The organism is Desulfovibrio sp. ZJ746 (assembly GCF_011039155.1).
GTDB lineage: Bacteria > Desulfobacterota > Desulfovibrionia > Desulfovibrionales > Desulfovibrionaceae > Desulfovibrio.
In genome coordinates this window covers 1-55,337 of sequence record NZ_JAAKEK010000004.1, presented here as the reverse complement: position 1 = coordinate 55,337, position 55,337 = coordinate 1, and the positions used below count along the sequence as shown (strand labels likewise).

Below are 55,337 nucleotides of genomic sequence, written 5' to 3'. Positions count from 1 at the left end.
GGTTGCGCTATATCTCGCTCGCCAACGACTATTTCCCGCTCTGGCTTTTGCTCGGCATCGTCTGTAGCGGGCTGTGCCTGCGCTATTTCGACAAGACCGAGATCTCGCAGGTGAAGATCTACCTCATGGGCCTCACGCACTTTGCGCCGGTCTCGGCCGCGGGCATCAACGGGCTCTTCTTCATCCACCTGACGCTCGTCTGTGTGCTGCTCATGTACTTCCCCTTCTCCAAGCTCGCGCACATGCCCGGCGTGTTCTTCAGCCCCACGCGCAACATGGCCAACAATTCGCGGCGCATCAGGCACATCAATCCCTGGAACCCGCCCAAGCAGTACTTCACCTATCCCGAATACGAGGACGCCTACCGCGACGCCATGGCCGAGGCGGGGCTTCCCCTGGAAAAGCAACCCGAAAAGGCTGCCGAGTAAGGAGGCACCACGATGGCAAAACTCCCCACGCCGCAAATGCTCGTCGCCAGCCGCCCGGCCTTTCCGGACAAGGACTGGTTCGACACCAAGCCGGACTTCATCCCCGGCAGCTACTGCTACCCGGCCAAGATGGAGACCATGGAGATGCTGCACATGCCGCATCCCCATGAGTGGGACCCCACGGCCGAAAACTGGAACCTCCCCGAAGACTGGGAAAAGATCCTCTGCGACGCCTTCGCCGACAGGCTCGAGAAGCACCGCTCGCTCAAGCTCTTCATGGACATCTGCGTGCGCTGCGGCGCCTGCGCGGACAAGTGCCACTTCTTCCTGGGCACCAATGACCCCAAGAACATGCCCGTGCTGCGCGCCGAGCTTCTGCGCTCGCTCTACCGGCGCGACCACACCATGCTCGGCAAGCTGCTCGGCAAGCGCGTGGGCGCGCGCGGCTGGGACATGCACGTGGTGAAGGAGCTCTTCTACTACGCCTACCAGTGCACGGAATGCCGCCGCTGCTCGCTCTTCTGCCCCTACGGCATCGACACCGCCGAAATCACCATGATCGTGCGCGAACTGCTGCACGAGGTGGGCCTCGGGCTCCACTGGATCATGGACCCGGTGAAGAACTGCAGCTTCACGGGCAACCATCTGGGCATCCAGCCGCATTCCTATGTGGAGATCGTGGAGATGCTCGCCGACGACTGCGAGACCGTCACCGGCATCCGCCCGAAAACGCCCTTCAACAAGAAGAACGCCGAGATCCTGTTCATCACGCCTTCGGGCGACGTGTTCGCGGAGCCGGGCATCTACACCTTCATGGGCTACCTGCTCCTCTTCCACGAGCTCGACCTCGACTATACCTTCTCCACCTACGCCTCCGAAGGCGGCAACTTCGGCTCCTTCGTCTCCTTCAACATGGCGAAGAAGCTCAACGCCAAGATGTACGCCGAGGCCGAGCGCCTCAACGTCAAGTGGCTGCTCGGCGGCGAGTGCGGCCACATGTGGCGCGTCATCAACCAGTACATGGACACCTACAACGGCCCGGCGCCGGCCAACATGGAAGTGCCGGTCTCGCCCATCACGGGCACGGTGTTCGATGTGGCCAAATCCACCAAGATGATCCACATCGCCGAGTTCACGGCCGACCTCATCCGCCACAACAAGCTCAAGCTCGACCCGCGCAGGAACGCCAACCTCGTGACCACCTGGCACGACTCCTGTAACCCGGCGCGCGGCATGGGCCTTCTGGACGAGCCCCGCTATGTGCTGAAGCATGTCTGCGACAACTTCGTGGAAATGCCCGAGAACACCATCCGCGAGCAGACCTTCTGCTGCGGCGCGGGCTCGGGCCTGAACACCGAAGAGATCATGGAACTGCGCATGCGCTCCGGCATGCCGCGCGGCAACGCCCTGCGCTATGTGCAGCAGAAATACGGCGTCAACCACATGGCCTGCGTCTGCGCCATCGACCGCGCCACCCTGCCGCCGCTCGCCGACTACTGGGCCCCGGGCTGCACCATCAGCGGCCTGCACGAGCTTGTGGGCAATGCCCTCGTCATGAAGGGCGAAGCCAAGCGCACCATGAACCTGCGCCAGGAAGACCTGCCCGAGGAGGCCCTGGACGAGGAAGCTCCGGCGGACGGCAACGCCGAAAGCCAGGGGGAGGGCCGATAAATGTATAACGCCAAAGCTGTCATCATCGGCATCGTCATCTTTGTGGCGGTCTTCAGCTCGCCCTTCTGGACGAGCTGGATCGGCCAGGACTACACCAAGACCGGCGTTGTCCTGCCCGCGGGCGAAAAGCAATGTATCGAAGACACGGAATTCATGCGCGCCCAGCACATGCGCCTGCTCGACGAATGGCGCGACCAGGCCCTGCGCGAGGAGAACCGCGTGTATGAGTCCGCGCTCAACGGCAAGAAGTGGGTCATCAGCCTTCAGAACACCTGTCTGAAGTGCCATTCCAACTACGCGGAATTCTGCGAAAAGTGCCATGTGGCCAACAGCGTCTATCCCTACTGCTGGACTTGCCACATCATTCCCACGGAGGGCAAGCGATGAAGACGAGCAGAAGAAAGTTCCTCAAGGTGGCGGGGCTTTCGGCCTTTGCCCTTGCCGGCGGGATGACGGCGCTTGCGGGCGAGGCGAAAGCCCAGGTGGCCCCGGGCAAATATGTCAAGCGCGAGGGCATGCTCCACGCGAAGCGCTGGGCCATGGTCATCGACACGCGCCGCCTGAAGACCGAGGCCGACTACGCGCCGCTCATCGCGGCCTGCGCGAAGGCGCACAATATCCCCGACATTCCGGGCGACCGCAACGTCAAGTGGATCTGGACGGACAGCTTTGACCACGTGTTCCCGGACGACATGAACAACCACCTGAACACGGCGGTGCGCGACAAGCCCTACATGCTTCTGTGCAACCACTGCACCAATCCGCCCTGTGTGCGCGTGTGCCCCACGCAGGCCACCTACAAGATGGAAGACGGCATCGTCGCCATGGACTACCACCGCTGCATCGGCTGCCGTTTCTGCATGGCCGGCTGCCCCTACGGCGCGCGCTCCTTCAACTTCATCGACCCGCGCCTGCACCTGCCCGACCCGGTGCCCAACCCGGCCTTCCCCACGCGCATGATCGGCGTGGTGGAAAAGTGCAACTTCTGCGTGGAGCGGCTCAATGAAGGCAAGCTCCCGGCCTGTGTGGAAGCCTCGGACGGGCGCCTGCTCTTCGGCGACCTGGAAGACCCGGACTCGCCGGTGCGCAAGGCCCTTGCCGCCAATTACAGCATCCGCCGCAAGCCGAGCCTCGGCACCCAGCCCGGCGTCTACTACCTCGTGTAAGGAGAAAGGCCATGCTTGAAAAACTCCTCACCGGCCCAAGGTGCTACTATGTGTGGCTGCTCTTCCTCTGCTGCATCATAGCGCTCTGCGGCATCGTCTATCTCGACCAGCTCTTCAACGGCCTCGGCATCACGGGCATGAGCCGCGATGTCTCGTGGGGGCTCTACATCTCGCAGTTCACCTACTTCGTGGGCGTGGCCGCCTCGGCGGTGATGCTCGTGCTGCCCGCCTATTTCCACCACTACAAGAAGTTCAAGCGCATGATCATCTTCGGCGAGTTCATGGCCGTGGCCGCCGTCATCATGTGCGCGCTCTTCATCGTGGTGGACCTCGGCCAGCCGCAGCGCATGCTCAATGTCATGCTCTATCCCACGCCCAATTCGGTCATGTTCTATGACATGATCGTGCTGTGCGGCTATCTCGGCCTGAACATCGTCATCGGCTGGGTGACGCTGGAGGCCGAGCTCAAGGACACCGACCCGCCCAAGTGGGTGAAGCCGCTCATCTACATCTCCATTCTCTGGGCCTTCTCCATCCACACGGTCACGGCCTTCCTCTACGCCGGCATCCCCGGCCGCCACTACTGGCTCACGGCCATCATGGCGGCGCGCTTCCTCTCCTCGGCGTTCTGCTCCGGTCCCGCCATCCTGCTGCTCCTGCTCTTCGTGGTGCGCAGGCTCACCGGCTTCGACCCCGGCAAGGACGCCATCAAGACCTTGGCCACCATCATCGTCTACGCCATGTGCGTCAACGTGTTCTTCTACCTGCTCGAGCTGTTCACCGCCTTCTACAGCAACATCCCGGGCCACATGGAGCCCATCATGTTCCTGTTCTCCGGGCATGGCGGGCACCTCGCGTGGGTGAGCTACTGGATGTGGGCCGCGGTCATCATGGCCTTCGGCTCGCTCGCCATCCTCATTCCGCCGCAGCTGCGCACGAGCCGCCTGCTGCCGCTCGCGCTCATCATGCTGGTGGCGGCCAGCTGGATCGACAAGGGCCTCGGCCTGCTCATCGGCGGTTTCACGCCCAACATGTTCGAGGCGTTCACGCCCTATATGCCCACCTTCAAGGAGTGCGCCGTGGCGCTGGGCGTCTATGCCGTGGGCGCGCTCGTGCTCTCCCTGCTCTGGAAGATCGCCCTCTCCGTCAAGCGCGAGGCCGGCCACTTCGGCGACTAGGCGCGCCGCTGTGCATGCCTGCATCAAGGGGAGCCCATGGGCTCCCCTTTTTTGTGCCGGCCATCCGCCGCAACAGGGCGGCATGCTTGACTTCCGGGGCGCGTGCCCTGATACTTGGGCAGTACCCGGCGGCAGCGCATCCCCCTGCCGCCCTTCTCAAGGAGTTCCGCATGCACCAGGCGCTCAAGGATGCCGTTTCCCTCTGCAAGACCCTGCTCCGCAACGGGTATGACGCCCATGTGATCAACGCCCCCCTGCAGGAGCATCTTTTGGCCGCCCGCAAGCCGGGCCAGGCCGACCTGCCGGCCGTTGACATCGCCTGCGAGGCCACGGGCGAGACCCTGGCGCGGCTCTTCCCCAAGATGAACCTCGAGGAGGGCAAGCGCGCCGTGGGCGAGCTCACGGAAAATGGCGTGCTCTTCCGCTTCTATCCGCTGGAGGCGGCCAACGCGAGCCATCCCGAGCTCTCGCTTTTGCGCGTCACGCCATCCATGGCCGCCCAGCTCAACCCGCGCGAGCGCCTGCAGCTCAGGCTCACCGGCTTCGGCAGCCCCATCCCCACGGGCGACCAGTACGAGGGCTTCGCCGACCTGAAGGGCGGCGGCATCCGCCTTGTGGGCCTGCCGGACGAGACCCTGCGCCACAACTACCTGCTCGCCGTGCGCGCGCTGCGCTTCGCCGCCAACTTCGACGCGCCCATCGAGCCCAATACCTGGATGGCCATCGTGCGCGCCTCCGTGCGCGTCAACGACTACGTTCCCGCGCGCGACATCATGGAAGAATGGCGCAAGGTGGCGGCCGAGTCCATGTACCGCTTCGTGCGCCTGCTCTATGACGCCCACATCCTCCAGGGGCTCATCCCCGAGGTGGCGGCGCTCGACTGCGTGCCGCAGTCCAACGACAAGGGCGACACCGAGGGCAATGTTTTCGAGCACACGCTCAAGTGCATGAAATATTACCCCGAGGAGGGCTTCCACTACGACTGGCTCGGCACCATGGCCATGCTCTTCCACGACGTGGGCAAGCTCTTCACGGCCGAGTATTTCGACGGCCGCTGGACCTATTACCAGCATCACCGCGTGGGCGCCAAGGTGGTGCGCAAGATCCTGCGCCGCCTGCATTTCGCCCAGGAGGACGCCGACCTCATCTGCCACCTCGTCGAGCACCACATGCGCTTCCACTTCATGATGACCGACAGGGGCATCCGCCGCTTCAAGGCCGTGGGCGAGACGCCGCGCCTCATCGCCATGGCCCGCGCCGACCTGCAGGCGCAGGAGGACAGCTTCACCTCCTTCAACCACAACATGAAGTACCTGGGCCGCGCCGAAACGCCCGAGCAGATGCTCGAGCCGCTGCTCAACGGCAACGAGATCATGGAAGAGACGCAGCTCTCGCCCGGGCGCCTCGTGGGCCTCATCCGCGACGCCCTGCTCCAGGCGCAGATCGCCGGCGAAGTGACGGACAGGGCGAGCGCCCTCGCCTTCGTGCGCCAGTACGCGGCCAATGCGGCCGCAGAATAGCCGCCACCGCGACCCGGCGCTGGAACGCGCCCTCCCCGGCGCGGCCCTGATGCTCGAGGCCTGCGCCCACGTTGACGCCAGCGTGGACGCGGCCGTGGCCGCCGCGAGCGAGGCCGGCCGGCGCGTGGCCTGCGGCCCGGGCTGCGACACCTGCTGCCGGCAGCCCATCCCGGTGACGCCGCTGGAATTCCTCCTCTTGCGGGCCCAGATGCGGTTCCGGCTCGCGCCGGACATCCGCGCCCGGCTGGAGGCGCAGCACGCGGAGCAGTGCGCCGCCGAGCCCGAACCCCTGCGCCGGCCGTGCCCGTACCTCCTCGACGGCGCCTGTTCCGTCTATGCCGTGCGGCCCCTGGCCTGCCGCCGCTATCTCGTGCTTGACCGGCCCTGCGCGCCCGGCGAGACCTGCACGGAAAGCCGCCCGGAGGACATGCTCATCCCCGCGCGCAAGGCCCTGCATGCGGCGCTTGCCCTGACCTTTCCCTGGTATGGCGCCCGCTGGCGGGAGCTGGGCCTCCCTGCGCCCCCCGACGCCAGCCCGGAGAGCGCCGCCGCGCAGGCGTGGCTCGCCTCGGTCACGGTGCCTCTCCAGCGCCTTGCGTGGCGATAATGCTGCTTGAATGCGTGTTTTCTGCTTCGTGCATGGAGTACTTGCTGCACACTTAATGCCGAAATTATCCGTCAAAAACAGCCTTTTTGCTGCTTGCTGCGTCAGAGAAAAATTTTCTTGGTCGAGTACTTAAGTACACTCCCTGCGAAAATTTTTATCTTCCTTGCAAGCAGCAAAAAATCTTATTTTTTAGGATTCTTCCGGCACCAGCACCCGTCTTCCGCTGCGCTCCAGACGGATCTAAGGAAGCTCCGTCAACTGCTCAGTATAACATAACCATGGAATATTCCCCATCAACAAAGAAACAGGAGACCATCATGCTCACCGTCGTTTACGGCCACCCCTATGACAAGAGTTTCAACGCCGCCATCAAGGACGCCGTGCTCGCCGCCCTCGCCAAGGAAGGGCCGGAATGGTCGCTCATCGACCTCTACGCGGACGGCTTTGACCCGGCCGTGCGCGCGCCCGAGCTGGCGCTCTATTCGCAGGGGCGCACCTGCGATGCCCTGGCGCAAAAATACATGGACATCCTCTCCCGCACGGACAAGATCATCTACATCTTCCCGGTCTGGTGGGGCACGGAGCCGGCCATCGTCAAGGGCTTCCACGACAAGGTCCTGCTGAAGGGCTTTGCCTGGACCTATTCCCCCGAGGGGCGCCTCATGCCGAAGCTCAAGATCCGGCGCACCGTCCTCTTCACCACGTCCGAGGCGCCCACGGCCAGTTTTTCGGCCTATTTCACCCACTACCTGCCCGGGCATGTGTTCGCCGCCGTGGGCATGCAGGGCGCCGCCTGGCACAATTTCGACCATATCCCGCGCTCCACGGCCGAAGAGCGCGCGGCCTTCCTCCAGCTCGCGGCGCGGGAGGCCGCGGCGCTCATAAAATAGCCGCCGGAGTGTACAGGCGACCCGCCTTGGGCTATCCTCGCCGCATGCGGCAGGGCACGGCACAAGGCGCTTCCGGGCGCGCGGGAGACGGCGGGACCGGCGCGGAAGCCCGGGGCGCGTGGATCACGGCGCGCTGCGCCGGCAGGCTCTGGCGGCTCGAGCGCGCGGCCAACCTCGAAGAGCTGTGGGACGCCATGACCGAGGCGGGCGCCGCCTTCGAGGACGAGCGCATCCCCTACTGGACGGAACTCTGGCCCTCGAGCCTTGTGCTCGCCGAGTGGCTGTCCCTGCGCCGGGCGGACATCGCCGGGCGCCCCTGCCTTGACCTCGGCTGCGGCCTGGGGCTCACCGCGCTGGTGGGCCAATGGCTCGGAGCCCGGGTGCTCGCCATGGACTACGAAGAAGCGGCGCTCGGTTTCGCCCGGTGCAACGCCGTCACCAATGGCGTGCCCCAGCCCCTGTGGACGCTCATGGACTGGCGCCGGCCGGCGCTGGCCCGCGGCGCCTTCGCGCGCATCTGGGGCGGTGACATCATGTATGAAAAACGCTTCGTGGCGCCGGTGCTCCGGTTGCTCGCCCATGCGCTGGCGCCCGGCGGCGCGGCCTGGGTGGCGGAGCCGGGGCGCACGGTTTACGAGGCCTTTCGCCACGCGCTCACGGCCGAGGCGTGGACGGCCCGGGGCGTGCATTCGGCCGCCGTGGCCTCGCCGGACGGGCAGGGCAGGGCCACCGTGACCATTTGGGAGCTCACACCGCCCCCGCTGATGTGACGCGCCAAGGAGGAGCCCATGGGAAAGCTCACACGCTTCGGCGTTTCGCTCGATGAAGACCTGCTCACCGCCTTTGACGGCCTCTGCGAGCGCAAGTGCTACGGCAACCGCTCCGAGGCCCTGCGCGACCTCATCCGGCGCGCCCTCGGCGAGGAGGAATGGCGCACGCCCGAGGGACAGGCCGCCGGCACGCTGACCCTGGTCTATGACCACCACAAGCATGACCTCGCCAGGCGGCTCATGCGCCTCCAGCATGAGGACCACGATGTCATCGTTGCCGCCACCCATGTGCACCTGGACCACGACAACTGCCTCGAGGTGCTGGTGCTCAGGGGCGACGCCACCCGCGTGCAGGCCATGGCCGACAGGCTCATCTCCTGCCGCGGGGTGCGCCACGGCGTGTTCACGCCCGCGCCCCTGGGGCCGGAACTGGCGTGAGCGGGATTTTTGAGGACAGCCTGATGGAAGATGTGCAGAACCGGGCGCCCGAGGTGGCGCTGGACATCGACCGCGTGGGCGTGCGCGGCCTGCGCCTGCCCCTGCGCGTGCGCGACAGGGCCGGCGGCAGCCAGGCCACCGTCGCCAGCGCCGACCTCGGCGTGGAGCTCCCCTCGGCCCGCAAGGGCACGCACATGAGCCGCCTCGTGGAGGCGGTGGAGGACTGGGACGAGGGGCTGGACAGGCAGTCCGTGCAGCGCCTGCTCGAGAACGTGCGCCGGCGCCTGGACGCGCGCCGGGCCTGGGTACGCTTCGCCTTCCCCTATTTCGTGCGCAAGAGCGCGCCCGCGCGCGGCGACGCCGCCCCGCTGGCCTATGACTGCGCCGTGACCAGCGAGCTCGACGACAGCGGGCAGGTCTTCATCCTCGACCTCGCCGTGCCGGTGATGACCGTCTGCCCCTGCTCCAAGGCCATCAGCCGCGAGGGCGCCCACAGCCAGCGCGCGCTCGTGCGCATCCGCGCGCGCATCTCGGGCTTTGTCTGGCTGGAGGAACTTATCGAGCTCGCCGAGGCCGCCGGCTCCTCGGCCGTGTACACCCTGCTCAAGCGCGAAGACGAAAAATTCGTCACCGAGCAGGCCTTCGCGCGCCCGGCCTTCGTGGAGGACGTGGTCCGCGCCGCGGCGAGCGCGCTGGAGCGGCACCCGCGCGTCACCGGCTTCACCGTGGAGGTGGAGAGCATGGAGTCCATCCACAACCACAACGCCTTTGCGCGCATCGAGCGCGGCGCGCCAGTACGCTGAGGCCGCCTGCCCCGCCTGGGGCCGCCGCTTTTTGACAGCCCGGAATCGCTTGGATAGAGTGCGCCATGCACGCGAGCTCCCCCGCGCCCGAGTGGCGCGAGACCTGCCTCCGGCTCTGGACTGCCGTCCCAAGGGCGTGGCGCGTGGCCTTTTTCGCCGCGCTGGCGGTGAATGCCGCCGTCTTCTTCTACGACCTCGCGCAATTCCCTCTCGGCGACCACGACGTGGGCTACCAGGAGGGCATCCACCTCCTCTCCGGGGGGCGGGCCGGGCGCTGGTTCACGCCCTTTTTGCACCTGCTCTCCGGCCATGTGCAGATCCCGGTCTGGACGCAGCTCCTCGCCTTTGCCTGCCAGATCGCCGCTGCCATGGGCGCCGTGCTGCTCTGGCGCCCGGGCGCCGGCGCGTGGCCGCTCTTTGCGTGCGCCGTCGCGGTCTCCTGCATGCCGTGGGTGACGGATTTCTGGTATTATCACTGGATGGCCCTCGCCTTTCCCGCCTCGCAGCTCTTCATGGTGCTGGCCCTGCACCTTTCCCTGAGCGCAAAAGCACCACGCCTGCCCCGGCGGCTCTGCGCCGTGGTGCTCTGTGTCTGCGCGCTCGCCACCTACCAGTCTTCCATCATGACGTGGAGCGCCTGCTTCTGGGGCTTTGTGCTCGTGCGCCTGGCGGACTGGGACGGCAGCCGGGCCGGCCTCGCAGCGTTGGCGCGCCTGCTCGTGCCGCCGCTCCTTGGCCTCGCGGCGGGATGCGCGCTCTATGCCCTGAGCCTCGCCCTGTATCCGCTGGTGGGCCTTTCGCTCGGGCTCTACCAGTTCAGCACCGTCACGCCAGGGGCGCTCCCCCTGCGCCTTCTCCAGCTCGCGCGCATGTCCTGGGCGCAGCTCTTCACCCCGGCAGGCTTTGTCACGCCCTGGCTCACCGGCCTTTTGGGCTGCGTGGCCGCCGGCGGCGCTTTCGCGCTCCTTGAGCATGGGGCTGAGAGCCAGCGGTGCCGCATGGGGCGCTTCTGCCTCTGCGCCCTCGGGCTTGCGCTCTTCCCCCTCGCCGCCGAAGCGCAGTTCCTTGTCAGCGCCTCAGAAAGCTGGCAGCTTTTCCGCTTTCTCGGCATGGGCATGAGCTATCTCTACGCCTTCTTCCTGCTGGCCCTGCTCGTGGCCGGCCGCCGCTGGCTGCGCAACCTGGGCTTCGCGCTCTTCGTTCTCGTGCTGCCCTGCATGGCCGTCAACGACCTTGACCAGCAGGTGCGCCATGTGCGCTCGGTCGAGCACGACCAGGCCGTGCTCAACCGCATCCTCGCCCGCATCGAGACCTTGCCCGGCTACGACGCCGAAAAGACCTACAACCTCGTCCAGCTGGGGCGCAGCGTTCCCTACCTCGCGGACAGCCCCGGCACCGAGCCTCTCCGCCGCGCCACTGTCTCCCAGGCGTGGAACCCCGGTTTTGAGCTGCGCATGCTCTCCAAGTATCTCAAGCTCGGCGACAGGCTCAATGAGGAAGTCCGCACGCGGCCCGACCTCATGGAAAAGGCCCTCCCCTGGGCCCGCGGCCGCAAGCCCTTCCCGGCCGGGGAGAGTATCGGCCTTGTGGACGGCGACACCATCGTGCTCCTGCTCGATTCGCGCGCCATCGGGCTCGCCGAAGCGCGCCTCAAGGAACTGCGGGGTGCCGGCCCATCTCCCGCAAAAACCCCACAATAAAGGCTGCCCGCAAAACGGACAGCCTTTCTGCGCACGGATTCTCCCACGCGAAGGACAGCGCCGGGCCTTAAGCCATGGCCGCCGGCGCTATCTTGGCATAGCCCTTCCAGGCGAAGAGCGCCCTTTCACTGTCATCGGCCAGCACGCGCTTCACGTCGCAGATGTAGAAGTTGTGGTCGCCCACGTCCACAAACTCGCGCAAGGAGCAGTGGATGGCCACCACGCTGTGCACCGGGACCTCGATGTCCGTGCCGGGAACGGACATGAGCTCGATGCCGAAGCGCTTTGCCTTGTCCGTGTCGCGGCCGGTGGTGCTGCCGCATTCCATGACATGCCGCGCCAGCGGCTCGCCCGGGATGACGAGAACAAGCTCCTTGTTTTTGCGGGTCATTTCGCCGCTGTAGGAGGGCTTCATCATGGCGAAGCCGATGGTGGCCGGCTCAAGCCCCAGATAGGTCCACCACGAGACCGTGCCGAGATTGGTGGCGCCCGCCGGCGTGCGCGTGCAGATGAGCGACACGGGATTGGGCGACGTGTGCTTTGCCGCTTCCAGAAGCTCTATTTCCTTCATGGTTTCCCCCTGTGGTAGTGGAATGTAAATATTTTATTGAACGCTAAAATAAAGTCAACAGTTCCCCCAGGCGCTCCGTCTCCACCGGGGGCAAGAAGCGCGCACGCGGCACCGCCGCGCTGGATGCGGCGCAGGCGCATATGCCTTTCAGGCACAAAAAAGCTGCCCGCACATGGCGGGCAGCCTGAAATACCGTGACGGGGCTTTGCGGGGCCGTGCGGCCTAGAGGCCGCCAGCGATCTGGAGGCGCATGGTGGCCTTTTGCAGGGCGATGAGCGCCCGGACTTCGTCCAGATCTTCCTCGCGGCGGGCAAGGCGCTCCTCGGCGCGCTCCTTGGCTGCCATGGCGCGGGCGGTATCGATGTCATGCGCGTGTTCCGCCGACTCCGCGAGCACGCTGCACATGTTGTTGTTCACGTCCACAAAGCCGCCGGAGATGAAGATCTCCTCGTCCTTCCCGTCCACGCGGTAGCGCAGGCTGCCGATCTTGAGTGCGGAAAGCAGGGAGACGTGGTGCGGCAGCACCCCGAACTCGCCCTCGACCCCGGGGCAGATGACCATTTCCGCATCCGTGTTGATCACGGTCTTGTCGGGGGTGACGACTTCCAGTCGCAATGTAGCCATGGCTGCTCCTCAAAGGCTGGCGGCGAAACTCGTGCGCGGGCCGCTGGAATGGCGCGGAGAGGGCGCGCCCGCCCGGGCCTCCCGGGCGGGCGCGCAAGGCGCTTAAGCCTTGACCTCTTCCTTTTCCTTGTCTTCCTTATCCTTGCCCTTTTCCTTCTCTTCGGCGGCCTTGCGGGCTTCGTACTTGGCGACGGCCTGGCTGATGTCGCCCACCATGTAGAAGTCGCTCTCGGCAAGGTAGTCATACTTGCCGTCAAGGATGCCCTTGAAGCCCTCGATGGTGTCCTCGAGCTTCACATACTGGCCGGGCATGCCGGTGAAGGTCTCGGCCACATGGAAGGGCTGGGAGAGGAAGCGCTGGATGCGGCGCGCGCGCGCCACAGTGAGCTTGTCCTCGTCCGAGAGCTCGTCCATGCCGAGGATGGCGATGATGTCCTGCAGTTCCTTGTACTTCTGGAGCACCTGCTGGACGCGCCGGGCCACCTCATAGTGCTCCTGGCCGACCACGTTGGGGTCGAGGATGCGCGAGGTGGAGTCCAGCGGGTCCACGGCGGGATAGATGCCGAGCTCGGCGATCTGGCGCGAGAGCACGAGCGTGCCGTCCAGGTGCGAGAAGGTCGTGGCCGGGGCCGGGTCCGTCAGGTCGTCGGCGGGCACATAGACGGCCTGCACCGAGGTGATGGAGCCCTCGTTGGTGGAGGTGATGCGTTCCTGCAGGGCGCCGAGGTCCGTGCCGAGGGTGGGCTGGTAGCCCACGGCCGAGGGCATGCGCCCGAGCAGGGCCGACACTTCCGAACCCGCCTGGGTGAAGCGGAAGATGTTATCGATGAAGAGCAGCACGTCCTGGTGCTCCTCGTCGCGGAAGTATTCCGCGATGGCGAGGGCAGTGAGGGCCACGCGGGCGCGGGCTCCCGGGGGCTCGTTCATCTGGCCGTAGACGAGCGTGGCGCGCTCGAGAACGCCGGCCTCCTTCAGCTCGTTATAGAGGTCGTTGCCCTCGCGGGTGCGCTCGCCAACGCCGGCGAACACCGAGGTGCCGCCGTGCTGCTTGGCGATGTTGTTGATCATCTCCATGAGGATGACCGTCTTGCCCACGCCGGCGCCGCCGAAGAGGCCCATCTTGCCGCCCTTGGGGAAGGGCACGAGCAGGTCAACGACCTTGATGCCCGTCTCGAGCAGCTCGACCTTGGTGTTGAGGTCCGTGAACTTGGGCGGCTCGCGGTGGATGGGATAGTATTTTTCCGCCTCAACCGGCCCCAGGCCGTCCACCGGGCGGCCGATGACGTTGAGGATGCGGCCCACGGAGGGCTTGCCCACGGGCACCATGATGGGTTTGCCCGTGTCCACCACTTCCATGCCGCGCACAAGGCCCTCGGTGGCGTCCATGGCGATGGTGCGCACCACGTTGTCGCCGAGGTGCTGGGCCACTTCGCAGACAAGGTCGGGCGCGTCCTTGTTGTTGGGGTTCTTGATCTCGAGGGCGGTCAGGATCTCGGGCAGCTGGCCGTCGGGGAATTCCACGTCGACCACGGCGCCGATGACCTGGGTGATCTTGCCGGTGTTCTTGCTCATGTTCGCTCCTTAGCCCTTGAGCGCTTCCGCGCCGCCGACGATGTCGATGAGTTCGCTCGTGATGGAGGCCTGCCGGGTCTTGTTGTAGAGCAGTGTCAGGGTATTGATGAGCTCGTCGCAGTTGCGCGTGGCGTTGTCCATGGCCGCCATGCGGGCCGCATGCTCGCTGGCCGCCGTGTCCAGAAGGCCACTGTACACCTGCACCTTGACGTAGCGCGGCAGAAGATCCTCAAGGAGCTTGGCCTCGCTCGGCTCATAGACATATTCGCACATGGGGCCGGAATCCGGGTCGCTCGCAGCGGAAGGGGCCTTGAGCGGCAGAAGCCTGAGCGAGGCCGGCGGCTGCTTGGCCATGGAGACGAACTCACCGTAGACGAGCCACACCTCGTCGAGCTCCATGTCCTCGTACTTGTGGATGACCTCCGTGGCCACGGCGCTCGCCAGCGGGAAGTCCACCGAGCCCATGCTGTCGGCATAGGAGGTGCCCAGGGTGTAGCTGCTCTTGCGGATGGCATCGCGCCCCTTGCGGCCCACGCAGAGGAAGCTCACGTCCATGCCTTGCTGCCTCGCCTCGCCGGCGAGCCTGAGCCCCTCGGCGATGATGGCCGCGTTGAAGCCGCCGCACAGGCCCCTGTCGGAAGTGACGAGGATGATGCAGCAGTGCTTCTTCTCCTCATGCTCCGTGAGCAGGGGGTGGCTCACGCCGTCCGCCTTGGCCGCGAGGGCGCCGATGACCTCGCGGTACTTGGAGGCATAGGGGCGGAAGCGCTCGATGCGGCTCTGGGCGCCGCGCAGCTTGGCCGAAGCCACCATGCCCATGGCCTTGGTGATCTGCTTGGTCTTGCCGACACCCACGATCTTCATTTTTACGTCTTTGAGCGATGGCATCCGGCTCTCCCGCGCTTAGGCCTGCCGACTCTGCTTGAAGGCGGTGACGGCTTCGGTAAGGCCCTTTTCCACTTCGTCGTCGATGACCTTCTTTTCCTTGATGGCGTCGAGCACGTTTTTGCGCGTGTCGCGCATGAAGGTGAGCATGTCCGCCTCGAAGGCGCGGATGTCTTCCACGGGCACGTCGTCCATGTAGCCGCGGGTGGCGGCCCAGATGGAGGCCACCTGCTCCTGCACGGGCATGGGCTGGTACTGGGGCTGCTTGAGCAGCTCCACGAGGCGCGCGCCGCGCTCCAGCTTGGCCTTGGTGGCCTGGTCGAGGTCGGAGCCGAACTGGGCGAAGGCCGCGAGCTCGCGGTACTGGGCGAGGTCGAGGCGCATGGTGCCCGCCACCTGCTTCATGGCCTTGATCTGCGCGGCGCCGCCCACGCGGGACACGGAAAGGCCCACGTTGATGGCCGGCCGCACGCCGGCGTTGAACAGGGCCGGCTCGAGATAGACCTGGCCGTCGGTGATGGAGATGACGTTGGTCGGGATATAGGCCGACACGTCGCCCGCCTGCGTCTCGATGATGGGCAGCGCCGTCAGGGAGCCGCCGCCGAGCTCGTCGCTCAGTTTGGCCGCGCGCTCGAGCAGGCGCGAGTGCAGGTAGAACACGTCGCCGGGGAAGGCCTCACGTCCCGGCGGGCGGCGGAGCAGCAGGGACATCTGGCGGTAGGCCGTGGCCTGCTTGGAAAGGTCGTCGTAGACGATGAGGGCGTCCTTGCCGTTGTCGCGGTAGTACTCGGCCATGGTGCAGCCGGTGTAGGCCGCGATGTACTGGAGCGGCGCCGGGTCTGAGGCCGTGGCCGAGATGATGGTGGTGTATTCCATGGCCCCGTGCTTGCGCAACACGTCGGCCACGAGCGCCACCGAGGACTCCTTCTGGCCGATGGCCACATAGAAGCAGTGGATGCCCGTTTCTTTCTGGGCCAGGATGGCGTCCACGCAGACGGCCGTCTTGCCGGTCTGGCGGTCGCCGATGATGAGCTCGCGCTGGCCGCGGCCGATGGGCGTCATGGCGTCGATGGCCTTGAGGCCCGTGGGCATGGGCTGGTGGACGCTCTTGCGCTGGATGATGCCCGGGGCCTTGATTTCCACGGGCCGGGTCTCGTCGGCGTCGATGGGCCCGAGGCCGTCGATGGGCTCGCCCAGGGGGTTGAGCACGCGGCCCATGACCTTCTCGCCCACGGGCACGGAGAAGATGCGGCCCGTGCGCTTGACCGGGTCGCCCTCCTTGATGCCCACGTCGGAGCCCAGAAGCGCGACACCCACGTTGTCTTCTTCCAGATTGAGCACCATGCCCATGACGCCGCCGGGGAATTCCAGAAGCTCCATGGACATGGCGTTTTCGACGCCGTGCACGCGGGCGATGCCGTCGCCCACGTAGAGCACGGTGCCGGTCTCGCTCATCTCCACGCGCTGGTCATAGTTCTGGATCTGATCTTCGATGATCTTGCTGATCTCATCGGCTTTGATCTGCATCTACACACCCCTCTTGAAAGTCTCGCGGAGGATCCCCAGCTGCGCGCGCAGGCTCGAATCCAGCACCTTGTCTCCCACGGCCAGCACCATGCCACCGAGGATCTCCGGGTCCACGCTGAAGGCAAGCTCGATGTCGCCGCCGCTCTTTTTGGCGAGCTCGGCCTTGAGCTTCGCCTGCTTCTCCGTGGAGAGCTTCACTGCGGTGATGACCTTGCCCCTGAGGACACCATTGGCCTCGTCGAGGAGGATGCCGTACCAGTCGGCGATCTGGCGCAGGGAGCCGAGGCGCTCCTTGTCCGCCAGAAGAAAGCAGAAATTCCGCATGGTCTTGTCGGCGCCGAGCTTGTCGAGCAGCGCGCCGAGCACGCCCTTTTTTTCCTCCACGCCGATGACCGGGCTTTTCAGCAAAGAGCCGAGTTTCGGCTCTTCGACCACCATTTCGCCCAAGGCCGCGAGGCAGGCCCCGTGCCTTCCAAGGGCGTCGCCGCCCTCACGCCGGCCCAGCGAAAACAGGGCGCTGGCGTATCTTCTCGCAACAACGGTGTCGGTCAACGCAGCACCACCTTGTCCAGAGAGTTGGCGATGAGCCGGTCATGATCCTGCTCGGTGAGCTTGCCGCGCAGGGCCTTTTCCGTGGCTTCCACGATCTCGTCGGCGAGCGTCGCGCGCACCTGGTCGCGCATGGCGCGGCCCTCGTTTTCGGCGGCGCGGCGGGCCTGGTCGACGATCTGGCCGGCCTGGCGCCGGGCTTCGTCCACAATGTTCTGCCTGAGGCGCGCGGCCTGGGCCTTGCTTTCCTCAAGGATGGCCTTGCGCTCGGCGTCCAGGTTGGCGATGCGCGCCTCGATGGCGTCGAGGTGCTCCCGCGCCTCCTTGCGGCGCTTTTCGAGCTCATCAAGGGTATCCTTGATGGTCTGCTGGCGTCCTTTCAGGAAACGCTTGGTGAGGCCGCCCACGAAATACCAGAGGATGCCCACGAAGATGACGAGGTTCACCACGCGCCAGGCGAAGTCGCCCCAGCGCGGCTCGTGCCCCTCGGAGGCCAGCGCCTCGCAAGGGCCCGCCAGCAACGCGAGGCCCGCCAGAAGAACGGGCAGCAGGACGGGCAGGATGTTGCGGAATGTTTTGATGCTCAAGACGCACCCCCCGTTGCGGTCTGCGTTCGATGTGCGCGGCGCCATGCCGGGCCTAGGCGTTGCCGAGCAGGCGGTCGCCCACCTTGGCCGAAAAATCGCTGATGCCGTTGCGCAGCTCGTTGAGCGCCGCCTCGGCCTGGCCGCGCAGGGCGGAGCGGTTTTCGGCGAGCAGCTGGCGCGCGCTCTGCTGCGCCTCGCCCACGATGTTCTGCTGCTCCGAGAGGCCGGACTGGCGGCCTTCCTCACGGGTGAGGCCGGCTTCCTGGCGGGCGCGGGCGAGCTCCGCCTCGTAGTGGTTGAGCTTTTCCGTGGCTTCGGCGTTGAAGGCGTCGGCCTCGCCGGCCAGGTCGTCCATGAGGCCGTTGCGCTTTTTAATGATGTCGCGGACAGGGCGGATGAGCAGGATATTGAGGACGATGAGGGCTATGAAGAAATTCGCCAGCTGAAAAAGAAGGGTGATGTTCAGGTCCAGCATGCGCGCGCCCCCTGTGGCTGACAAGAGATGACAATGGCTGAAGAAGTTCTTGCAGCATAGACACCCGTCAGGATTATGTCAAAGGGTATTGGCCGCAAATATGGCAAAATGCGAAAAAAATTTGGCTATGTGGACGGGCAGCAGGCGAGGGATCCTCCTTAATCCCGTCTGGAGCGAAGCGGAAGACGGGTGCTGGTGCCGGAAGAATCCTAAAAAATAAGATTTTTTGGTGCTTGCAAGGAAGATAAAAATTTTCGCAGGGAGTGTACTTAAGTACTCGACCAAGAAAATTTTTCTCTGACGCAGCAAGCACCAAAAAGGCTGTTTTAGACGGATAATTTCGGCATTATGAGGGCAGCCCAGACACACGACCCCCACCAGCTAGAGCACAGCCAAAAGCTACTCGCCAGGCGCCCCGCCGCCGTGCAAATGCCGCAGCACCGCCGCGCAGACCTCGCCCGCGGGCGGGGCCGCATCCACCGTATGGTGCGCGCAAGCCGCGTAGAGCGGCGCCCGCGCCTCCATGACCTCGCGCACCTCGTCGAGCATGCTCTTCCCGGTGAGCGAAGGCCGCTGCGCCGCGAGCGGACTCGCCGCAAGCCGCTCCGCCGCGGTCTCCGGCGGCAGCGAGAGCCAGACCACCACGCCGTTTTCGCGCAAAAAGTCCCGGTTGCCCGCGTCCAGCACGGCGCCCCCGCCGGTGGCGATGACCCCGCCCCCGGCCCGGGCCGCTTCGCCCGCAGCCTCGCGCAGGGCCGCGCATTCCCGCGCGCGAAAGCCCTCCCAGCCTTCGGCGGCAACGATGTCCGCCACGCTCATGCCCGCGCGGGCGCAGAGAAAGTCGTCCATGTCGGTGAAGGCGCACGAAAGCTCCCGCGCCAGCGCCCGGCCCACGGTGGTCTTGCCGGCGCCGCGGCCGCCCACGAGAAAGACGATGCCCATCTTTTATCCCTCCTCCCCGCCATCCGGCCCGGCGCCGTAGCGGTTGAGCCGCGCATGCAGGGTCTTGCGGGTGATGCCGAGCACGCGCGCGGCCTCGCTCTTGTTGCCGCCGCAGCGGGCCACGGTGCGCAGGATGACCTCGCGCTCCACCTCTTCCAGCGTGGGCAGGCGTCCGTCCGCGCTCTCCGCAAGGGCTGCGCCCGTGCTCTCCCCGGCAGTCCCCGCGTTCGCCGCCCCCGCGTCCGCACCCTGCGCCACGGGGCCGCGCCGGGGCCGGCCAGAAAGCAGCCGCTCCGGCAGTTCGCGCGCGTCGATATGCTCGCCCGGCATGAGGATGACCGCCCGCTCCATGACGTTCTCGAGCTCGCGCACATTGCCCGGCCACGCATAGCGGGCGAGGATGTCCAGCGCCTGCGGGGTGATGCCGGCGACGCGCTTGTGGTTGGCGCGGCCGAAGCGGGCCGCGAAATGCCGGGCCAAAAGCTCGATGTCGCCCTCGCGGTCGCGCAGGGGCGGCATGGTGAGCGTCACCACGTTGAGGCGGTAGTACAGGTCCTCGCGGAAGCGGCCCTCGGCTGTCTCCCGCGCGAGGTCGCGGTTGGTGGCGGCGATGACGCGCACGTCCACGGGCTCGGGGCGCGTGCCGCCCACGCTCAGGACTTCGCGCTCCTGCAGCACCCGCAGGAGCTTGACCTGCATGGAAAGCGGCATCTCGCCGATCTCGTCCAGGAAGAGCGTGCCCCCGGCCGCCCGCACGAACAGCCCCTCATGGCGGCGGTCCGCGCCGGTGAAGGCCCCCTTCTCGTGCCCGAACAGCTCGGATGCCAGCAGGGTCTCGGTGAGCGCGCCGCAGTTGACGGCCACGAAAGGGCCCTGCGCCCGGCGGCTCAGGTCATGCACGGCGCGCGCGGCCAGCTCCTTGCCGGTGCCGGACTCACCGGCCACGAGCACCGTAGCCTCGCTGGGCGCGATGGTGCGGATCATCTCCCAGAGCTCGCGCATGGGCGCGCTCTGCCCGAGGATGCCGCCGTGGGCGTCCCCCTCGGCGAGCCGGCGGGAGAGGGCCGCGTTCTCCTCCACAAGGTCCGCATGGGCGAAGACATTGCGCAGGCTGACCTTGAGCCGCTCGAAGTCCAGCGGCTTGGCGAGATAGTCCCAGGCGCCGCTCTTGATGGCTTCCACCGCCGCGGGCACGTCCGAATACGCGGTCATCATCAGCACGGGGAGCGAGGGCCGCGCCTCATGGAGCTCCGTGAGGGCCGTGAGGCCGTCCATGACCGGCATGCGCACGTCGAGCAGGGCGAGGTCGAAGGGGCGCTCGCGGCCGAGGCGCACGGCCTCTGCGCCGTCAGCCGCGGCCTCCACGGCATAGCCCCAGTTTTCCAGCAGGGTCACGAGCATGCGGCGGTGGGCCGCGTCGTCGTCGGCCACAAGGATGGAGAGCTTCTTCATGTGGCGACCCCCCCGGGCTTCGGCGGGCAGGCCCCGGCGGGCAGCCGGATAGTCATGGTGGTGCCGCGCCCGGGCAAGGTGCTCGCGCTGATGGCGCCGCCATGCTGCTCCACCACCTGCCGGGCGATGGCGAGCCCGAGGCCCGTGCCGTTGGCCCTGGTGGTGAAATAGGGCGTGAAGATCTGCGCCGCCGTGGCCGCGGACATGCCCGAGCCCGTGTCGCGCACGCGGATGCGCCAGCCGGGCGCGCCCTCCCCGCCTGCCTCGTCCCGCTCCAGCGCCGCCTCCACTTCGCCCCCGGCCGGCGTGGCCTGGATGGCGTTGATGACAAGGTTGAGCACGGCCTGCATGAGGCGGTCGGCGTCCACGCAGGCTTGGGCCCCCCCCTCGGGGAGGCTCGCCGTGAGGCGCAGGCCCTTTTCCGCGGCGTCCGGCGCGGCCACCGTCACCACCCGGTCGATCACGGCGGCGAGGTCCGCGGGCGCGGGCGCAAGATCGCGGGGGCGGGCGAGGCTGAGGAGGTCGGTGAGCACGCGGTCGAGGCGTTCCGTTTCCTCAATGAGGATGCGGCCCGTGGCGTGGCCGAGGGGGTCGTCCTTGAGCCGCTCGGTGAGATAGGTGGCATAGCCGCGGATGGAGCTCAGCGGATTGCGGATCTCGTGCGCGAGGCCGGCGGCCAGATTGCCCAGGGCAGAGAGGCGCTCGTGCTGGCGGAGCTGGCGCTGGAGGCTGCGGATCTCGCCCATGTCGCGCAGGGCGAAGAGGTAGCCCGTCACCTCGCCGCCGCTGTCCAGCAGGCGCGCGGCCGTGAGCTGCACGGGGAGCGGCGCGCCCTGCGGGCGCCACAGCTCGAGCTCGCGTTCCACGAGGCCCGGGCCCCGCTCCAGCTCGGCCATGAGCGCGGGCCAGTCGAGGCCGGTGCCGCCGAGGGCTGCGCCCGCGGTGCCCCTCGCTGGCGCGGCCGCCCCCTTGGGTGCCACCTCCTCCAGCCCGAGCATGGCCCGGGCGCGGGCATTGCTGAGGCGCAGGCGCCCGGCCGTGTCCAGCACCACGAGGCCGGCCGGATAGTTGCGCACCACCTGCGCGGCCAGGGCCTCCGCGTCGGCGAGCAGGCGCCGCGAGGAGCGGTAGCGCCGGAAGAGCAGGGCAAGGCCCGCCACGGCGAGCCCGGCCACGAGGATGAGGCCGGCCACGATCCAGAGCTGGAGGGCATAGTCCTCCAGGGCGTCCCGCATGCCCGACACGTCGAGGGCCACAAAGACGCAGCGGGCATCCCTCCCGGCGCCGCCGTGCCGCCGCGGCATGCCGCGCAGTCGCGCCGGCGCGAAGAGGCGCCAGGCTTCATAGAGGCTCGGGTCATCCGGGCTGAAGCGGCCGCGCGTCACGCTTCCCGGGGCCAGGCGCCGCATTTCCTCGGGGGTGTAGAGGGCGGCGCCCTCAAGCTCGGGATTGCTGTCCGCAAGAATGCGGCCAGCCGCGTCGGTGATGGCGATCCAGGCCACGCCGGGCTGGCGGGCCACCTCGGCCACAAGGCGCGCCAGGGTGCCCGTGGCAGGTCCTGCGCGCTCGAGAAGGCGCGCGCCGCCCTCCAGCGCCCAGACAAGGGAATCGGCGCGGCCGTGGATGGCCGCGAGCATCTGCGCCCGCTCCCGCTCCACGGCCCGGCTGATGGCGATGCCCGCAACCGCGAGCCCGAGCAGGGCCGCCACGGCGAGCAGCAGGCCCTGCCGCCACAGGGAGGCATCGGCGCCCTGGGCCGGCCGGGCCACGTGCGGAGCCGCGCCCGTGGGAGCACCGGCCGGGGTGCCACTTGGGTCAAAAGTATCCGCTTTTCCCGCTTCTGTAACCTTTTTACTCGCCATAGGCCGCCCTTGGGTAAAAAGGTTACGCCAAGGGGCGCCCCCGCGCAAGCCGCAGGGCAGTATCATTTGAATTTTTTTCAGGATATCAGTTGATTAGACAAAATGGCACGCCGCTTGCTGTATGCCGGGCACAGCGATGCGGCGCCCCTTGCGCCCCAACTTCAACAGCGAGGATGATCATGACCCTGTTCAACAAAAAGCTCACTACCTTGGCCCTGGCGGCCATCCTGGCTCTGGGCATGGCCGGCGCGGCCCAGGCCGCGGGCCGCGACTACCGCCCCGACGCCCAGGCCTATCAGGCGTACCCGGGCCTTTCCACGGAGCAACAGGCCAAGGCGAAAAAGATCCACGACGAGACCGTGGCGGCAACCAGCGAGACGCGCGAAAAACTGCGCGCCAAGCGCGCCGAGCTCGACGCCCAGCTGGCGAGCCCCGAGCCGGACAAGGACAAGATCGAAAGCCTTTCGCGCGAGATCGGCGAGCTGCGCGGCAAGCTCATGGCCGCCCGCGTGGACCTGCGCGCCAAGCTCGCCAAGGAAGGCATCCCGGCCGAGGCCTATGAAGCCGCGCCCGGCCCCCGGAACGGTTTTGGCCCCGGCAACGGCGGCCCCGCCAATGCCGGCCCGGGCTACGGCCCCGCCCCCTGCTGGGGCCCGAACGGCGGCTACGGCTACGGCTATCACCACGGGCGGCGCGGCGGCCATCATCGCGGCGGCTGGGGCGGCAACTGGGGCGGCGGCTATGCCCCCCAGGGCGGCTGCGGCTGCTGGTAGGCACTGAAATGGCGGCCTTGCGGGGTGCTCCTCCTCACCTCCCGGGCCCGGGTCCCCGAAACCCCCTCCACACAAAAATGGGGAGCCTTGCGGCTCCCCGTTTTTGTTTTCCGTGATGCGCCGGTGCCTAGAAGCTGTAGGCGAAGACGAGCTGCGCCTTCCAGGCGTCCTGCTTCTGGAAGGAGGAGTTGCGCTCGCCGGCCTTCTTCCAGGTGTCGTTGTCCATGAAGTTGGCGATGTAGCCGAGCTCGAGGTTGATGTCGAAGTTCTCGTACATCTTGTAGTTGTTGACGAGGTTGAACTCGAGCAGGCCGTCGTTGGTGGTCAGGTACGGGCTCGTGCCGGAACCCCAGCCGTCGTTCCACGCGAAGGAGTTGTTCATGTACTTGACCATGCCGGTGCTGTTGGTGCCGCCCCAGTAGGCCACGCGGAAGGTGTGGGTGAGGTCTTCCACGAAGGTCATGTCGCGCAGCTGGAGGCCGATGCCCCAGGTGCCGGCATAGTCGAGGGCATAGTCGTTCCACACCCAGCCCAGGTTGCCGTCGCCCATGAAGGAGGTGAAGGTGCCCATGGGCACGATGGAGGGCATGCGCTCGGAACCGTTCTTCGGGTTGCCGTCGTCGCCGGAGCCGTACCAGCCGAAGATGCCGGGAACGCCCCAATCCATCTTGTACTCCACGAGGGCCTTGGCCAGCCAGCCCTGGCGCTCGGTGCTGGAGCGCTTTTCCGCGCCCTGCTTGATGGCCCAGTAGCGGCCCATGGGCTCGGAGTAGCCGTAGTTGAGGTCGACCTCGATGTTCAGCGGATCAAAGGCCGTGATGGTGAAGGGCAGGCCGGCCCAGAACAGGGTGCCGTAGCCCTTGCTGGTGCCGCCGATGTTCATGCGGTCATTGATGCCCGGATAGGGATAGAGGCTGTAGGGCAGGTTGCCGTCGGAGGTGTTGAACACCTCGCCGTCGCCGCTGCTGCGGCCCTGCCAGTCCTCGATGCCTTCCATGGAATTGGCGCCCTTCATGCCGAGCATGGCCCAGGGCGTGACCTCGAAGCCGTCAAAGGTCAGCGGAACCATGAGGCTGAAGAGGTCGAGGTTGTCGAGATAGCCCTTGCGGGTGTCCCCGGCCTGGCGGCCGTTCCAGCGGTTGCCGTCGAAGTTGTCGTTGAGCGGGCGCGCCCAGAGGGCCGTGATGGAGACGTTGTCGTTGACCTTGTAGTTGGCGGTGATGCCGGCCACGTCGGTGTCCATGATGGCGGAGCCGCCGGCCGCGTTGGGCAGGGTCACGCCCTGGATGCCCATGCGGAACTTGAGGTCCGTCTCGGGCACCATCCAGTCGATGTAGGCGCGCTTCAGCTTGATGATCTTCTGGTCAGCGCCGAGGGCGCCGCCCTGGTCGGCGCGGCCCCAGTTGGTGTTGCCGATTTCAAAATAGACCGTGCCGGAGAGGCTCTCGCTGGCGACGGCGTCCAACTGGAGGCGCACACGCTGCACGGCGTCGAACTGGGTCTCCATGTTGGTGGATTTCTTGTCACCCACGCGGGTCTTGTGCATCAGGTTGGTGTCTTCCGCGGTGAAACCCATGAGCCACTGGCCCTTGGCCTGAAAGTCGATGGCGCTCGCGCCGGTGGCAGCCCCGAAAACCAGGCCGGCGGCAAGCAGAAGCGTGCAAAGCTTTTTCATGATTCCTTCCTCTCTTTTCCCCAAATGAACACTTGAACACATGCCCCACCCCATGCAGGGCAAAATTTTTGTACCGGCAGTGCGGACAAAAAGCAAGCTGTTTTGTAAAAAAATTTTTACCGAATTTTTTTCATGAGATATCGGCACTTTATCCGAAAAAAACTCACCGCGCGCCAAAAAGGCGCCCCGGGATCTCTCTCCGGGGCGCCCTTGCGGGGTGCGGGATGGGGAAGGCGGGGGCCGCTACAGAAAGTCCGGGTCGGCCGCGGCCTTGCCCCCGGCCAGCATGATGCGGATATAGTGCAGCCCGTGCTCGTCCACCGGGATGATGGGAAAGGACGTGCGGCACCCCTCGCAGGTGATCATGCGCGGCTCGGTGGGCGCCACCACAGGCACATGCCTGCCGCAGCGCGGGCACTGGTAGAAAAAGAGTATCTCCATGCCGTCCGGCGGCACCGGGGCCTGGGGCCGGGCGCTTTTTTCAGCCACGGGCCGCGCCCTCGGGAACGAGGCTCTTGCCGGTCATGGCGGCGGGCGGCTCGAGGCCCCAGAGCCTGAGCAGGGTCGGGCCCACGTCGGCGAGCTTGCCATCGGCGAGCGCCGTCACCTCCCGGCCCGGCTCGATAAGGATGCAGGGCACGGGATTGGTGGTATGCGCGGTGTGCGGGCGCCCGTCGGGCGTGAGCATGACCTCGCAGTTGCCGTGGTCCGCGATGATCAGCATGCGGCCGCCGCGGTCCTCCACGGCCTTGACCATCTTCCCCACGCACTCGTCCACCACGGCGCAGGCCTCCTCCGCGGCCTTGAGGTTGCCTGTATGGCCCACCATGTCGCCATTGGCGAGGTTGCAGACCACGAAGTCATACTTGCCGCTCGCCCAGGCTTCGAGAAACTTTTCCGTGATTTCCCGCGCGCTCATGGCCGGCTTGAGGTCATAGGTGGCCACGTCGCGCGGGGAGGGCACGAGGATGCGGTCCTCCCCGGGGAAGGGCTCCTCCACGCCGCCGTTGAAGAAATAGGTGACGTGGGCGTACTTCTCCGTCTCGGCGAGGCGCAGCTGCTTCAGGCCCGCCCTGGAGACCGCCTCCCCGAGGCCCTCGGTGACGGACTCCTTGGGGAAGGCCACGGGGATGTTGAACCTCGCCTCATAGGGCGTCATGGAGGCGATGCCGTCCAGCTTCGGCACGCGGCCGCGGTCAAAGCCGGTGAAATCCTTGTCGATGAAGGCGCTGACGATCTCGCGCATGCGGTCCGCGCGGAAGTTGAAGAAGAAGAGCCCGTCGCCGTCGGCCATGCCCGGGGCCTCGCCATCCTCGCGGCCCTTTTCGATGACCACGGGCTTGATGAATTCGTCGGTCTCGCCGCGGGCGTAGGCGTCCTTGAGGGCCGTGAGCGCGTCCGGCGCGGAGAGACCCGCATCGCTCACGCCATGGGCGAGAAGGTCCCAGGCCTCCTTGACGCGCTCCCAGCGGGTGTCGCGGTCCATGGCGTAGAAGCGGCCCACGAGACCGGCGATGCGCGTGCCGGGATGGTCCTTGATGGCCTCTTCGAGAGCGGCCACGAAGGCCTCGCCGCTCTTGGGGTCGGTGTCGCGCCCGTCCATGATGCAGTGGATGCGCACGGGCACCCCGGCCTCGTGCGCCATGCGGCAGATGGCCTCGAGGTGCCGGATGTGGCTGTGCACGCCGCCGTCGGACACAAGGCCGGTGAGGTGCAGGCGGCCATGACTCCGCTTCACGCGCGAGATGAGGTCCGTGAGCACGGGATTGGCCTTAAAGGAGCCGTCCTCCAACGAGATGTCGATGCGCGTCATGTCCTGGTAGACCACGCGCCCGGCGCCGATATTGAGGTGCCCCACCTCGGAATTGCCCATGTAGCCTTCGGGCAGGCCCACGGCGCGGCCCGAGGCGGTGAGCCGGGAATGGGGGTATTTCTTGAGCAGGGCGTCGATATTGGGGGTGACGGCGATGAGCGGCGCGTCGCCCTTGTCGGCCTGAGGGTCATGCGGGGCGATGCCCCAGCCGTCGAGGATGAGCAGCAGGGTCGGTGTCATGGACGGTCCTCCCTCGGGGAAGCGGCGGAGTGTGCGGCGCGGCCCTGGACGGCGCGGCCCCACAGGTCTTCCAGCCGGTACAGCTCGCGCGCGGGCGCGAGCAAGATATGGATGATGATGTCGTTGCAGTCCACAAGGATCCATTGGGCCGCGGCATAGCCCTCGATGCGCAGGCACTCGAAGCCGCGCTCGCGTGAGAGCTCGGCCACGCCGTCGGCCAGCGCCTGGGCCTGGCGCATGGAGCCCGCCGTGGCCACGAGCATGGCCTCAGCAAAGGCGTTTTCGCCGGCAAGCTCAAGGCTCACCACGTCTTCGGCCTTGTGGTCTTCGAGAAAGGCGGCAAGCGCGGCGAGCCGTTCAGCCAGGGGCACGGCGCGGCCTGCGGGGGTGCCCGGGCTCACGGGCTGGCCGGCCGCGCCGCCGGAAAGGGGAGCAGGGGTGACGGTATCCTTCATTCGTGCCCTATATCCCAAAGCCGCGCCAAGGGCAATGGGCGCGGCCTTGCTCAGCCCCCGCGCGCTTGCGGCAAAGCCCGTCCGCTCCTCTATTGACCCTGCCGGCGGTGTCGGGCATAGGAAACACAATGTGCTCTCCTGCCGGAGAACCCGGCATGCGGCGGGAGGGGCGGGCCGTTCTCATTATTATCGCTTCACGTTTTGGGGAAAAAATGGTTCAAGCCCCCACTTTTACGCCTTTGGCGACTGCCGAAGACTGCGCACGCGTGAATGAAAGCCTTTGCGGGAAAAAGGCTGTGGCGCTCTGGGCCACGACCCAGCCGCGGCAAAACGTGGATGTGCTGCTGGCGTTGGAATCCGCGCTGCGGCAGAAGGGCATTGCCGTTCTCTTTCTCCTGAAGGAAAACGCGGTTGCCCTTGTGGCGGCTCTGGGAGGGGAGAGCCGGAATTTTTATGTGCTTGACGACAGGAAGCTGCTCCGCTTTCTGCCCTGCATCGACCTGCTCGTCACACATGATTATGTGGCTGACTACTACAGGATAGACGGCTTCCACGGGAAGGTGCTGTATCTAAATCATGTCGCCACAGGGAACCAGAATATCGCGCGTAATTATTACAACGACTATATCGTGGAGATCAATGCAAAATTTTCCTGTGCCTTTGACTACTCCCTGGTGCCCTCCTTTTTGAGCGTCCAGCATAATCCGCAGCTCGCCGTCATCCCTGCAGGCTCCATCAAGCTTGACCTTCTCGCGGAAGCCCGCGCCAGGGTGCGAAAGGCCCGGGCGGCCACGGGCATCGTTTCCTTTTACCCGTTGAGCTCCGAGCACATGATCGGCGACAATGCGGAAAAAATCGCCAGAACGGTGCGCGAATGGTCGGCATTCGTGGAGGGCTTCTTCCGGGAACACCCGGACGGGACTTTTGTTTTTTCCCCGTCCATGGCTGACCGGGGGCGGGAGTTCATCCTGAATTTTGCGGAAAGCTGGCGCCATGAACCCCGCTTCATCTTTTCGACAAGGGATGACAATAAGTACTGGATATCGCGGTCAGATTTTCTGCTTACCGACTGGTCCGGCATTGACGGTTCATGGATTTTTTCTTCCCTCAGGCCGGCTCTCTATCTCAGGCCCGACAGCCGGGAACGGCCGGGGGAAAACGCATACGGCTATGTGACGACCACGGGTGCCGAGGCTCTCCGGGCCCTGGCCCGGGCGCAAAAAGAACTCTGGCGCTGGAAGGCGCGCCTTCTCAAATTCCGCAGCGAGCAATTCCCCTTTTTCGGCAAGAGCCTTGCCCGGCACTGCGAGGCTATCCGGCACATCATTTCCGCCGATTTTCCCCAGGCGTTGCCCGCTTGGAAGGTGCTCGACAAAAATGTCCTTGCGGAAAATCCGGTGCTCGCCACCCTGCGCTGCCATTGCCTGCGGAAAAAGAACCCGGAAGCCATGCGCCAGCTCACGCCGGAAAATTTCTGGTACAATGTGTTCAGGGCCATCCCTCCCAACGGCTCTCTTACGCTGGCGGCGATTGATGAGCTCATCGCCTATCATGCCACCATCGCCCCCAATGAACTCGCCTTTTCCGCGTTGCTCTCCTTCATGAAACAGGCGTTTTCACGTGTTCCACAACACATCGTTTATACCTTTCTTTTCCATAAACTCGCTGCGTTGCCTCGAAGCATGTATCTTTTAGCAGCGCTCTGCATCACGGCATCACATAAGGAAAGTACCGTGGAGCAGCGGGAACGGACGGCCACCGCCCTGCGGGCAGCAGCGCTCGACATGGAGACGATTTCAGGGATTTTTTCAGCCCATGTTTTCCACGAAACCGACTGCATATCTGCAAAATACCTTGCACAGCTCAAAGAAGCCTGCCTGCGGGGGCCCCGGCGCACCCGGCAGGCCCCCACGCGGGGGTAGGCAGCCCCATATTCTGATTGCAGAAAGCCCGGGCGTAGCGTATGCTGCGGCCAACTCTCCCGGCACCCCCCGGCGGAAGACCGCCGCGGGCGCGTCCCGACGACGGTGATTTTCCCCGTTGTCCGGCCGCGCCTTGGTATTTCCGCCTCCCGGCTCCGGGGGAGAGGACGCGGCGGCGCGCCCAGCGTCCCCGCGCCTATCCGGCGGACACGCCGCAACCCTTTGGGAGGAAACGCATGAAATTCGGCAAGACCCTCGCGCTCTTCGCGGCGCTCGTCCTGGGCTTCGGCGCCCAGGCCGCCCTCGCGGCCGACGCCGCTTCCGACAAGGACCCCATCAAGATCGGCGTCTACCTGCCGCTCACCGGGCAGAACGCCTTTGGCGGCCAGCTTGAGCTCGAAGGCGTCAAGCTCGCCCACCAGGAAATGCCCACCGTGCTCGGCCGCCCCGTCGAGCTCGTGGTGGTGGACAACAAGTCCGACAAGGTGGAGGCCGCCAACGCGGTGAAGCGCCTCATCGAGCGCGACAAGGTCGTGGCCTTCATCGGCACCTACGGCTCCTCGCTGGCCATGGCCGGCGCCGAGATCGGCGAAAAGGCCGGCGTCCCCGGCGTTGGCACCTCCTGCACCAACCCGCTCGTGACCCAGGGCAAGAAGTACTATTTCCGCGCCTGCTTCATCGACCCCTACCAGGGAGCGGCCGCGGCCACCTATGCCCATGACAGCCTGGGCGCCAAGAAGGCCGCCGTGCTCATGGACATGACCAATGACTACGCCGTTGGCCTCTCCAACTTCTTCACCCGCTCCTTCAAGAAGCTCGGCGGCGAAGTGGTGGCCAACCTCAAGTACAGCTCCGGCGACCAGGACTTCACGGCCCAGCTCACCGAGCTCATCGCCAAGAACCCGGATGTCGTCTTCATGCCCGCCTATTTCGCCGAGGGCGCCATTATCATGAAGCAGGCGCGCGAGCTCGGCGCCAAGTTCCGCCTCATGGGCGGCGACGCCATGGACAACCCGGACACGGTGAAGCTGGGCGGCAAGGCGGTGGAAGGCTTCCTGCACACCACCTTCCCCTATGACCCCACCATGGCCAACATGAGCGAAGAGGCCAAGCGCTTCACCGAGGCCTGGAAGAAGGCCTATCCCGACAAGGACACCAATGTTAACGGCGCGCTCGGCTACAACTGCTATTTCCTCATTCTCGACGCCATCAAGCGCGCGGGCAAGGCCGAGCCCGAAGCCATCGCCAAGGCGCTCGCCGAGACCGTGGAACTGCCCACGGCCCTTGGCAAGCTCTCCATCAACGAGACCCACGACGCCGAAATGCCCGTGGGCATCATCGAATACAAGGACGGCAAGCGCATGTATGTGGGCGAAGTGACGCCCAAGTAAGCGGCAGCGGCTGTTCCGGCGGCGCCCGCGCTCCTTCGGGGGCCGGGCGCCGCCTTTTCCGCACCCGTGCCGCAGAGGTGGCCCATGAGCTTTGAGATGTTTCTCCAGCACTGCTTCAACGCCCTGACCCTTGGCTCGCTCTACGCGCTCATCGCCATCGGCTACACCATGGTCTACGGCATCCTGCGCCTCATCAACTTCGCCCACGGCGACATCCTCATGGTGGGCGCCTACTTCATCTTTTTCGGCACCTTCGCCTTCGGCTGGCCCTGGGCCGTGGCGGCCGTGATTTCCGTGCTGGCGGCCGGGCTGCTCGGCGTCATCATCGACCGCGTGGCCTACAAGCCCCTGCGCGACGCGCCGCGCATCTCGGCGCTCATCAGCGCCATCGCCGTGTCCTTCCTCATCGAAAGCCTCGCCGTGGTCATCTTCACGGGCCAGCCCAGGCCGGTGCTCCAGCCCGAATGGCTGACCAACGCCTGGCAGATCGGCAACCTGCGCATCACCCATCTGGCCGCCTTCGTGCCCGGGATGACCATCATCCTCGTCTGCATCCTGCTCTATATCGTCTACCGCACCAAGCCCGGCCTCGCCATGCGCGCCATCTCGAAAGACATCGAGACCACGCGGCTTCTCGGCGTCAAGGTGGACAATGTCATCGCGCTCACCTTCGGGCTCGGCTCGGCGCTGGCGGCGGCCGCCGGCATCATGTGGGCCCTGCGCTACCCGCAGGTGCACCCCTACATGGGCGTGATGCCGGGCCTCAAGGCCTTTATCGCGGCGGTGTTCGGCGGCATCGGCTCCATCGAGGGCGCGGTGCTCGGCGGCGTGGCCCTCGGCTTCGTGGAGATCATGACCGTGGCCTTCATGCCCGAGCTCTCCGGCTATCGCGACGCCTTCGCCTTCATCCTCCTCGTCCTCGTCCTGCTCGTGAAACCCACGGGCCTTCTGGGCGAGCGCATGGAGGAGAAAATCTGATGCGCCTCGACCGCAACACCTTTCTTAGCATCGCCACCATGGTCATTTTCGGCCTGGTGCTCTGGCAGGCGGAGGCCTTTCTCGGCGATTACCAGATCTACATCGCCAAGCTCATCTTCATCAATATCATCCTCGCGCTCTCGCTGAACCTCATCTACGGCTTCACCGGGCTCTTTTCGTTGGGGCACGCGGGCTTCATCGCCATCGGCGCCTATGTGTCGGCATTGTGCATTTTGCCGCCCGCGCAGAAAGAAATCATGTGGATTCTGGAGCCCATCATCTGGCCCTTCTCGGACCTGCTCACGCCCTTCTGGGTCTCGGTGCTCGGCGGCGGCCTCTTCGCGGGCGTGTTCGCCATCTTCATTGCCGTGCCCGTGCTGCGCCTGGGCGACGACTATCTCGGCATGGCGACCCTGGCCTTCGCCGAGATCATCCGCGTGCTCATCGTCAACGCCACGCCCATCACCAACGGCTCGCTCGGCATCAAGGGCATCCCGGGCCACGCCACCCTGCTCGTCTGCTACGGCTGGGCGCTGTTCACGCTCATCGTGCTCGCGCGCCTGTGTTACAGCAATTTCGGCAATGTGCTGCGCTGCATCCGCGACAACGAGATCGCGGCCAGCGTCATGGGCATCAACGTCTTCTGGAACAAGGTGCTCTCGTTCTGCATCGGCGCCTTTTTCGCGGGCATCGGCGGGGCGCTTCTGGGCAGCCACCTCTCCACCATCGACCCCAAGATGTTCAACTTCCTCTTGACCTTCAACGTGCTCATGTTCGTGGTGGCCGGCGGGCTGGGCTCGCTCACGGGCAGCATCCTCGGGGCCACCGTCATCACCATCCTGCTCGAGTGGCTGCGCTTCCTCGAGGAGCCCATGGACCTGGGCTTCATCGAGATACCGGGCATCCCGGGCATGCGCATGGTGGTCTTCTCGGTGGTGCTGCTCGTCATCATCCTCAAGCGGCGCGAGGGCATCATGGGCACGCGCGAGCTCACATGGAACCGCATCTTCGCCTTTTTCCGGCGGCTTGAGAGGAGGGAGAAGGCATGAGCGGCTTCGTCCTTCCCACGCCCCCGGACTATGCGGGCGCGCTGTTGCTCGCGCGCAATGTGACCATGCGCTTCGGCGGCGTCACGGCCGTGAGCGACCTCTCGCTGGCGCTGCCCACAGGCGCCATCGCGGGCATCATCGGCCCCAACGGCGCCGGCAAGACCACGGTGTTCAACGTGCTTTCCGGCTTCTACACGCCGCAGGAAGGCGAGATCACCTTCGACGGCGCGAGCATCCGCGGCAAGGAGCCCAACGACATCTGCCGCCTGGGCATGGCGCGCACCTTCCAGAACATCCGGCTCTCGCCGCAGATGACTGTGCTCGAGAACATCATGGTGGGCTGCCATGTGCGCCGCCACTGCCCGTGGTGGATGGCGCCGCTGGGCCTGCCGCGCTTCTACCGCGAGGAGGAGGAGCTGCGCGAAAAGGGGCGCCGCCTCGCCGAGCGCGTGCACCTCTCGGAGCAGCTGGACGAGACCGCCGGCAGCCTCCCCTACGGGGCGCAGCGCCGCCTCGAGATCGCCCGGGCGCTGGCCACCGAGCCGCGCCTGCTCCTTCTGGACGAGCCCGCGGCCGGCATGAACCCGCAGGAAAGCCTCGAGCTCATGCACTTCATCGGCCATATCCGCGACGAGTTCAAGCTCACCATCCTGCTCATCGAGCACGACATGAAGGTGGTCATGGGCGTGTGCGAATACATCTGGGTCATGGAATACGGCGCGCTCATCGCCGAGGGCACGCCCGACGCGGTGCGCAACGATCCCCTGGTCATCCGCGCCTACCTCGGCGAGGACGTGTTGGTGCAACATGCTTGAAATCAAGGATCTCCACGTCCGCTACGGCGGCATCCAGGCGGTGCAGGGCGTGAGCCTCTCCATCCCGCACGGGGCCATCGTGACGCTCATCGGCGCCAACGGCGCGGGCAAGAGCAGCATCATCCGCTCCGTGGCCGGGCTCAACAAGACCATCTCGGGCGAGATCCTCTTCCGGCGCCACGCCGGGGACGAGCCGGTCTCGCTCATGGGCCTCAGGCCCGAGCAGATGGTGCGCCGCGGCATCGCCCTCTCGCCCGAGGGCCGGCGCATCCTGCCGCACCTCACCGTGGAGGAGAACCTGCACCTCGGCGCCTACTCCCGCGACGACAAGGAAGGCATCGCCGAGGACATGGACTGGGTGTACACGCTCTTCCCGCGCCTGCGCGAGCGCTCGTGGCAGAAGGGCGGCACGCTCTCGGGCGGCGAGCAGCAAATGCTCGCCGTGGGCCGCGCGCTCATGAGCCGGCCCGACCTGCTCATGCTTGACGAGCCCTCGCTGGGCCTGGCACCCCTGCTCGTGCGCGAGATCTTCGGCATCATCCGCAAGATCAACGAGGACGGCAAGACCGTCCTGCTCGTGGAGCAGAACGCCTATGCCGCGCTTTCCGTGGCCAATTACGCCTATATCCTCGAGGTGGGGCGCGTGGTGCTGGAGGGCCCGGGCCGCGAGCTTTTGGAAGACCCCAAGGTCAAGGAAGCCTATCTTGGCGGCTAGGCGCACCTGTCCCGGCGGCCAGCCGCGCCCCGCCCTTGCCTGACGTGCCCCTGTACAGCACCCGCATGCGGGCCTCCCGCGCCCGGTCCCGGCAAGAGCCCGAGCACATCTCCGGCGCCGAGCGCATCGTCACGGCCGCCGCCGTTCCCGGCGTCGCCGCGGACCTCGCCCGCCGCGCTCTCACTCACCCCAAGGGGCGGCCGGACACAATCCATATCAGTGTCGAAGCGCTGGACGAGGCTACGCTGCTGCGCATCCCGGCGCTGCCCGCGCGCGCCCTGGCCTGCCCCGACGCCGAAACGGGCCTGCGCCTCGCCGCCGGCCTCCTGCGCGAGGCCGGCGTGCCCGAACCCGGGGCGGCCATCCGGCTTCTGCTGGAGAGCCCCCCTTTGCGCGGGGCCATGCTCGTGGACGCGGTCACGCTGGAAAGGCTGGAGCCCGACCCGGAGCGCGGCGTGCGCGCCACGCGCATGGACGTGGCGCCGGATGGCGCCCTCCCCGAGGCGCCGGACGGCAAGCGGCACTACCGGGAGGCGGCCGTGCTCGCTGCCAAGGGGTGCGCGGCCCCGCATATCGTCGCCGAACTCTGCATTTCGGACGACCCCGACTATGTGACCGGCTATGTGGCCGGCCCGCGCCTCGGCTATGTGCGCATCGAGCGCCTCAAGCCGGCAGGCTCCCCGCGCGGCGGCCGCATCTTCCTCTACCGGGGCCCGAGGGAAGCCGTGGCGGACACCGTGGCCTTTCTCGAGCGCCGGCCGGTGCTGGTGGAACAGGTGCCCCCGCCTCCGCCCTTTTTGAAAGAGGCCGGCCCGGAAGCTGCGCGGGGCGTCGTCCGACGGGAGAGCCTGGCCTTTGTGGAGGAGGAACTGGAAGAGGCCAAAACCGCGGGCCTCTATCGGAACATCGAGGTATTTGAAAGCGCGCCGGGACCGCGCGTACGCCAGGCGGGGCGCGAACTGCTCGAGCTCGCCTCCGGCGATTACCTGGGCCTTGCGGCCGAGCCGCGCGTCAAGGCCGCGGCCGCCGAAGCGCTGGGCGCATACGGCGCGGGCACGGGGGGCTCGCGCCTGACCACGGGCACGCTTCCGCTGCACGGCCGGCTCGAGGCGGAACTGGCGGCCTTCGCGGGTTCGGAGGCGGCGCTGGTCTTTTCCTCGGGCTATGCGGCCAATGTGGGCCTCCTCCCGGCGCTCTGCGGCAAGGGCGACGTGATCTTCAGCGACAGCCTCAACCATGCCAGCATCATCGACGGCTGCCGCCTCTCCGGCGCGCGGGTGATCGTCTATCCGCACAACGACATGGCGGCGCTGGACCGCCTCGCGCGGGAGCATCCGGGGCGCCGGCGCGTGGTGGTGAGCGACGCCGTGTTCAGCATGGACGGCGACATGGCCGACCTCCCGGGCCTCATGGAAGTGGCGGGGCGCCACGGCCTCGTCACCGTGCTGGACGAGGCGCACGCCCTTGGCGTCACCGGCCGCACGGGCCGCGGCATCTGCGAGCATTTCGGGCTCACGGGCCCGGAGCCCGACATCTTTACGGGCTCGCTCAGCAAGGCTCTCGGCGCGGACGGCGGCTATGTGCGCGGCCCGGCGCGGCTCATGGAATGGCTGCGCCACAAGGCGCGCAGCTTCGTCTTTTCCACCGCGCTTTCGCCGGCGCCCGTTGGCGCGGCGCTGGCCGCGCTCGACATTCTCGGGGCGGGGCCGGGGCGCGTGGCGCGCCTCCAGGAAAATGCGGCCTTTTTCCGCGCCTGCCTGCGCGAGCACGGCGTGGAAGCCCCGGGCGAGACCGCCATCGTGCCGCTCATGGCCGGCGACGAGCGCGTGGCCGTGGCCGCGGCGGAACACCTGCGCGGGGCCGGCATCCATATTTCCGCCATCCGCTATCCCACGGTGGCGCGGGGCGCGGCCCGGTTGCGCGCGGCCCTGCGCGCCGACCATGGGCGCGACGACCTCGCCCGGGCGGCGGCCGGGGAGGCGAAGGCGCTCACTCGGGCGCGGGCGGAAGTTCCTCCACAAGCTTCAGGGACGCGCCGCCATTGCTGACAGCGGCGAGCGCCGCGGAGAGCGCCTGCACGCGCTCCTCGGGGAGGAGCAGGCGCAGGCGGGCGCGCTCGGCATAGTCTTCGGCATCCACCACGGCCTCGAGAGCCGGGAGCTGGCGGCGCAGGGCGTCGAGACAGGCGTAGTCCAGCACCACGTCGGCTACGGCCTGCGGCACGCGTTCCACGCACGCAAGCCCGGCGAGGTTTTCGCGCACCGCGTCCTGATAGGCGCGCACGAGGCCGCCGGTGCCCAGCTTGACGCCGCCGAACCAGCGCGTCACCACCACGCAGGCCTCGCCCACGCCGCTGTGCAACAGCACCTGAAGCATGGGGCGGCCGGCCGTGCCGTGGGGCTCGCCGTCATCGGAAGAGCCGATGCGCGCGGTATCCCCTGGCGCGCCGGCGGCAAAGGCCCAGCAATTGTGCGTGGCGCCCGGCCAGCGCGCCCGCACGGCCTCCACAAAGGCGCGGGCCTCGGCCGGGCTTGCGGCGCGGGCGCACTGGGCGAGAAAGCGGCTGCGTCGCACCACGCTCTCGGAGCAGTGGGGCTCGGCGGCCGTGGCGGCGGGGACGGGATAACGCTGCATGCGGGCTCCGGGGCATGGGGCGCTGCGGGGATGCGCGGCACCTTCTTTCTAGCGGGAGACGGGGGCCACGGCAAGCACGGCAAAAGCGCCTTGGCAAGCGGGCGGATTTTCGCCTAGAATCGCTAAGCGGGAAAGGGCGCCCCTGACCGCAGACGCACAAGGAGACGACATGCAGGACGAACGCGGCCTCTACTACCACGCCAACGCGGGCGACCCCGGTTCGCGGGTCTATGTGCGGCGCGGCCCCGACGGCGAGGTGGAATTCCGCCTCTGGGAGGCGGCGCATCCCGAGATCTGGGAGCGCCACCCCTGGCTGAACATGGCCGTCATCCGCGAGGCCGCTGCCCTGTATGCGAAAGAGGGGGGAACGGCACAGGAGCCCATCCGCATCTATGACCTCGCCGTGGCGCGGGCCCTGCTCGCCGAGGCGGGCTTCCCGGCGTCCGGCGACGGGGAGGGCGCGCCGCCGCAAGGGGCGCCCGGCGCATGAACCGCGCGTGGCTTGCCCGGCGCCGGCCGGCCCTCGTGCGCGACCTCGTGCGCGACTATTGCGCGGCCCACGCGGTGCTGACCGCGCAGTTGCGCCGTTTCGAGACGGACGGCACGGTCTCGTACGCCATCATCCGCGCCCTGCTTGGCGAGGCCATGGCCAAGGGCGTGCTCTGGCGCCTCAAGGACACGGCGCACCACCTCTTCCGCACACCGGCAGGCGGCGCCGGCCCCGCCACGGATGCGCGCGCCCTCACAGGCGAGCTCATCGACTGGTGCGTGGGCTTCGCTTTCCATGAGTGCATCAAGCTGCGCGAGGACGCCTACCAGCGCCAGCACTACGCCAACCGGCTGCTCCATCTGGAGGAGCTGCGGCGCGCCGCCAAGCCCGGGTTGGACGGCCCCGATGGCGCAGGTTGCGGGGGCGTCGGGGATAGCGACGGCGGACCCTGGCCCCTGGCCGGGCTGCCGCGCCAGACGGCGGACAGCATGGCGCGCGAGCTTCGGCGCATCCTGGGCGTGCTCGACAACGGGCTTTCCCTGCTCACGCGCTATCTCGCCGGCGAGGCCGGCAACGCGCCGCTGGCCCGCTGGCTGGCCGTGGAGGAGGCGCGCGCGGCCCGGGTTTTCGGGGCGCGCTGGCCCGAGGTGCTCGCCGCGCTCGCCGGGCCGGGCGGGGAAAGCCATTACCCGCTGGCCGCGGGCGCCCTTGTGGAGGCGGGCCGGCCCGAGGCGGCGCGGGCACTCCTCGCCGCGCACCGGAATGAGCTCGGCGAGGCGGGGCGCAGGCTGCTGCAAACGCTGGAGGCCGGCGCGCCGGATGACACCCCCGGCGCAGAACAAGGCCCCGCGCGGGCCGGAGCCGCCTGATGGCCCGGCCGTCCCGCGTCACCTTCCGCCTCTTCCTGTCGCTGGCCCTGCTTTGCTGCGCGCTCGTGCTCGCGGGCTGCGGCGGCTCGCGCACCTCGTGGCGCAAGGGCGGCGTGGCCGGCACCAAGCCCTATACCGTGCGCGGCAAGACCTACTATCCCCTGAAGTCCGCGCACGGCTTTGTGGAAGAAGGCATCGCCTCGTGGTACGGCCCGGGCTTCCACGGCAAGACCACGGCCAACGGCGAGCGCTACAACCAGTACGCCATGACCGCGGCGCACAAGCTCTTGCCGCTGGGCACCAAGGTGCGCGTGACGCACCTCGGCAACGGCAAGTCAGTCATCGTGCGCGTCAATGACCGCGGCCCCTTCGTGGAGGACCGCGTCATCGACCTCTCGCGCACCGCGGCCACGCGCCTCAACATGATGGGCACGGGCACCGCGCGCGTGCGCATCCAGAGCCTCGGCGGCATCAGCGAGCTCGCCGAAAACGGCGACATCAAGGGCGATTTTTACGTGCAGGTGGGCGCCTTTGGCAGCAAGGAGGGCGCCTACAAGCTCATCCAGGCGCTGGCCAAGGCCGGCCACAAGGGCAGGCTCCAGTTCGGCAGCAACAACCTGTGGAACGTGCAGGTGGGCCCGTGGGCCGACTCCGCCGGCGCCGAGCGCATGCTCGCCGCCTTCCGCGCGCTCTATCCGTCGGCCTTTGTGGTGGGGGCGGAGTAGCCGGCCCGGGCGCCGAGGCCTTCCAGAAATCTCCGCACCTTCTCCGACGGCTCCTTCTCATACAGCAGCCCCCAGGGCACGCGCAAATCCCACGCCACCGGGATGGTGACAAAGGCCGGGTGCGCGTTCCGCCAGCATTCCAGGGTCAGCAGGATCTTCCCCTCCCGCGCGCAGGCGTTGAAGATGTCGAGGTCATAGAAAAAGGGGCCGTCTTCCAGGCGGATGCCCTCTTGCGCGAGGAGCAGCTCCCGCGCCCCATCCACGGTGGACGAATCGCCGCGGGCGCCGAGGACGACTGCCTCGCCGGCGAGGTCGCCCAGGGCGAGCCTGCGCTTTCGCGCGAGCCTGTGGCCGCGGGGCACGGCGCAGCACATGGCGTAATCCCCGAGCTTCTGGAAATGGCAGCGCTGCATCCAGCGTTTTGAATCGCACGCGCCCACGAGGAAGTCATAATCCCGGCCGAGGCGCCCGATCTCGGCAAGGATGCCGTCGCGGCCGTCGTCGAACGGGACGAGCTCGACCGCATGCTCCCCCTCCGCGCCCAGCGCCCGCAGCAGATCGATGAACACCGAGGCTGGATTGAGGAAGGAGGTGCCCACCCGGATGGCCGCGCCCCCGGCGCAGTGCCGCGCCCGGGCGAGCACGTCCGCGGCCGCCTCCGAAAGCCGCGCGAGCCCCTCCAGAAGCGTCTTCCCCTCCCCGGTGAGGCGGATGCCCTTCTTCCCCCGCGTGAAGAGGGGCAGCCCGAGCGCGTCCTCGAGGAGGTTCATTTGCTTGCGCACGGCAGTGGCCGACAGGAAAAGCCCCTCCGCGGCGCGGTTGAAGCTGCCGCTGGCGGCCACATGCCTGAAGGTCACCAGCAGGGGATTGAGCAGGGCGTCGGCGGCAGGGTTTTGCGCGGGGCACATGGCGGACCTCGGCGGATATTGGAACCAGCGGTTCCAACTGTTGTAGCAAATAGGCATTTTACACGCAATGCGCGCCCATGTAGAGGAGAGGCAGAAAAACACCGCAACCGGGAGCGTGACCATGGAATACGTGACCCTGAACAATGCCGTGGAAATGCCCATCCTGGGCTTCGGCGTCTACCAGATAGAGGACGCGGCCGAGTGCGAGCGGGCCGTGCTGGACGCGCTCGCCACGGGCTACCGGCTCATCGACACGGCGGCGGCCTACCTCAACGAGGAGGCCGTGGGCAGCGCCCTCAAAAAGAGCGGCGTGGCCCGGGGGGACATCTTCCTCACCACCAAGCTCTGGATACAGGACGCGGGCTACGAGGCGGCGAAAGCGGCCTTCCAAAAGTCCCTTGAGCGCCTGGGCACGGACTATCTTGACCTCTACCTCATCCACCAGCCTTTCAACGATTATTACGGCGCGTGGCGCGCCATGGAGGAGCTCTGCCGCGAGGGCCGCGTGCGCGCCATCGGCGTGTGCAACTTCATGCCCGACCGCCTCGCCGACCTCATCAGCTGCAACGAGATGGCGCCGGCCGTGGACCAAGTGGAGGTCAATCCCTTCTGCCAGCGCTGGGCCGACCAGGAGTTCATGGCCGAAAACAGGGTGCGGATGCAGTCTTGGGGGCCTTTTGCGGAAGGGCGAAACGCCATCTTCCATAACCCCGTGCTCGCGGCCATCGCCGAGGCGCACAAAAAGAGCGTGGCGCAAATCATCCTGCGCTGGCTCGTGCAGCGGGGCGTCGTCTGCATCCCCAAGTCCGCGCACCGGGAGCGCATGGAGCAGAACTTCGCCGTGTTCGATTTCAGCCTGGGCGACGCCGACATGGAGAAGATCCGCGGCCTCGACACCGGGAAAAGCTGCTTTTTCTCGCATTATGACCCGAAAATCGTGAGCTGGCTCTGCAATGTGCGCTATGACATCTGAACAGGGGGACACCACCATGAAAACACGCGAACTCGGCACAAGCGGCCTCACGGTCTCGGCCATCGGCATGGGCTGCATGGGCTTCAGCCACGGCTACGGCGCGCTTCCGCCGGAATCCGAAGCCCTGCGCCTCATGGCGCTGGCCCACGAGCTCGGCTGCACCTTCTACGACACGGCCGAGGTCTACGGCCCCTTTGTCAACGAGGAGCTCACCGGCAAGGGCGTGGCGCCCTTCCGCAAGGACATCGTGCTCGCCACCAAGTTCAGCCCCTTCGCGCTGCCCGGGCAGGACTGGCCCTATGCCAAGCTGAGCGCGCAGGGCATCCGCCGCTCGCTCGAGGAATCGCTGAAGCGGCTCGGCACGGACTATGTGGATCTCTACTACCTGCACCGCGTTCCCGAAGACTGCGACCTCGAGGCCATCGCGGACACGCTCGGCGCCCTCATCCGCGAAGGCCTCGTGCGCGGCTGGGGCCTGTCGCAGGCCACGGAGGCGCAGGTGCGCCGGGCGCACGCGGTCACGCCGCTCGCCGCCATCCAGAGCGAATACTCCATGATGGAGCGGATGTTCGAGAAGGATGTCATCCCGGCCTGCGCCGCGCTCGGCATCGGCTTCGTGCCCTTCTCGCCGCTGGCGAGCGGCTTCCTGAGCGGCAAGTATACGCAAAAGACCGAGTATTCCGGCGACGACGTGCGCCGCGTGATCACGCGCTTCAGCAAGGAAAACGTGGCCGCCAACCAGCCCCTGCTCGACCTTCTTGACCGCTTCGCCAGAGAAAAGCACGCCACCCCGGCGCAGGTCTCGCTCGCGTGGATCTTGCACAAGGGCGACTTCATCGTGCCCATCCCGGGCATGCGCAAGGAAGAGCGCGTGCGCGAAAACCTCGCCGCGGCCGACATCACGCTCACGGACGCGGAATTCGCCGCGCTGGAAAAGGCGCTTGCCGGCATCACCATCCACGGCAACAGGACGGACAAGGACATCGAGAAGCTGGGCACGGTCAGGGCCTCCTAGCGCGCCGATGGCGGCGAAAAAAGCAAGCGTGTGGGCGCGCCCCGGCCAGCGCCCGCCTCCACAGCAATCCCAAGGCAACAGGGGGAGAACATGCACAAGATCTTGCGGCTCGGCTCCGTCGTCCTCCTCTCCGGGACGCTCCTTTGCAGCGTCGCCTTCGCGGCGGACGGGGAAAGCGGAAAGCCCATTTCCCTGCGCACCATGGGGAGCCTCCTCTTCGGGGGCAGCGTCGTGAAGAAGCCGAATGGCGACACCTTTCACGGCGATCACGGTTATGCGCAATACTACATCCCGGCAAACGCCAGACAGTACCCGCTCATTTTCTGGCACGGAATGATGCAGTCCGGCAGGACATGGGAATCCACGCCGGACGGCCGCGAGGGTTTCCAGGCCATTTTTCCTCGCGATGACTGGGCGGTCTATATCCTCGACCAGCCCAGGCGCGGGCGCGCCGGCTACACCGCCACGCCGGTGAGCGGCAAGGATGACGTGCCTGCCGCCAACCGGGAAAGTGCCACATGGACCGTGTTTCGCAATGGTGTCTGGACGCCCCCCGGCGAGCCGGCGCTGTTCGATGGCGTGCAGTTTCCCGGTGATGCCGCGGCCGCTGACCAGTTCTTCCGGCAGCAGACGCCCAACACGGGGGACGAGCCGCGCACCGACGAGCATCGCCGTTTCATGGGCAAGACCCTCGCCGCATTGCTGGAGAGAACGGGCGAATCCGTGCTCGTGACCCACTCAAACAGCGGCCAGTACGGCTGGTTTTCCGGCATGGAACGGCCCGGAGAGATCAAGGCCATCGTGGCCTATGAGCCCGGCCAGTTCGTGCTGCCGGACAATGAGCCCGTGCAGGACGTGCCCACCGCCAACAAACTCGCGGCCCAAGTGCTCGCGCCGATCCTGGTTCCGGCAAGCGAATTTGAAAAGCTGACGAAAATGCCAATCCTGGTGGTATTTGGCGACAACATCATTGATACGCCCAGCGAAAACTTCAACCAGGAGGCATGGCGCGTCATCAGGGAACGCGGCAGGCAGTTCGTCGATGCCATAAACCGGCACGGCGGGGACGCGACCCTGGTCGAATTGCCCAAAATTGGTATCCACGGCAATACCCACGCCATGATGGCCGACAGGAACAACAGGGAAGTCGCCCGGCACCTCAAGAGCTGGCTGCGCCAAAAAGGTCTGGATGGCAGGGAAAAATCCCATACCGGGCCCGCGCCCTTGAGGATTTCCGCGCCAGCGGCCCCGCAGGGTTAACGGGAGGATGCCGGTGCGGGCGTGCAGGCTCCCCCATGGTGTCACCATGCCCGCCACCGGCTTTAGCCCGGGCCTGCGTGACCGATGCCCCTGAATCCGGGGGCAGCTGCCCCTACGGCGGCATCCTGTTTCAATGAAGGGGGAGTGGGCGCACATTCACAGGAATCTGCAAGATCCGCTACCAGAAAAAGCCTTCGGGAGGCTGCGGGCTGTCTTTGGGGGGCGCACCGGGACGCGGAAGGTTCCCGGGGGGGGCTTCCACCCCTCACAGCGCCCCGCCCAGCGCCTCCAGAAACTGGCGGAAGGCCGGGGACGGCGTTTTCGCATACACAATGCCGAACGGGAGTTCATAGTCCCACGCCACCGGCACGGTGACGAGGGAGGGGTGCACTCCCTTCCAAATTTCCGGGCATTCCATGAGATAGCCGGCCTGCCCGCACCTGTTGAACACCTCCATGTCATAATAGCCCGGGGCGTCCCGCACGGTAATGCCGGGATGATCGCGGGCGATGTCCGCGCGCAGGCGGTCGAGCGTGGGCGAGATGCCGCGCGCCACGAGCAGCAGGGTCTCGCCCTCGAGGTCGGCCCAGCTGAGCCGCGCCTTGGCCGCGAGCCGGTGCCGCGCCGGGAGCGCCACACAGCAGCGCGAACTCCCGAGCGGGAAGAGCGAAAACGCCTCCCGCCATGCCACGCTGTCACAGGGGCTCACGAAACAGTCGATTTCCTCGCCGAGGCGCTTTTGCAGGCGGGCGAAGTCCCCGGGGCTGTCAGAGAAGGGCACGATGCTGATTTGGAAGCGCCCGCGCACGGCGACCGGGAGTTTTTCCAGGCAGTCCAGCAGCGGCCGGCAGGGCCGCAGGAAGGACGTGCCAATCCTGATGGCCGCGCGCCCGGCGGCGCCGCGCGCCCTTTCCACGGCCCTGGCCGCCTCCTCGCCAAGGCGCCGGGCCTCGGCCACGAGAGCCTCCCCGGCTTCGGTGAGGCGCACCCCGCGCGTGGAGCGCGCGAGCAAGGTCACGCCCAGCCGCTCCTCCAAGGCATTGACCTGATTCATGACGGCCACGGCCGAGCACGAGCGCGCGGCCGCGGCGCGCGAAAAACTGCCGTATTCCACGACCTGGAACAAGGTCTCCCATTGCGGATGGAGCATTGGCTTCCCCCTGTTGCATGGCCCGTTCTCCCGGGCGCCGCATCATCCTAGCACAGGGCGGCCCTTGCGCCAGCCCCGGCGCTCATTTTTTCTTAATGCCGCATGAAGTTTTTTGCGGCTTCCCCTCCACGCCCGGAAAAAGGTAGGGAAGGGAAAAGGCGCGTGGCGCGCCCGAAGGAGGCAGACATGGAAAAACGGTTCCTGCGCCATCTCGAAGTCTCGGCTCTCGGCCTCGGCTGCATGGGCTTCACCCACAGTTATCCGCCCTTCCCGGAAAAAAAGGACTCCATCGCCGTCATTCGCGCGGCCGTGGACATGGGCGTGACCTTTTTCGACACCGCCGAGGTCTACGGCCCCTACACCAACGAGGAACTGGTGGGCGAGGCGCTGGCCCCGGTGCGGGACAAGGTGGTCATCGCCACCAAGTTCGGCTGGAACATCCCTGAGGACGGCACGGTCAACGGCGCCACGGCCTACGGGCTCGACAGCCGCCCGGCGGCCATCCGCAAGGCCGTGGAGGGCTCGCTCCGGCGGCTGCGCACCGACCATATCGACCTCCTCTACCAGCACCGCGTGGACCCGCAAGTCGACATCGAGGAGGTGGCCGGCACCGTGGCTGAGCTCATCCGCGAGGGCAAGGCCCTGCATTTCGGGCTCTCCGAGGCGAAAGCCGACATCATCCGCCGCGCCGACGCCGTGTGCCCGGTCTGCGCCGTGGAAAGCGAATATTCCATGTTCTTCCGCGAGCCGGAACAGGAGATCATCCCCACCCTGAGGGAGCTCGGCATCGGCTTCGTGCCCTTTTCGCCGCTGGGCAAGGGCATCCTCAGCGGGATGTTCAAGCGCGACACCAAGCTCGCGGACAATGACTTCCGCGCGTCCATCCCGCGCTTTCAGGGCGAGAACTTCCAGAAAAACATGGCGCTCGCCGACCTTGTGGACGAGATAGCGAAGGAAAAGCGGGCCACGCCCGCGCAGGTGGCGCTGGCGTGGATACTGGCGCAAAGCCCCTCCTTCGTGCCCATCCCCGGCACCAAGAAGCTCTCGCGCCTCAAGGACAATCTCGCAAGCCTCGAGCTGCGCTTCACCCCGGAGGAGCTGGCGGCCATCAACGCGCGCCTCAACGAGATCCAGATCCGGGGCGAGCGCTATCCCGAAAGCCAGGCGAAGCTCGTCAGGTGAGGCGGTTTTCGGATGCAGCCTGACATCGGGGAAGAGGGCGGCCTCGGGCCGGGGACGCTGCTGCTCATGATCGCGGCAGCCTGCCTGCTGCTCGCCAACCTTTACTATCCCCAGCCCATTCTCGGGGAGGTGGCCCAGGCGCTCCGGCTGCCCGAGGCCGCCTCCGGGGCTGTCATCACCGCGGGCCAGCTCGGCTATATCGCCGGGCTGCTGCTCGTGGCGCCCCTTGGCGACATGTGGGAGAACCGCCGGCTCTGCGCGGCCATGACGGCCGGGGCCGGCCTCTGCGCGCTCGCGGCCGCGGGCACGGGCTCGGCGCCGCTCTTCCTTCTGCTCATGGTCCTCATGGGCGTGTTCGCCACGGCCACGCAGGTGCTGGTGGTGTTTGCCACGGCCCTCGCCGGGCCGGCGCGCAGCGGGAAGACGCTCGGCATCATGGCCTGCGGCCTCTTTCTCGGCATCGCGCTCTCGCGGCCCGTGGCGAGCCTTGTCACCGGGCTTGCCGGCTGGCGCGCCGTCTACCTTGGCTCGGGCGTGGCGCTGCTCGCCACCGGGCTGTGCCTCTGGCGCTTCCTGCCCGGGCGGGCGCCGGCGCAAGGGGCGCTCCGCTGGCGGGCGCTTATGGCGAGCCTGTGGCCCCTGCTGCGCTTTCCCCTGCTGCTGCGGCGCACCCTGCTCTCCTCAGGGGCCTTTTTCAGTTTCAGCATGTTCTGGAGCACCGTGCCCCTCTATCTCGGCGGCCAGCTCCACATGGCGCAGGCCCGCATCACGGCCTTCGCCCTCGCGGGCCTTGTGACGCCGCCCTGCATGCTGATGGTGGGCAAATTGCTGGACAAGGGCCTGGGGCGCCATGTCATCCTCGCCGCGCTCGGCAGTGCCCTCACCGGCTGGGCGCTCGTTGCGGGCGGGCCCGCGTGGCTCGGCGTTTTCGTGGCGAGCGCGCTTTTGCTCGACCCTTCTTCCAGCGCGGTCACGGTAAGCATCCAGCAAAAAATCCTTTCCGGCGCGCCCGGGGCGGTGCGCGGCAGGCTCAATTCGCTGAACATCAGCATGAACTTTCTCGGCGGCGCGGCCGGGGCGGCGCTCGGGCCCTTCCTGCTCACGCGTTGCGGGCTTGCCGCCGTGGCCCTCGCCGGCGCCCTGCTCCTGGCCTGCCTTTTTTGCAGCGCGCTCAAGGCCCGCTGACGGCAAGGGCCGCGCGGCCCCCGGAAGGAGACGGCGCGGCCCCTGGGCTGCTCAAGCGGGCTCGGGCTCAGAAGTCCATCACTTCGCCGTCAAAGGGGATGAGCACCTTGTCCCGGATGCCGTGCTCGCGCGTGTAGCGGGCAAGGTCCTTGCGGTCCACGGTCATGTGGTTGATGGCGTCCATGTGCACGGCCACCACCTGCGCCTCGGGCGCGGCCCTGACCATGCGCAGCACGTCTTCTTTCTTCATGATGATTTCCGGCGCGTCGCGGAAGGCGTCCATCTCCATGGCGGCGCCGCCCGCGTTCATGATGATGACGTCCGGCCTGTGGGCGGCCAGCGCCTTGTCCACGCCCGGGAACCACACCGTGTCGCCCACCACCCAGGCCTTCCTGCCGTCCGGCGCGGTGAACACGATGCCCATGACCTCGCCGAGCATCTTGCCCAGCACCGGGTCGGCGTACATGGCCTCTGAGCCGTGGCGCGTGGCCGTGCGCTCGAGGCGCACGCCGTTGAAGAGCTCGCCGTCTTTCAGGATGCGCACGTCCTTGAAGCCCTGGCCGCGCACGAGCTTTGCGTCCTCCTCATGCTGCACGAAGAGGGGCATGTCCTTGGGGATCGCCTTTTGCGCGGCCGGGTCCCAGTGGTCGAGGTGGGTATGGGTGAGGATGACGGCATCCACGCCCGCGAGCAGATCCTCCACCGGCATGGGGAGCGGCGTGAATGGGTTGCGCATGCCGCTGCGGTAAGTATTGGCAAAGCCCTCGTAGGCCCCGGGCTTGGCCAGCATTGGGTCGATGAGGAAGGTGGCGTCGCCGCTTTTGAGCTTGGCCGTGGCGTTGCGCACATGCTGGAGCTGGAAGGCCGGGGCCTTCCTGGGCTCCTCCTGCTGCTGGGCCTCGGCGGCGAGCGCCGGGCCGGCCAGCAGCAGGAGGGCCGCCAAAAGACCGGGGATAAAACGCGCTTTCATGGTTTCCTCCTTCTTTTTCTACAGTTTCCAGTAAGGCGCGAGCACGGCCTTCACCGCGTCGATGGCCACCTGCTGGTCATGGGTGAGGTGGTTGCGCACGATGAGGCCCGCGGTGGGGTCCGTGACTTCGGTGCTTTCGCCGGAAAGGGCCTCGATGCTCTTGAGGATGCAGAACGACATGTAGTTGCCCTTGCCGCCCTCGAGCAGGGCGATGAGCCGCCCGTGCGCCGTGGCGTCGGCCAGGCCCTGCGCGAGCTCCACCAGTTTCCTGTAACCCGTGGCCGTTACCTGCTGGCGGCAGAGCGGGTCGAAGATGTTGGAGGCATAGCCCGCGATGAGCACCACGAGCTCGGGCCTGTACTGCATGCCAATGGGGATGATGATGTCCTCGAAGGCCTTGATATAGGCCTCATCGCCGGCGCCCGCGGGCATGGGGATGACCACGTTGTGGCCCCTGCCCCTGCCCTCGCCGGTCATGTCCGCATTGCGGTCCGCGGCGCTGTTTTCCGCGAGGGCCCCGGTCTGGTGCACCTCGGCGTAGAGCACTTCGTCCGTGCCGTACCAGGCGTCCTCAATACCCTTTTTATAGTGGTTGTCAAAGTCGATGACCATGATGCGCTTAAGGCCGTGCTTCTCGCGCGCGTAATTGATGAGGATGTTGAAATCGTTGACCACGCAGAAGCCGAAGCCCATCTCGCGCTCGGCGTGCGCGGCCGGTGGCCTTTGCAGGCAGAAGGCATTGTCGATCTCGCCGGCCATGATGGCGTCGAGCGCCGCCATGTCGCCGCCCACGGCCTCGCGGATGACATCGAGGCCCCCGGGGCCGATCTGGCAGAGCTCGCCCACCTCGCCGCCCTCAGCGGCGCTCAGGCGCTCGAGCTTGTCGATATATTCCTGCGAATGGAAGCCTACGAGCGCCTCCTTGTCCGCCTTCACCGCCTCAACGGGCGTGAGCTTGTCCATGAGGCCCGACTTTTCGAGCAGGTCGCGGGCCTCGGTCACGCGCTCGGGCGTGTCGTAATAATCGTTGGCCGCCATCCACGGGTTGAAGCCCGCGGACATGCAAAGATAGCCGTCGCCGGCCTTGTAGTTGGCGAAGGCGTCCGAATACATCAGGCCGGTCTTGCGCTTTTGGGGCATGGGGTCCTCCTTGTTTTCCGGCGCTCAGGCCGGTTGTTTCAGGCAGTATGGACCCTATAGGAACTATAGACGCAAGTTAAATTTCCCAGCCTGCAAAAATCCTTTCCGCAGCCGCCGCGTGGCCGGCAAACCCCGAATTTACAAAGCGTTGTCGCGCGGTTACACTCGGCCCATATTCTTCCGCCACGGAGGCTTGCATGGAACGCATCACCGTCAAGGTCGTCAATCATTCCGGCATGGAGCTGCCCGCGCCCACCTCGCCCTCGGCCGCGGGCATGGACGTGCGCGCCGCCCTGAAAGAGCCCGTGACCCTTGCGCCGGGCAAGCGCGCCCTCATCCCCACGGGCCTCAGGATGCAGATCCCGCGCGGCTACGAGTGCCAGATCCGCCCGAGGAGCGGCCTCGCCCTGAACCACGGCATCACCGTGCTCAACACGCCGGGCACCGTGGATTCGGACAGCCGCGCCGAGATAGGCGTCGTCCTCATCAACCTGTCGGACGAGCCCTTCACCGTGCACCCCGGCGACCGCATCTGCCAGATGGTGTTCAAGGCCTGCATGGAAGTGAAATGGGAGCCGGTGCGTGAGATCGACCGCACCAAGCGCGGCGACAACAGCTTCGGCGGCTCCGGCCTCGAGGACGTGGCCGGGGAGAAGCCCAAAGCCTGAACGGGCGCCCTTTGTCTGCGCCCGCAGGCGGCTCGTGCGACCGTGAGTGTCAGCGGCACCGGATAACAGGATGTCAGCTTTTTAGCTGAAATTCCATTCCAACGGGATATTGGTTGCCCTTTTGCTGCGCACATCGGCGATTATGCCGGCCATGGCTTCGGCAATTTTTGGATTTCCGCTGTATTTACAAAACCATCTTCCATAGGAGGGATGGGGAATATACAGCAAAACCTTTTTTGCATCCTTGGATTGCACATATGCCGGAGCACAGGGACCCAAATCTTCTCCAGTATCGCTTTTGAAAACTATCTCATCCCATACGTCATCATTCCATTTATTTTTTAATATTTCATAAGAATTTTTCCCAATGGCTATAATTACACTTGGTTTTAGAATTGTATTAATAATATATTTATGCGCTTTAAAACATACGGGTATTAATTTTTTAGATATATCTTTAAAACTCTTGCTACGTTCAAATACAATATTGCTCCCACATGTATTTTTTAAATTCAAATTAAGGCTATCAAAAATATATTGGATATTCTTTTGAAAAGTATTTTGGAGCTTTCTTTCAGGGTCCTTAAAATATTCACTGATATAGGCGTTGTGTGTGTCATGTTCCCCAAAATTCTCAAGACTTTTCTGGATGGTAAAATCCTGATCGTCCGGCTCTCCTCCTGGATTCGCACCGAGAAGATAGACCCCATAACCATTAAAAAGCGTATCCGCCTCGCTAAAGAATACCGTCCCTTTCCGGGAGAGAAGGTCTTCAGGAAGCCGCGTGAGAAGGGCTTCCATATGTGTCTTCAATTCTGGTCGCATGGGCTGCCTCCTTATGTACCTTCGCAGGCGTTATGAGAGCCGTTTATAAACCGTTCTACAACGCGAGCACGATGGTGCCGAGGGTGATGAGCGCGCCGCCGAGGATGACCTTCCAGCTCAGGCTCTCGCCCAGCAGCAGGAAGGCGAGCAGGATGGTGATGGGCACGCTCAGCTTGTCGATGGGCGCCACGCGCGACACATCGCCCGTTTCCAGCGCCTTGAAGTAGAAGAGCCACGAAAGGCCCGTGGCCACGGCCGAAAGCAGGAGAAAGAGCCACGTGTTGCCCGGGATGGCGCGCACCCCGCGCGCGCTGCCGTCAAAGAGCGCGATGCCCCAGACGAGCACGAGGATGAAGCTCACCCGGATGGCCGTGGCGAGGCCCGCGTCCACGCCGCGCACGCCCATCTTGGAAAAGATGGCCGTGAGCGCCGCGAACAGGGCCGAAAGCAGGGCATAGTATTTCCACATGGCGTTCCCCCGGGGCCTCGGCAAGAGCCGGCCGCGTCCCGCGCCCGTTGCGCATGCGGCCGGGTGTATGGAGCGCGGGCGGCAAACCAGGCAGAGAGCTCCCCGCCTCCCCTGCATTTTAAAACCTCATGCAACGTTAAATTTAACTGTTTGATAACTACCCATCTTCCTGATAGTATATAGACGGGAAAAGGTGGTATCTCTGCGTATTTCCTTGTACTGCCGGAACACATCCGGCTTGGGCCAGGCCAATGGAAAAAACAGCACTGGAGCCCTTCATGTCTGAAACTACTGAAAAAGATGTCTCGCCCATTGAGATGATCAGGGATAAATATAGTTCCTCCTCACGAGACGACTGCCTTTTGCTCTATTGTGGCCTCATAACCAATATTTGCAATATAACTTTTTTGGATAAACAAAGTTTTCTCAAATATTATGAGAATATCTGTACCTCTTTCTTCCTGAGCATCCTTTCAAAGTATAATACTACAGAATTTCCCGAGCTCGTGGAGAGGGAAAAACAAATTTTTGAAGATGTCTCCTATTCCTTCTTGTATCATATCAATAAAAGCCCGCGCAGTGACATTTCCATCGACGAATTAAAAATTGTCGCCTTGCAGGCCAAGGTCGCCTGTACCGAAACATTAAAACGCAATAATGATTTGTATGAATAAAAACTCCCTTCGCGCATCCGGGCTGCACGCCGCACGTCCTGCCCGCCCCACGGCCAGCCCCATGAGCCCTGCCGCCAACCGCTGGCGCCCCGCTCACTTCCCCAGGTGCTTCTCAAAAAATTTCGCCACTTCGGAAAAATAGAACTGCGTTTCCGGCGCCTCGGGCGGCAATTGCACATATTGCCAGTGCGACAGGCCCTCCATGACGAGCAGGTCGGCCGGGACGCCGGCCTCGCGCAGCTTGCGGTGCGTGCGAACAGTATTGCTCAAAAAGAGGTCGCGCGTGCCCGTGCCAAGGATGGCCGGCGGAAAGCCCCGTATGTCGCCATACACGGGCGAGAGCAGCGGCTCCTTGAGGTCACGGCCCCCGGCATAGGCCTTGGCCATGCCCTCCAGCAGCCCCTCATACCGCACGAGCACGTCGTCCACATGGGCGTTGGCAAAATAGCTGTCGCCCGTCTTGGAGAGGTCGCTCCAGGGGGTGCCCGGGGCGATGGCGCCGGGCATGGGCAGGCCCTCCTGCCGCGCGCGCAGGCAGAGCGCCAGGGTCATGCCGCCGCCCGTGGAGGAACCGAAGACACCGATATTTTTCGCGGGGTAGTTCTCGAGCAGGGCCTTGTACACCGCCATGGCGTCGTCCAGTGCGGCGGGATAGGGAAATTCCGGCGCCAGCCGGTAATCCACGGCCACGACCTTGAACTTGCCGATGGCCGCCATGTAGATGCCTTCGGGCAGGCCCGCCATGCCGGGATTGAACACATAGCCGCCGCCGTGGAAATAGAGGAGGACCTTGTCCGCATGCGCTGGGGGCAGCGCCGGCGGCTCCAGCAGGAACACGGGCACGCCGGCGATGGCGCTTTTTTCGCACTTGATCTCAAGCTGCCTGAGCAGGCCGGGAACCTTTTCCGCCGTGGCGGAGGCGGCTTTTTGCACAAGCTCCTTCCAGGCGCCGGCGTCCTTCGGCTCGAGGTGCCACGGAATGGCCGAGGCGTCGGCCTCGATGGCCTGCTTCAGGGCCGGGCTGGCGTCTTCGGGCACCGGCAGGGAGCGGGCGGGGAGCTCCCGCGCGGAGCTGGAGAGACAGAGGGCGACGACAAGAAGAGCCCCCGAAAAAAGAGAAATTCCCCACTTCATGCCAGCCTCCGTAAGGTGAAAAGCCACGTGCGGGCAGCCTGATGGCGGCCTGCGTGCCTGCTGTTCCTCATTGCGCGCAGGGCGCGCCGTGCCCCCGCTGCATCCGTGCATCCTGAGTATGGACGATTCCTCGCCCGACGACAATACAGGCAAGGTGCCTCCTGCGGGCGACTCTTGTGTGGGCAGGCAAGACGCAGGCCTCTTGTTTTACGGGCTGAGCCGCCCAGGGGGGCCCGGCGTTGCGCCCTTCGTGCGCGGGCGCTATACCATCTTCCACAAGGGAGGAATGCCATGAAAGAACCCATTGAACCGCTTGCCGCCGCGTCCCACATCCTGCAGGCCCTTCCCGGGGGCATCCTGCTCACCACGCGCTCGGGCCAGCGCGTGAACACCATGACCATCGCCTGGGGCATGCTCGGCATCGACTGGGGGTTGCCCATGTTCATCACCTTCGTGCGCGAGAGCCGCCTGAGCTACGAATTTTTGCTGGACACGCCCGAGTTCACCATCAATGTGCCCACAGGGCCCATCGACCGGCGCATCCTTGGCGTCGCCGGCACCAAGTCCGGCCGGGACATGGACAAGATAAGCGGCCTCGGGCTGCACCTCGAAGCGCCGGAAGTGATCTCCGTGCCCGGCATCCGCGAGCTGCCGCTCACGCTGGAATGCCGGGTAACCTACCGGCAGGCGCAGGACCCGGCGGCCATCCCGCAGGGCTTGCGCGACACCTATCACCCGGCCACGGGCACGGACCTCACCAAGGCCCTCAACCGCACCTACCACACGGCGTTTTATGGGGAGATCGTGGCGGCGTATATCATTCATTAGCCCCCATGCCGAAAGCATGAGCAACGCCCACTCTGTGGGGACCAGCGCAGGAAAAAGAAAATCCCGGTGTCACCGGGATTTTTCATGCGCTTTTTTCCATAAAAACAGGTCGCCAGCTTTACAGCGCCCTGTTACCCCCCGCGTTGCCCCCCTGTCTCCCACGGAGTGCGATGAGCGGCCGTGTCTTCTTCTCCGCCTTCCAGCCCCGGGGCGGATTATTGCGGCAGTTTGTACTGCGTCTGCTTCTTTATTTCTTTTTTTGCTTTTTTGGGCATGGCCGACCCCACGCCGAAATCGAGATACGCGGGCTTCTTTCCCTCCAAAAGCTCGGCAATGGTGAGTATCTGGACGCGCGGAAATTCCAGGCCGCCCGGATAGGCATAGTTCCCGTAGCTCAGGGCATCGGCCAGCATTTTTTTGCTGGGCTTTTCCAGCGTGAGCAAAAGGCACATCTCCACCTTGCCTTTGCCCAGCATACCCCCCAGCTCACGAATATGGTTTGCGGGGATTTTCCCGCTTTTTACCGAGATATTGATCTTGAAGGGCTGCTTTGCGTCCGGCGCGTCATAGACCCAGATAAAGCCGTCCGAGCCGCTGTCCGCACCCTTTTTCTTGTCATTGGCCGGAATGCCGCCCACCAGCGAAAGCGCCCAATACTGGAACTGGTAGCGCCCCTCGAGGCCGTTGCTTTCCGCCAGGAAGCGCGCGGCTTCCACATCCTTGGGAGTGCCCGAGACCGTGAAATCGCAGTCCGGGAAGGCCTCTGTCATACGCTTCCTGATGAGGCCGACGGCAAGATGGCTGATGTCGATGCCTATCCACTTCCTCCCCAGCTTGTGCGCCGCATGGATGGCCGTGCCGCAGCCGCAAAAGGGGTCGAGCACGATGTCGCCGGGATTGCTGGAAGCGCGGATGATGCGCTCGAGCAGGGCCACCGGCTTCTGCGTGGGGTAGCCGAGATACTCGGCGAATCCCCCGTGAAGGTGCTCTATATCATCCCAAAAATCGGTAATCGGCTGGCCCTTTTTTTCGTCAAGATAACTTTTTCTGACGGGAACCGCCCCGGGCCTGGTCTGGACGACAATGCCATCTTCGTAGGCCTTTTGCATGCGTTCCTTTGTCCATCTCCAAACTCTTGTTACACCAAGGAATTCATAGGTAAGGTTCGGCCTGTTTTTATTGGGGTTCGTGAGGTTATCAAGCCGGTATCGTCTCCCATCTGGATCCGTATATCTGTAAAATTTATCGACATAATTTTTATCATGCTCAGTATACACCATGTTGAAGAAGGTATGCGCAGATTTTGCATACCTTAAAATCGTGTCATGCGCTGTGGAAAAATTGATTTTCACATGGCTTTTTGGTTGCGTGCGTCTCCAAACGATTTCATTCCTGAAATTCTCTTTTCCAAAAATTCCATCCAGCACTATTTTTAAATAGTGGCTGGCCGTGGGGTCGCAGTGCAGGTACAGACTGCCCGTATCCTTGAGCACCCTGCTCAGCTCCACCAGGCGGCTCGCCATCATGGTCAGGTAGGCCATCATGTCGTTTTCACCGAGGAAGGAGCGCAGGGCTGGCATGACCGTTTCGCCCAACTGGCCCGAGTTGGGATCGCTCAACAGTTCTCCAAATTCCTTTTCCGCCTGCGGCCCCCAGTGCCAGGTATCCTCAAATGCCGTTATCTGCGCGAAATTCTTTGCATTCCTACCCCCCCCCCCCGAAAAAGGCGTTGTAATCGCGATTGGAGTTGAAGGGTGGGTCAAGGTAAATCAGGTCAATGCAGTTCTCCGGCATCTCGCGCAGGATATTCAGGCAATCGCCATAGTGCAGGGTATTGTTCATACATGCTACCAGCTGAGGTAGTGGGTGACACGCAGCAGGAGCAGAGCCGCGCGCAGGGCACGAAAGGACTGGCCCGGAAAACGCAACAAGACGAGGATTAATCCGAAACGGAGATACTTTCAACGCCGGCGAGGTCAAGCGGCCCTCAGGCAGAGCCACTTGCCCCGAGCGCGCGTCGCCTTAAACGCATCCGCCCCCGGAAGGCGGTGAGCCTTTCGGGGGCGGAGGAAGAATTTGGCAGCTTCCTACTTTCCCGCGCGAAGATGCGCAGTATCATCGGCGAGGAAGAGCTTAACTGCCGAGTTCGGAATGGGATCGGGTGTACCCTCTACTCCGTGGCTGCCAAAATGGCT

Annotated in this window: 56 protein-coding genes and 1 rRNA gene (1 of these 57 running past the window's edge); 31 read left to right on the top strand and 26 right to left on the bottom strand. The window is 65.7% G+C overall.

Features of this window, described 5'->3' with window-relative positions:
* The 12 genes from dsrM to G7Y54_RS07595 all read left to right on the top strand — a co-directional run.
* A protein-coding gene (gene dsrM / locus G7Y54_RS07650) for a sulfate reduction electron transfer complex DsrMKJOP subunit DsrM (RefSeq protein ID WP_165078734.1) crosses the window boundary here: on the top strand, positions 1-428 show its final stretch. The gene continues 592 nt to the left of window position 1, outside the view; the window shows 428 of its 1,020 coding nt (coding positions 593-1,020); its start codon lies beyond the left edge, outside the window; the stop codon is at positions 426-428.
* Positions 429-440: 12 nt separating this feature from the next.
* Positions 441-2,099 (top strand): sulfate reduction electron transfer complex DsrMKJOP subunit DsrK, encoded by a 1,659-nt coding sequence (gene dsrK / locus G7Y54_RS07645; RefSeq protein WP_165078733.1) that lies wholly within the window; start codon positions 441-443, stop codon positions 2,097-2,099.
* Positions 2,100-2,486 (top strand): sulfate reduction electron transfer complex DsrMKJOP subunit DsrJ, encoded by a 387-nt coding sequence (dsrJ, locus tag G7Y54_RS07640; protein ID WP_165078732.1) that lies wholly within the window; start codon positions 2,100-2,102, stop codon positions 2,484-2,486. It abuts the gene before it with no gap.
* The gene (dsrO, locus tag G7Y54_RS07635) at positions 2,483-3,265 is read left to right on the top strand and encodes a sulfate reduction electron transfer complex DsrMKJOP subunit DsrO (protein ID WP_165078731.1); all 783 of its coding nucleotides are present in this window, start codon (positions 2,483-2,485) and stop codon (positions 3,263-3,265) included. The genes dsrJ and dsrO overlap by 4 nt, the downstream gene beginning before the upstream one ends.
* Positions 3,266-3,276: 11 nt before the next feature.
* Entirely contained in the window at positions 3,277-4,443 is a 1,167-nt protein-coding gene (dsrP, locus tag G7Y54_RS07630) for a sulfate reduction electron transfer complex DsrMKJOP subunit DsrP (RefSeq protein WP_165078730.1), read from the top strand.
* Positions 4,444-4,613: 170 nt separating this feature from the next.
* On the top strand, positions 4,614-5,963 hold the full coding sequence (locus tag G7Y54_RS07625) for an HD domain-containing protein (RefSeq protein ID WP_165078729.1): 1,350 nt from the start codon (positions 4,614-4,616) through the stop codon (positions 5,961-5,963).
* Complete coding sequence (locus G7Y54_RS07620) at positions 5,947-6,570, top strand: YkgJ family cysteine cluster protein (RefSeq protein WP_165078728.1); 624 nt, start codon at positions 5,947-5,949, stop codon at positions 6,568-6,570. Before G7Y54_RS07625 ends, G7Y54_RS07620 begins: the two co-directional genes overlap by 17 nt.
* 317 nt (positions 6,571-6,887) lie before the next feature.
* On the top strand, positions 6,888-7,460 hold the full coding sequence (locus G7Y54_RS07615) for an NAD(P)H-dependent oxidoreductase (RefSeq protein WP_165078727.1): 573 nt from the start codon (positions 6,888-6,890) through the stop codon (positions 7,458-7,460).
* A gap of 26 nt (positions 7,461-7,486) precedes the next feature.
* Entirely contained in the window at positions 7,487-8,230 is a 744-nt protein-coding gene (locus tag G7Y54_RS07610; RefSeq protein ID WP_241159414.1) for a methyltransferase domain-containing protein, read from the top strand.
* An 18-nt stretch (positions 8,231-8,248) separates the two neighbouring features.
* Positions 8,249-8,668: a nickel-responsive transcriptional regulator NikR gene (gene nikR, locus G7Y54_RS07605; RefSeq protein ID WP_165078726.1), complete on the top strand. Its 420-nt coding sequence runs from the start codon at positions 8,249-8,251 to the stop codon at positions 8,666-8,668.
* A gap of 23 nt (positions 8,669-8,691) precedes the next feature.
* Positions 8,692-9,471, top strand: coding sequence for a GTP cyclohydrolase FolE2 (gene folE2, locus G7Y54_RS07600; protein ID WP_165078891.1), 780 nt, complete (start codon positions 8,692-8,694; stop codon positions 9,469-9,471).
* A gap of 65 nt (positions 9,472-9,536) precedes the next feature.
* Positions 9,537-11,171, top strand: coding sequence for a glucosyltransferase domain-containing protein (locus G7Y54_RS07595; RefSeq protein ID WP_165078725.1), 1,635 nt, complete (start codon positions 9,537-9,539; stop codon positions 11,169-11,171).
* 67 nt (positions 11,172-11,238) lie between these two features.
* Here the strand turns inward: G7Y54_RS07595 and G7Y54_RS07590 are convergent, their stop codons facing one another.
* From G7Y54_RS07590 to G7Y54_RS07540, 11 genes are all read right to left on the bottom strand, one after another.
* Entirely contained in the window at positions 11,239-11,742 is a 504-nt protein-coding gene (locus G7Y54_RS07590) for a flavin reductase family protein (protein ID WP_165078724.1), read from the bottom strand.
* Between the two features lie 222 nt (positions 11,743-11,964).
* A complete protein-coding gene (locus G7Y54_RS07585; RefSeq protein ID WP_165078723.1) occupies positions 11,965-12,366 on the bottom strand; it encodes a F0F1 ATP synthase subunit epsilon in 402 nt (133 codons plus the stop codon).
* A 102-nt stretch (positions 12,367-12,468) separates the two neighbouring features.
* Positions 12,469-13,938, bottom strand: coding sequence for a F0F1 ATP synthase subunit beta (gene atpD / locus G7Y54_RS07580; protein ID WP_165078722.1), 1,470 nt, complete (start codon positions 13,936-13,938; stop codon positions 12,469-12,471).
* Between the two features lie 9 nt (positions 13,939-13,947).
* Positions 13,948-14,826, bottom strand: coding sequence for a F0F1 ATP synthase subunit gamma (locus tag G7Y54_RS07575; protein WP_165078721.1), 879 nt, complete (start codon positions 14,824-14,826; stop codon positions 13,948-13,950).
* 15 nt (positions 14,827-14,841) lie between these two features.
* A complete protein-coding gene (atpA, locus tag G7Y54_RS07570) occupies positions 14,842-16,350 on the bottom strand; it encodes a F0F1 ATP synthase subunit alpha (RefSeq protein ID WP_165078720.1) in 1,509 nt (502 codons plus the stop codon).
* On the bottom strand, positions 16,351-16,902 hold the full coding sequence (gene atpH, locus G7Y54_RS07565; RefSeq protein WP_165078719.1) for an ATP synthase F1 subunit delta: 552 nt from the start codon (positions 16,900-16,902) through the stop codon (positions 16,351-16,353).
* Positions 16,899-17,486, bottom strand: a complete 588-nt coding sequence (locus G7Y54_RS07560) for an ATP synthase F0 subunit B (RefSeq protein WP_241159413.1) — start codon at positions 17,484-17,486, stop codon at positions 16,899-16,901. The genes atpH and G7Y54_RS07560 overlap by 4 nt, the downstream gene beginning before the upstream one ends.
* A gap of 52 nt (positions 17,487-17,538) precedes the next feature.
* Positions 17,539-17,961 carry an ATP synthase F0 subunit B gene (locus G7Y54_RS07555; RefSeq protein ID WP_165078717.1) on the bottom strand — a complete coding sequence of 141 codons (423 nt, stop codon included), beginning with the start codon at positions 17,959-17,961 and terminating at the stop codon, positions 17,539-17,541.
* A 399-nt stretch (positions 17,962-18,360) separates the two neighbouring features.
* Positions 18,361-18,903 carry a shikimate kinase AroL gene (gene aroL / locus G7Y54_RS07550; protein ID WP_165078716.1) on the bottom strand — a complete coding sequence of 181 codons (543 nt, stop codon included), beginning with the start codon at positions 18,901-18,903 and terminating at the stop codon, positions 18,361-18,363.
* A 3-nt stretch (positions 18,904-18,906) separates the two neighbouring features.
* Positions 18,907-20,355, bottom strand: coding sequence for a sigma-54 dependent transcriptional regulator (locus G7Y54_RS07545; protein ID WP_165078715.1), 1,449 nt, complete (start codon positions 20,353-20,355; stop codon positions 18,907-18,909).
* On the bottom strand, positions 20,352-22,124 hold the full coding sequence (locus G7Y54_RS07540) for an ATP-binding protein (RefSeq protein ID WP_165078714.1): 1,773 nt from the start codon (positions 22,122-22,124) through the stop codon (positions 20,352-20,354). Before G7Y54_RS07540 ends, G7Y54_RS07545 begins: the two co-directional genes overlap by 4 nt.
* A gap of 272 nt (positions 22,125-22,396) precedes the next feature.
* Here G7Y54_RS07540 and G7Y54_RS07535 point away from each other — a divergent pair, with 272 nt between their 5' ends.
* On the top strand, positions 22,397-22,990 hold the full coding sequence (locus tag G7Y54_RS07535) for a periplasmic heavy metal sensor (RefSeq protein WP_165078713.1): 594 nt from the start codon (positions 22,397-22,399) through the stop codon (positions 22,988-22,990).
* Positions 22,991-23,117: 127 nt separating this feature from the next.
* On the opposite strand, the gene G7Y54_RS07530 is transcribed toward G7Y54_RS07535, so the two are convergent.
* The 4 genes from G7Y54_RS07530 to rsfS all read right to left on the bottom strand — a co-directional run bounded on the left by G7Y54_RS07530 (position 23,118) and on the right by rsfS (position 27,173).
* On the bottom strand, positions 23,118-24,665 hold the full coding sequence (locus G7Y54_RS07530) for an outer membrane homotrimeric porin (protein ID WP_165078712.1): 1,548 nt from the start codon (positions 24,663-24,665) through the stop codon (positions 23,118-23,120).
* A gap of 243 nt (positions 24,666-24,908) precedes the next feature.
* Complete coding sequence (locus G7Y54_RS07525; RefSeq protein ID WP_165078711.1) at positions 24,909-25,154, bottom strand: hypothetical protein; 246 nt, start codon at positions 25,152-25,154, stop codon at positions 24,909-24,911.
* Complete coding sequence (gene gpmI / locus G7Y54_RS07520; RefSeq protein WP_165078710.1) at positions 25,147-26,718, bottom strand: 2,3-bisphosphoglycerate-independent phosphoglycerate mutase; 1,572 nt, start codon at positions 26,716-26,718, stop codon at positions 25,147-25,149. Before gpmI ends, G7Y54_RS07525 begins: the two co-directional genes overlap by 8 nt.
* Entirely contained in the window at positions 26,715-27,173 is a 459-nt protein-coding gene (rsfS, locus tag G7Y54_RS07515; RefSeq protein WP_165078709.1) for a ribosome silencing factor, read from the bottom strand. Before rsfS ends, gpmI begins: the two co-directional genes overlap by 4 nt.
* Positions 27,174-27,265: 92 nt before the next feature.
* On the opposite strand from rsfS, the gene G7Y54_RS07510 reads away from it, so the two are divergent.
* From G7Y54_RS07510 to G7Y54_RS07480, 7 genes are all read left to right on the top strand, one after another.
* Positions 27,266-29,095 (top strand): hypothetical protein, encoded by a 1,830-nt coding sequence (locus G7Y54_RS07510; protein WP_165078708.1) that lies wholly within the window; start codon positions 27,266-27,268, stop codon positions 29,093-29,095.
* 236 nt (positions 29,096-29,331) lie between these two features.
* Positions 29,332-30,486: an ABC transporter substrate-binding protein gene (locus G7Y54_RS07505; protein WP_165078707.1), complete on the top strand. Its 1,155-nt coding sequence runs from the start codon at positions 29,332-29,334 to the stop codon at positions 30,484-30,486.
* Between the two features lie 84 nt (positions 30,487-30,570).
* On the top strand, positions 30,571-31,464 hold the full coding sequence (locus G7Y54_RS07500; protein ID WP_165078706.1) for a branched-chain amino acid ABC transporter permease: 894 nt from the start codon (positions 30,571-30,573) through the stop codon (positions 31,462-31,464).
* Positions 31,464-32,513: a branched-chain amino acid ABC transporter permease gene (locus G7Y54_RS07495; RefSeq protein WP_165078705.1), complete on the top strand. Its 1,050-nt coding sequence runs from the start codon at positions 31,464-31,466 to the stop codon at positions 32,511-32,513. The genes G7Y54_RS07500 and G7Y54_RS07495 overlap by 1 nt, the downstream gene beginning before the upstream one ends.
* Positions 32,510-33,328, top strand: coding sequence for an ABC transporter ATP-binding protein (locus G7Y54_RS07490; RefSeq protein WP_165078704.1), 819 nt, complete (start codon positions 32,510-32,512; stop codon positions 33,326-33,328). The genes G7Y54_RS07495 and G7Y54_RS07490 overlap by 4 nt, the downstream gene beginning before the upstream one ends.
* Positions 33,321-34,043: an ABC transporter ATP-binding protein gene (locus G7Y54_RS07485; protein ID WP_165078703.1), complete on the top strand. Its 723-nt coding sequence runs from the start codon at positions 33,321-33,323 to the stop codon at positions 34,041-34,043. Before G7Y54_RS07490 ends, G7Y54_RS07485 begins: the two co-directional genes overlap by 8 nt.
* A 44-nt stretch (positions 34,044-34,087) precedes the next feature.
* On the top strand, positions 34,088-36,091 hold the full coding sequence (locus G7Y54_RS07480; protein WP_165078890.1) for a 6-carboxyhexanoate--CoA ligase: 2,004 nt from the start codon (positions 34,088-34,090) through the stop codon (positions 36,089-36,091).
* On the opposite strand, the gene G7Y54_RS07475 is transcribed toward G7Y54_RS07480, so the two are convergent.
* A complete protein-coding gene (locus G7Y54_RS07475) occupies positions 36,033-36,677 on the bottom strand; it encodes a YigZ family protein (RefSeq protein WP_165078702.1) in 645 nt (214 codons plus the stop codon). The genes G7Y54_RS07480 and G7Y54_RS07475 overlap by 59 nt on opposite strands.
* A 169-nt stretch (positions 36,678-36,846) precedes the next feature.
* Between G7Y54_RS07475 and G7Y54_RS07470 the strand changes: the two genes are divergently transcribed.
* The 3 genes from G7Y54_RS07470 to G7Y54_RS07460 are packed head-to-tail and all read left to right on the top strand — an operon-like array spanning position 36,847 to position 38,761.
* The gene (locus G7Y54_RS07470; protein ID WP_165078701.1) at positions 36,847-37,167 is read left to right on the top strand and encodes a hypothetical protein; all 321 of its coding nucleotides are present in this window, start codon (positions 36,847-36,849) and stop codon (positions 37,165-37,167) included.
* Entirely contained in the window at positions 37,164-38,036 is an 873-nt protein-coding gene (locus G7Y54_RS07465; RefSeq protein ID WP_165078700.1) for a hypothetical protein, read from the top strand. Before G7Y54_RS07470 ends, G7Y54_RS07465 begins: the two co-directional genes overlap by 4 nt.
* Positions 38,036-38,761 (top strand): septal ring lytic transglycosylase RlpA family protein, encoded by a 726-nt coding sequence (locus G7Y54_RS07460; protein WP_165078699.1) that lies wholly within the window; start codon positions 38,036-38,038, stop codon positions 38,759-38,761. The genes G7Y54_RS07465 and G7Y54_RS07460 overlap by 1 nt, the downstream gene beginning before the upstream one ends.
* Here the strand turns inward: G7Y54_RS07460 and G7Y54_RS07455 are convergent.
* A complete protein-coding gene (locus tag G7Y54_RS07455) occupies positions 38,728-39,669 on the bottom strand; it encodes a LysR family transcriptional regulator (RefSeq protein WP_165078698.1) in 942 nt (313 codons plus the stop codon). The genes G7Y54_RS07460 and G7Y54_RS07455 overlap by 34 nt on opposite strands.
* Positions 39,670-39,790: 121 nt before the next feature.
* Between G7Y54_RS07455 and G7Y54_RS07450 the strand changes: the two genes are divergently transcribed.
* The 3 genes from G7Y54_RS07450 to G7Y54_RS07440 all read left to right on the top strand — a co-directional run bounded on the left by G7Y54_RS07450 (position 39,791) and on the right by G7Y54_RS07440 (position 42,917).
* A complete protein-coding gene (locus G7Y54_RS07450; protein WP_165078697.1) occupies positions 39,791-40,642 on the top strand; it encodes an aldo/keto reductase in 852 nt (283 codons plus the stop codon).
* 16 nt (positions 40,643-40,658) lie between these two features.
* Entirely contained in the window at positions 40,659-41,657 is a 999-nt protein-coding gene (locus G7Y54_RS07445) for an aldo/keto reductase (protein WP_165078696.1), read from the top strand.
* Between the two features lie 90 nt (positions 41,658-41,747).
* Positions 41,748-42,917, top strand: a complete 1,170-nt coding sequence (locus G7Y54_RS07440; protein WP_165078695.1) for an alpha/beta fold hydrolase — start codon at positions 41,748-41,750, stop codon at positions 42,915-42,917.
* A gap of 265 nt (positions 42,918-43,182) precedes the next feature.
* On the opposite strand, the gene G7Y54_RS07435 is transcribed toward G7Y54_RS07440, so the two are convergent.
* Positions 43,183-44,067: a LysR family transcriptional regulator gene (locus G7Y54_RS07435; protein WP_165078694.1), complete on the bottom strand. Its 885-nt coding sequence runs from the start codon at positions 44,065-44,067 to the stop codon at positions 43,183-43,185.
* A 186-nt stretch (positions 44,068-44,253) separates the two neighbouring features.
* Here G7Y54_RS07435 and G7Y54_RS07430 point away from each other — a divergent pair, with 186 nt between their 5' ends.
* Positions 44,254-45,249, top strand: a complete 996-nt coding sequence (locus G7Y54_RS07430; RefSeq protein ID WP_165078693.1) for an aldo/keto reductase — start codon at positions 44,254-44,256, stop codon at positions 45,247-45,249.
* Positions 45,250-45,261: 12 nt separating this feature from the next.
* The gene (locus tag G7Y54_RS07425) at positions 45,262-46,434 is read left to right on the top strand and encodes an MFS transporter (protein ID WP_165078692.1); all 1,173 of its coding nucleotides are present in this window, start codon (positions 45,262-45,264) and stop codon (positions 46,432-46,434) included.
* 67 nt (positions 46,435-46,501) lie between these two features.
* On the opposite strand, the gene G7Y54_RS07420 is transcribed toward G7Y54_RS07425, so the two are convergent.
* Positions 46,502-47,404 carry an MBL fold metallo-hydrolase gene (locus tag G7Y54_RS07420; RefSeq protein ID WP_165078691.1) on the bottom strand — a complete coding sequence of 301 codons (903 nt, stop codon included), beginning with the start codon at positions 47,402-47,404 and terminating at the stop codon, positions 46,502-46,504.
* A gap of 18 nt (positions 47,405-47,422) precedes the next feature.
* A complete protein-coding gene (locus tag G7Y54_RS07415; protein WP_165078690.1) occupies positions 47,423-48,544 on the bottom strand; it encodes a hypothetical protein in 1,122 nt (373 codons plus the stop codon).
* 197 nt (positions 48,545-48,741) lie between these two features.
* On the opposite strand from G7Y54_RS07415, the gene dut reads away from it, so the two are divergent.
* A complete protein-coding gene (gene dut / locus G7Y54_RS07410) occupies positions 48,742-49,212 on the top strand; it encodes a dUTP diphosphatase (protein ID WP_206214927.1) in 471 nt (156 codons plus the stop codon).
* An 81-nt stretch (positions 49,213-49,293) separates the two neighbouring features.
* Here the strand turns inward: dut and G7Y54_RS07405 are convergent, their stop codons facing one another.
* On the bottom strand, positions 49,294-50,037 hold the full coding sequence (locus tag G7Y54_RS07405) for a hypothetical protein (RefSeq protein WP_165078689.1): 744 nt from the start codon (positions 50,035-50,037) through the stop codon (positions 49,294-49,296).
* Positions 50,038-50,092: 55 nt separating this feature from the next.
* A complete protein-coding gene (locus G7Y54_RS07400; RefSeq protein WP_165078688.1) occupies positions 50,093-50,506 on the bottom strand; it encodes an EamA family transporter in 414 nt (137 codons plus the stop codon).
* Between the two features lie 278 nt (positions 50,507-50,784).
* Between G7Y54_RS07400 and G7Y54_RS07395 the strand changes: the two genes are divergently transcribed.
* Positions 50,785-51,180, top strand: a complete 396-nt coding sequence (locus tag G7Y54_RS07395) for a hypothetical protein (protein ID WP_165078687.1) — start codon at positions 50,785-50,787, stop codon at positions 51,178-51,180.
* Between the two features lie 93 nt (positions 51,181-51,273).
* On the opposite strand, the gene G7Y54_RS07390 is transcribed toward G7Y54_RS07395, so the two are convergent.
* Positions 51,274-52,314: an alpha/beta hydrolase gene (locus tag G7Y54_RS07390; RefSeq protein WP_165078686.1), complete on the bottom strand. Its 1,041-nt coding sequence runs from the start codon at positions 52,312-52,314 to the stop codon at positions 51,274-51,276.
* A gap of 291 nt (positions 52,315-52,605) precedes the next feature.
* Here G7Y54_RS07390 and G7Y54_RS07385 point away from each other — a divergent pair, with 291 nt between their 5' ends.
* A complete protein-coding gene (locus G7Y54_RS07385) occupies positions 52,606-53,142 on the top strand; it encodes a flavin reductase family protein (RefSeq protein WP_165078685.1) in 537 nt (178 codons plus the stop codon).
* A gap of 215 nt (positions 53,143-53,357) precedes the next feature.
* Here the strand turns inward: G7Y54_RS07385 and G7Y54_RS07380 are convergent, their stop codons facing one another.
* The 3 genes from G7Y54_RS07380 to rrf all read right to left on the bottom strand — a co-directional run bounded on the left by G7Y54_RS07380 (position 53,358) and on the right by rrf (position 55,331).
* Entirely contained in the window at positions 53,358-54,761 is a 1,404-nt protein-coding gene (locus G7Y54_RS07380) for a DNA methyltransferase (protein ID WP_206214926.1), read from the bottom strand.
* 85 nt (positions 54,762-54,846) lie between these two features.
* Positions 54,847-54,984, bottom strand: a complete 138-nt coding sequence (locus G7Y54_RS12500) for a hypothetical protein (RefSeq protein WP_206214925.1) — start codon at positions 54,982-54,984, stop codon at positions 54,847-54,849.
* Between the two features lie 232 nt (positions 54,985-55,216).
* Positions 55,217-55,331: ribosomal RNA gene (gene rrf, locus G7Y54_RS07375) — 5S ribosomal RNA — on the bottom strand.
* Positions 55,332-55,337 lie beyond the last annotated feature (6 nt).

Bases quoted from the DNA above. Each gene is read 5' to 3' on its own strand.
- G7Y54_RS07475 (WP_165078702.1), bottom strand. From the start codon at position 36,677: ATGCAGCGTTATCCCGTCCCCGCCGCCACGGCCGCCGAGCCCCACTGC.
- gpmI (WP_165078710.1), bottom strand. From the start codon at position 26,718: ATGACACCGACCCTGCTGCTCATCCTCGACGGCTGGGGCATCGCCCCG.
- G7Y54_RS07460 (WP_165078699.1), top strand. From the start codon at position 38,036: ATGGCCCGGCCGTCCCGCGTCACCTTCCGCCTCTTCCTGTCGCTGGCC.
- G7Y54_RS07420 (WP_165078691.1), bottom strand. From the start codon at position 47,404: ATGAAAGCGCGTTTTATCCCCGGTCTTTTGGCGGCCCTCCTGCTGCTG.
- G7Y54_RS07555 (WP_165078717.1), bottom strand. From the start codon at position 17,961: ATGCTGGACCTGAACATCACCCTTCTTTTTCAGCTGGCGAATTTCTTC.
- G7Y54_RS07585 (WP_165078723.1), bottom strand. From the start codon at position 12,366: ATGGCTACATTGCGACTGGAAGTCGTCACCCCCGACAAGACCGTGATC.
- G7Y54_RS07450 (WP_165078697.1), top strand. From the start codon at position 39,791: ATGGAATACGTGACCCTGAACAATGCCGTGGAAATGCCCATCCTGGGC.
- G7Y54_RS07440 (WP_165078695.1), top strand. From the start codon at position 41,748: ATGCACAAGATCTTGCGGCTCGGCTCCGTCGTCCTCCTCTCCGGGACG.
- G7Y54_RS07400 (WP_165078688.1), bottom strand. From the start codon at position 50,506: ATGTGGAAATACTATGCCCTGCTTTCGGCCCTGTTCGCGGCGCTCACG.
- G7Y54_RS07595 (WP_165078725.1), top strand. From the start codon at position 9,537: ATGCACGCGAGCTCCCCCGCGCCCGAGTGGCGCGAGACCTGCCTCCGG.
- G7Y54_RS07620 (WP_165078728.1), top strand. From the start codon at position 5,947: ATGCGGCCGCAGAATAGCCGCCACCGCGACCCGGCGCTGGAACGCGCC.
- G7Y54_RS07625 (WP_165078729.1), top strand. From the start codon at position 4,614: ATGCACCAGGCGCTCAAGGATGCCGTTTCCCTCTGCAAGACCCTGCTC.
- folE2 (WP_165078891.1), top strand. From the start codon at position 8,692: ATGGAAGATGTGCAGAACCGGGCGCCCGAGGTGGCGCTGGACATCGAC.
- G7Y54_RS07470 (WP_165078701.1), top strand. From the start codon at position 36,847: ATGCAGGACGAACGCGGCCTCTACTACCACGCCAACGCGGGCGACCCC.
- G7Y54_RS07415 (WP_165078690.1), bottom strand. From the start codon at position 48,544: ATGCCCCAAAAGCGCAAGACCGGCCTGATGTATTCGGACGCCTTCGCC.
- G7Y54_RS07490 (WP_165078704.1), top strand. From the start codon at position 32,510: ATGAGCGGCTTCGTCCTTCCCACGCCCCCGGACTATGCGGGCGCGCTG.
- G7Y54_RS07505 (WP_165078707.1), top strand. From the start codon at position 29,332: ATGAAATTCGGCAAGACCCTCGCGCTCTTCGCGGCGCTCGTCCTGGGC.
- G7Y54_RS07485 (WP_165078703.1), top strand. From the start codon at position 33,321: ATGCTTGAAATCAAGGATCTCCACGTCCGCTACGGCGGCATCCAGGCG.
- G7Y54_RS07395 (WP_165078687.1), top strand. From the start codon at position 50,785: ATGTCTGAAACTACTGAAAAAGATGTCTCGCCCATTGAGATGATCAGG.
- G7Y54_RS07465 (WP_165078700.1), top strand. From the start codon at position 37,164: ATGAACCGCGCGTGGCTTGCCCGGCGCCGGCCGGCCCTCGTGCGCGAC.
- G7Y54_RS07425 (WP_165078692.1), top strand. From the start codon at position 45,262: ATGCAGCCTGACATCGGGGAAGAGGGCGGCCTCGGGCCGGGGACGCTG.
- atpA (WP_165078720.1), bottom strand. From the start codon at position 16,350: ATGCAGATCAAAGCCGATGAGATCAGCAAGATCATCGAAGATCAGATC.
- G7Y54_RS07575 (WP_165078721.1), bottom strand. From the start codon at position 14,826: ATGCCATCGCTCAAAGACGTAAAAATGAAGATCGTGGGTGTCGGCAAG.
- G7Y54_RS07385 (WP_165078685.1), top strand. From the start codon at position 52,606: ATGAAAGAACCCATTGAACCGCTTGCCGCCGCGTCCCACATCCTGCAG.
- dsrK (WP_165078733.1), top strand. From the start codon at position 441: ATGGCAAAACTCCCCACGCCGCAAATGCTCGTCGCCAGCCGCCCGGCC.
- dsrO (WP_165078731.1), top strand. From the start codon at position 2,483: ATGAAGACGAGCAGAAGAAAGTTCCTCAAGGTGGCGGGGCTTTCGGCC.
- G7Y54_RS12500 (WP_206214925.1), bottom strand. From the start codon at position 54,984: ATGAACAATACCCTGCACTATGGCGATTGCCTGAATATCCTGCGCGAG.
- G7Y54_RS07430 (WP_165078693.1), top strand. From the start codon at position 44,254: ATGGAAAAACGGTTCCTGCGCCATCTCGAAGTCTCGGCTCTCGGCCTC.
- nikR (WP_165078726.1), top strand. From the start codon at position 8,249: ATGGGAAAGCTCACACGCTTCGGCGTTTCGCTCGATGAAGACCTGCTC.
- G7Y54_RS07545 (WP_165078715.1), bottom strand. From the start codon at position 20,355: ATGAAGAAGCTCTCCATCCTTGTGGCCGACGACGACGCGGCCCACCGC.
- dsrJ (WP_165078732.1), top strand. From the start codon at position 2,100: ATGTATAACGCCAAAGCTGTCATCATCGGCATCGTCATCTTTGTGGCG.
- aroL (WP_165078716.1), bottom strand. From the start codon at position 18,903: ATGGGCATCGTCTTTCTCGTGGGCGGCCGCGGCGCCGGCAAGACCACC.
- dut (WP_206214927.1), top strand. From the start codon at position 48,742: ATGGAACGCATCACCGTCAAGGTCGTCAATCATTCCGGCATGGAGCTG.
- G7Y54_RS07405 (WP_165078689.1), bottom strand. From the start codon at position 50,037: ATGCGACCAGAATTGAAGACACATATGGAAGCCCTTCTCACGCGGCTT.
- dsrP (WP_165078730.1), top strand. From the start codon at position 3,277: ATGCTTGAAAAACTCCTCACCGGCCCAAGGTGCTACTATGTGTGGCTG.
- G7Y54_RS07390 (WP_165078686.1), bottom strand. From the start codon at position 52,314: ATGAAGTGGGGAATTTCTCTTTTTTCGGGGGCTCTTCTTGTCGTCGCC.
- G7Y54_RS07445 (WP_165078696.1), top strand. From the start codon at position 40,659: ATGAAAACACGCGAACTCGGCACAAGCGGCCTCACGGTCTCGGCCATC.
- G7Y54_RS07530 (WP_165078712.1), bottom strand. From the start codon at position 24,665: ATGAAAAAGCTTTGCACGCTTCTGCTTGCCGCCGGCCTGGTTTTCGGG.
- rsfS (WP_165078709.1), bottom strand. From the start codon at position 27,173: ATGAAGGATACCGTCACCCCTGCTCCCCTTTCCGGCGGCGCGGCCGGC.
- G7Y54_RS07495 (WP_165078705.1), top strand. From the start codon at position 31,464: ATGCGCCTCGACCGCAACACCTTTCTTAGCATCGCCACCATGGTCATT.
- G7Y54_RS07615 (WP_165078727.1), top strand. From the start codon at position 6,888: ATGCTCACCGTCGTTTACGGCCACCCCTATGACAAGAGTTTCAACGCC.
- G7Y54_RS07455 (WP_165078698.1), bottom strand. From the start codon at position 39,669: ATGTGCCCCGCGCAAAACCCTGCCGCCGACGCCCTGCTCAATCCCCTG.
- G7Y54_RS07435 (WP_165078694.1), bottom strand. From the start codon at position 44,067: ATGCTCCATCCGCAATGGGAGACCTTGTTCCAGGTCGTGGAATACGGC.
- G7Y54_RS07500 (WP_165078706.1), top strand. From the start codon at position 30,571: ATGAGCTTTGAGATGTTTCTCCAGCACTGCTTCAACGCCCTGACCCTT.
- G7Y54_RS07590 (WP_165078724.1), bottom strand. From the start codon at position 11,742: ATGAAGGAAATAGAGCTTCTGGAAGCGGCAAAGCACACGTCGCCCAAT.
- atpD (WP_165078722.1), bottom strand. From the start codon at position 13,938: ATGAGCAAGAACACCGGCAAGATCACCCAGGTCATCGGCGCCGTGGTC.
- G7Y54_RS07535 (WP_165078713.1), top strand. From the start codon at position 22,397: ATGACCCTGTTCAACAAAAAGCTCACTACCTTGGCCCTGGCGGCCATC.